The organism is Streptomyces sp. LARHCF249 (genome assembly GCF_052871255.1).
This window is the reverse complement of record NZ_JBIXJQ010000012.1, coordinates 111,632-168,006: the sequence shown is the minus strand read 5'-3', so window position 1 is coordinate 168,006 and position 56,375 is coordinate 111,632. Positions and strand designations below refer to the sequence as shown.

The 56,375-nt window shown below is 72.7% G+C and carries 52 protein-coding genes and 1 riboswitch (2 of these 53 running past the window's edge); of the genes, 33 read left to right on the top strand and 19 right to left on the bottom strand.

Features of this window, described 5'->3' with window-relative positions; all coding sequences use genetic code 11:
* Positions 1-774, top strand: partial view of a GMC oxidoreductase gene (locus tag ACIPUC_RS30120; RefSeq protein WP_446587576.1) — the end only. Its footprint begins 837 nt before the window's first position; 774 of the gene's 1,611 nt are visible here — the last part of the coding sequence; its start codon lies beyond the left edge, outside the window; the stop codon is at positions 772-774.
* A gap of 15 nt (positions 775-789) precedes the next feature.
* On the opposite strand, the gene ACIPUC_RS30115 is transcribed toward ACIPUC_RS30120, so the two are convergent.
* Positions 790-2,586, bottom strand: coding sequence for an AMP-dependent synthetase/ligase (locus ACIPUC_RS30115; protein WP_446587578.1), 1,797 nt, complete (start codon positions 2,584-2,586; stop codon positions 790-792).
* A 242-nt stretch (positions 2,587-2,828) separates the two neighbouring features.
* Here ACIPUC_RS30115 and ACIPUC_RS30110 point away from each other — a divergent pair, with 242 nt between their 5' ends.
* From ACIPUC_RS30110 to ACIPUC_RS30085, 6 genes are all read left to right on the top strand, one after another.
* Positions 2,829-3,656: a metallophosphoesterase family protein gene (locus ACIPUC_RS30110; RefSeq protein WP_446587686.1), complete on the top strand. Its 828-nt coding sequence runs from the start codon at positions 2,829-2,831 to the stop codon at positions 3,654-3,656.
* 108 nt (positions 3,657-3,764) lie between these two features.
* A complete protein-coding gene (locus tag ACIPUC_RS30105) occupies positions 3,765-4,208 on the top strand; it encodes an SRPBCC family protein (RefSeq protein WP_446587580.1) in 444 nt (147 codons plus the stop codon).
* A gap of 19 nt (positions 4,209-4,227) precedes the next feature.
* A complete protein-coding gene (locus ACIPUC_RS30100; protein WP_446587582.1) occupies positions 4,228-5,427 on the top strand; it encodes an ArsA-related P-loop ATPase in 1,200 nt (399 codons plus the stop codon).
* 72 nt (positions 5,428-5,499) lie between these two features.
* The gene (locus tag ACIPUC_RS30095; RefSeq protein WP_446587584.1) at positions 5,500-5,964 is read left to right on the top strand and encodes a DUF5304 domain-containing protein; all 465 of its coding nucleotides are present in this window, start codon (positions 5,500-5,502) and stop codon (positions 5,962-5,964) included.
* Positions 5,965-6,025: 61 nt separating this feature from the next.
* Complete coding sequence (locus tag ACIPUC_RS30090; RefSeq protein WP_446587586.1) at positions 6,026-6,967, top strand: ROK family glucokinase; 942 nt, start codon at positions 6,026-6,028, stop codon at positions 6,965-6,967.
* A gap of 72 nt (positions 6,968-7,039) precedes the next feature.
* On the top strand, positions 7,040-7,801 hold the full coding sequence (locus ACIPUC_RS30085) for an endonuclease/exonuclease/phosphatase family protein (RefSeq protein WP_446587588.1): 762 nt from the start codon (positions 7,040-7,042) through the stop codon (positions 7,799-7,801).
* 140 nt (positions 7,802-7,941) lie between these two features.
* Here ACIPUC_RS30085 and ACIPUC_RS30080 read toward each other — a convergent pair whose 3' ends face one another.
* Together ACIPUC_RS30080 and ACIPUC_RS30075 are read right to left on the bottom strand one after the other, a co-directional pair.
* On the bottom strand, positions 7,942-8,544 hold the full coding sequence (locus ACIPUC_RS30080) for a hypothetical protein (protein WP_446587589.1): 603 nt from the start codon (positions 8,542-8,544) through the stop codon (positions 7,942-7,944).
* Positions 8,537-9,316 carry an alpha/beta hydrolase gene (locus ACIPUC_RS30075; RefSeq protein ID WP_446587688.1) on the bottom strand — a complete coding sequence of 260 codons (780 nt, stop codon included), beginning with the start codon at positions 9,314-9,316 and terminating at the stop codon, positions 8,537-8,539. The genes ACIPUC_RS30080 and ACIPUC_RS30075 overlap by 8 nt, the downstream gene beginning before the upstream one ends.
* Before the next feature lie 170 nt (positions 9,317-9,486).
* Here ACIPUC_RS30075 and ACIPUC_RS30070 point away from each other — a divergent pair, with 170 nt between their 5' ends.
* The 5 genes from ACIPUC_RS30070 to ACIPUC_RS30050 all read left to right on the top strand — a co-directional run bounded on the left by ACIPUC_RS30070 (position 9,487) and on the right by ACIPUC_RS30050 (position 14,367).
* Positions 9,487-10,221, top strand: coding sequence for a lysophospholipid acyltransferase family protein (locus ACIPUC_RS30070; protein ID WP_446587690.1), 735 nt, complete (start codon positions 9,487-9,489; stop codon positions 10,219-10,221).
* A gap of 32 nt (positions 10,222-10,253) precedes the next feature.
* Positions 10,254-11,465, top strand: coding sequence for a MacS family sensor histidine kinase (gene macS, locus ACIPUC_RS30065; RefSeq protein WP_446587591.1), 1,212 nt, complete (start codon positions 10,254-10,256; stop codon positions 11,463-11,465).
* A gap of 23 nt (positions 11,466-11,488) precedes the next feature.
* Positions 11,489-12,133 carry a response regulator gene (locus tag ACIPUC_RS30060; protein ID WP_443303132.1) on the top strand — a complete coding sequence of 215 codons (645 nt, stop codon included), beginning with the start codon at positions 11,489-11,491 and terminating at the stop codon, positions 12,131-12,133.
* Between the two features lie 145 nt (positions 12,134-12,278).
* Positions 12,279-13,307, top strand: coding sequence for a 6-phosphofructokinase (locus ACIPUC_RS30055; protein ID WP_446587692.1), 1,029 nt, complete (start codon positions 12,279-12,281; stop codon positions 13,305-13,307).
* Positions 13,308-13,374: 67 nt separating this feature from the next.
* A complete protein-coding gene (locus ACIPUC_RS30050; protein ID WP_446587593.1) occupies positions 13,375-14,367 on the top strand; it encodes a 2-hydroxyacid dehydrogenase in 993 nt (330 codons plus the stop codon).
* Between the two features lie 14 nt (positions 14,368-14,381).
* On the opposite strand, the gene ACIPUC_RS30045 is transcribed toward ACIPUC_RS30050, so the two are convergent.
* Entirely contained in the window at positions 14,382-16,250 is a 1,869-nt protein-coding gene (locus ACIPUC_RS30045; RefSeq protein WP_446587595.1) for an anthranilate synthase family protein, read from the bottom strand.
* Between the two features lie 324 nt (positions 16,251-16,574).
* Here ACIPUC_RS30045 and ACIPUC_RS30040 point away from each other — a divergent pair, with 324 nt between their 5' ends.
* Positions 16,575-17,939, top strand: coding sequence for a class II 3-deoxy-7-phosphoheptulonate synthase (locus tag ACIPUC_RS30040; RefSeq protein WP_446587597.1), 1,365 nt, complete (start codon positions 16,575-16,577; stop codon positions 17,937-17,939).
* Between the two features lie 147 nt (positions 17,940-18,086).
* Positions 18,087-18,356, top strand: a complete 270-nt coding sequence (locus tag ACIPUC_RS30035; RefSeq protein ID WP_446587599.1) for a (2Fe-2S)-binding protein — start codon at positions 18,087-18,089, stop codon at positions 18,354-18,356.
* Positions 18,357-18,373: 17 nt separating this feature from the next.
* Here the strand turns inward: ACIPUC_RS30035 and bfr are convergent, their stop codons facing one another.
* Positions 18,374-18,850, bottom strand: a complete 477-nt coding sequence (bfr, locus tag ACIPUC_RS30030; protein ID WP_272257196.1) for a bacterioferritin — start codon at positions 18,848-18,850, stop codon at positions 18,374-18,376.
* Between the two features lie 200 nt (positions 18,851-19,050).
* Between bfr and ACIPUC_RS30025 the strand changes: the two genes are divergently transcribed.
* A complete protein-coding gene (locus ACIPUC_RS30025) occupies positions 19,051-19,683 on the top strand; it encodes a sulfite oxidase-like oxidoreductase (protein ID WP_446593611.1) in 633 nt (210 codons plus the stop codon).
* Positions 19,684-19,753: 70 nt separating this feature from the next.
* Here ACIPUC_RS30025 and ACIPUC_RS30020 read toward each other — a convergent pair whose 3' ends face one another.
* The 5 genes from ACIPUC_RS30020 to thiO form a co-directional block, all read right to left on the bottom strand.
* Positions 19,754-20,611 carry a deoxyribonuclease IV gene (locus ACIPUC_RS30020; protein WP_446593620.1) on the bottom strand — a complete coding sequence of 286 codons (858 nt, stop codon included), beginning with the start codon at positions 20,609-20,611 and terminating at the stop codon, positions 19,754-19,756.
* A 9-nt stretch (positions 20,612-20,620) separates the two neighbouring features.
* The gene (gene pknB / locus ACIPUC_RS30015; protein WP_446593610.1) at positions 20,621-22,528 is read right to left on the bottom strand and encodes a Stk1 family PASTA domain-containing Ser/Thr kinase; all 1,908 of its coding nucleotides are present in this window, start codon (positions 22,526-22,528) and stop codon (positions 20,621-20,623) included.
* Between the two features lie 233 nt (positions 22,529-22,761).
* Positions 22,762-23,556: a thiazole synthase gene (locus ACIPUC_RS30010; protein WP_446593609.1), complete on the bottom strand. Its 795-nt coding sequence runs from the start codon at positions 23,554-23,556 to the stop codon at positions 22,762-22,764.
* A gap of 5 nt (positions 23,557-23,561) precedes the next feature.
* A complete protein-coding gene (gene thiS, locus ACIPUC_RS30005; protein ID WP_215146425.1) occupies positions 23,562-23,762 on the bottom strand; it encodes a sulfur carrier protein ThiS in 201 nt (66 codons plus the stop codon).
* Positions 23,759-24,928, bottom strand: coding sequence for a glycine oxidase ThiO (gene thiO / locus ACIPUC_RS30000; protein ID WP_446593608.1), 1,170 nt, complete (start codon positions 24,926-24,928; stop codon positions 23,759-23,761). The genes thiS and thiO overlap by 4 nt, the downstream gene beginning before the upstream one ends.
* Positions 24,926-25,038: riboswitch (TPP riboswitch) on the bottom strand. Its footprint overlaps the gene before it by 3 nt.
* 134 nt (positions 25,039-25,172) lie before the next feature.
* On the opposite strand from thiO, the gene ACIPUC_RS29995 reads away from it, so the two are divergent.
* The 5 genes from ACIPUC_RS29995 to ACIPUC_RS29975 all read left to right on the top strand — a co-directional run bounded on the left by ACIPUC_RS29995 (position 25,173) and on the right by ACIPUC_RS29975 (position 29,525).
* The gene (locus ACIPUC_RS29995; protein WP_446593619.1) at positions 25,173-26,339 is read left to right on the top strand and encodes an NAD(P)/FAD-dependent oxidoreductase; all 1,167 of its coding nucleotides are present in this window, start codon (positions 25,173-25,175) and stop codon (positions 26,337-26,339) included.
* Positions 26,340-26,454: 115 nt separating this feature from the next.
* Positions 26,455-26,820 (top strand): Rv2175c family DNA-binding protein, encoded by a 366-nt coding sequence (locus ACIPUC_RS29990; RefSeq protein WP_446593607.1) that lies wholly within the window; start codon positions 26,455-26,457, stop codon positions 26,818-26,820.
* A gap of 77 nt (positions 26,821-26,897) precedes the next feature.
* Positions 26,898-27,539 (top strand): thiamine phosphate synthase, encoded by a 642-nt coding sequence (thiE, locus tag ACIPUC_RS29985; protein WP_446593606.1) that lies wholly within the window; start codon positions 26,898-26,900, stop codon positions 27,537-27,539.
* A gap of 90 nt (positions 27,540-27,629) precedes the next feature.
* Positions 27,630-28,544 carry a methylenetetrahydrofolate reductase [NAD(P)H] gene (gene metF / locus ACIPUC_RS29980; protein WP_446593605.1) on the top strand — a complete coding sequence of 305 codons (915 nt, stop codon included), beginning with the start codon at positions 27,630-27,632 and terminating at the stop codon, positions 28,542-28,544.
* 51 nt (positions 28,545-28,595) lie between these two features.
* Entirely contained in the window at positions 28,596-29,525 is a 930-nt protein-coding gene (locus ACIPUC_RS29975) for a hypothetical protein (RefSeq protein WP_446593604.1), read from the top strand.
* A gap of 51 nt (positions 29,526-29,576) precedes the next feature.
* On the opposite strand, the gene ACIPUC_RS29970 is transcribed toward ACIPUC_RS29975, so the two are convergent.
* The 5 genes from ACIPUC_RS29970 to ACIPUC_RS29950 all read right to left on the bottom strand — a co-directional run bounded on the left by ACIPUC_RS29970 (position 29,577) and on the right by ACIPUC_RS29950 (position 33,749).
* Entirely contained in the window at positions 29,577-31,001 is a 1,425-nt protein-coding gene (locus ACIPUC_RS29970) for a phytoene desaturase family protein (protein ID WP_446593603.1), read from the bottom strand.
* Between the two features lie 23 nt (positions 31,002-31,024).
* A complete protein-coding gene (locus ACIPUC_RS29965) occupies positions 31,025-31,654 on the bottom strand; it encodes a DUF4126 domain-containing protein (RefSeq protein WP_446593602.1) in 630 nt (209 codons plus the stop codon).
* Positions 31,655-31,729: 75 nt separating this feature from the next.
* Positions 31,730-32,131, bottom strand: coding sequence for a DUF3040 domain-containing protein (locus tag ACIPUC_RS29960; RefSeq protein WP_069919935.1), 402 nt, complete (start codon positions 32,129-32,131; stop codon positions 31,730-31,732).
* Positions 32,132-32,420: 289 nt separating this feature from the next.
* Entirely contained in the window at positions 32,421-33,179 is a 759-nt protein-coding gene (locus ACIPUC_RS29955) for a class I SAM-dependent methyltransferase (RefSeq protein ID WP_446593601.1), read from the bottom strand.
* Positions 33,180-33,266: 87 nt separating this feature from the next.
* Complete coding sequence (locus ACIPUC_RS29950) at positions 33,267-33,749, bottom strand: SAV_6107 family HEPN domain-containing protein (RefSeq protein WP_446593600.1); 483 nt, start codon at positions 33,747-33,749, stop codon at positions 33,267-33,269.
* A gap of 172 nt (positions 33,750-33,921) precedes the next feature.
* On the opposite strand from ACIPUC_RS29950, the gene ACIPUC_RS29945 reads away from it, so the two are divergent.
* Genes ACIPUC_RS29945 through ACIPUC_RS29935 form a run of 3 tightly spaced genes read left to right on the top strand, consistent with a single transcriptional unit; the run spans position 33,922 to position 37,523 of the window.
* Positions 33,922-34,809 carry an ATP-binding cassette domain-containing protein gene (locus ACIPUC_RS29945; protein ID WP_446593599.1) on the top strand — a complete coding sequence of 296 codons (888 nt, stop codon included), beginning with the start codon at positions 33,922-33,924 and terminating at the stop codon, positions 34,807-34,809.
* Positions 34,781-36,868 (top strand): YhgE/Pip family protein, encoded by a 2,088-nt coding sequence (locus tag ACIPUC_RS29940; RefSeq protein ID WP_446593598.1) that lies wholly within the window; start codon positions 34,781-34,783, stop codon positions 36,866-36,868. Before ACIPUC_RS29945 ends, ACIPUC_RS29940 begins: the two co-directional genes overlap by 29 nt.
* 28 nt (positions 36,869-36,896) lie before the next feature.
* A complete protein-coding gene (locus tag ACIPUC_RS29935; RefSeq protein WP_443298393.1) occupies positions 36,897-37,523 on the top strand; it encodes a TetR/AcrR family transcriptional regulator in 627 nt (208 codons plus the stop codon).
* Between the two features lie 527 nt (positions 37,524-38,050).
* On the opposite strand, the gene ACIPUC_RS29930 is transcribed toward ACIPUC_RS29935, so the two are convergent.
* The 4 genes from ACIPUC_RS29930 to ACIPUC_RS29915 form a co-directional block, all read right to left on the bottom strand.
* On the bottom strand, positions 38,051-40,465 hold the full coding sequence (locus ACIPUC_RS29930) for a transglutaminase family protein (protein WP_446593597.1): 2,415 nt from the start codon (positions 40,463-40,465) through the stop codon (positions 38,051-38,053).
* Positions 40,462-41,853, bottom strand: coding sequence for a DUF58 domain-containing protein (locus ACIPUC_RS29925; protein ID WP_446593595.1), 1,392 nt, complete (start codon positions 41,851-41,853; stop codon positions 40,462-40,464). Before ACIPUC_RS29925 ends, ACIPUC_RS29930 begins: the two co-directional genes overlap by 4 nt.
* On the bottom strand, positions 41,853-42,863 hold the full coding sequence (locus ACIPUC_RS29920) for an AAA family ATPase (RefSeq protein ID WP_446593593.1): 1,011 nt from the start codon (positions 42,861-42,863) through the stop codon (positions 41,853-41,855). Before ACIPUC_RS29920 ends, ACIPUC_RS29925 begins: the two co-directional genes overlap by 1 nt.
* A gap of 135 nt (positions 42,864-42,998) precedes the next feature.
* Positions 42,999-43,550: a beta-class carbonic anhydrase gene (locus ACIPUC_RS29915; protein WP_446593591.1), complete on the bottom strand. Its 552-nt coding sequence runs from the start codon at positions 43,548-43,550 to the stop codon at positions 42,999-43,001.
* Between the two features lie 341 nt (positions 43,551-43,891).
* On the opposite strand from ACIPUC_RS29915, the gene rsmH reads away from it, so the two are divergent.
* The 10 genes from rsmH to ACIPUC_RS29865 form a co-directional block, all read left to right on the top strand.
* Complete coding sequence (gene rsmH / locus ACIPUC_RS29910) at positions 43,892-44,821, top strand: 16S rRNA (cytosine(1402)-N(4))-methyltransferase RsmH (RefSeq protein WP_446593589.1); 930 nt, start codon at positions 43,892-43,894, stop codon at positions 44,819-44,821.
* The gene (locus ACIPUC_RS29905; protein WP_446593587.1) at positions 44,818-45,351 is read left to right on the top strand and encodes a hypothetical protein; all 534 of its coding nucleotides are present in this window, start codon (positions 44,818-44,820) and stop codon (positions 45,349-45,351) included. Before rsmH ends, ACIPUC_RS29905 begins: the two co-directional genes overlap by 4 nt.
* 294 nt (positions 45,352-45,645) lie before the next feature.
* Positions 45,646-47,679, top strand: a complete 2,034-nt coding sequence (locus tag ACIPUC_RS29900) for a peptidoglycan D,D-transpeptidase FtsI family protein (protein ID WP_446593585.1) — start codon at positions 45,646-45,648, stop codon at positions 47,677-47,679.
* A gap of 47 nt (positions 47,680-47,726) precedes the next feature.
* Positions 47,727-49,421, top strand: coding sequence for a UDP-N-acetylmuramoyl-L-alanyl-D-glutamate--2,6-diaminopimelate ligase (locus ACIPUC_RS29895; RefSeq protein ID WP_446593583.1), 1,695 nt, complete (start codon positions 47,727-47,729; stop codon positions 49,419-49,421).
* Positions 49,418-50,842 (top strand): UDP-N-acetylmuramoyl-tripeptide--D-alanyl-D-alanine ligase, encoded by a 1,425-nt coding sequence (locus ACIPUC_RS29890; RefSeq protein ID WP_446593581.1) that lies wholly within the window; start codon positions 49,418-49,420, stop codon positions 50,840-50,842. The genes ACIPUC_RS29895 and ACIPUC_RS29890 overlap by 4 nt, the downstream gene beginning before the upstream one ends.
* Complete coding sequence (mraY, locus tag ACIPUC_RS29885) at positions 50,839-51,909, top strand: phospho-N-acetylmuramoyl-pentapeptide-transferase (RefSeq protein ID WP_446593580.1); 1,071 nt, start codon at positions 50,839-50,841, stop codon at positions 51,907-51,909. Before ACIPUC_RS29890 ends, mraY begins: the two co-directional genes overlap by 4 nt.
* On the top strand, positions 51,891-53,336 hold the full coding sequence (gene murD / locus ACIPUC_RS29880) for a UDP-N-acetylmuramoyl-L-alanine--D-glutamate ligase (RefSeq protein WP_446593578.1): 1,446 nt from the start codon (positions 51,891-51,893) through the stop codon (positions 53,334-53,336). The genes mraY and murD overlap by 19 nt, the downstream gene beginning before the upstream one ends.
* A 71-nt stretch (positions 53,337-53,407) precedes the next feature.
* Entirely contained in the window at positions 53,408-54,769 is a 1,362-nt protein-coding gene (ftsW, locus tag ACIPUC_RS29875) for a putative lipid II flippase FtsW (RefSeq protein ID WP_446593576.1), read from the top strand.
* Between the two features lie 6 nt (positions 54,770-54,775).
* On the top strand, positions 54,776-55,870 hold the full coding sequence (murG, locus tag ACIPUC_RS29870; RefSeq protein ID WP_446593574.1) for an undecaprenyldiphospho-muramoylpentapeptide beta-N-acetylglucosaminyltransferase: 1,095 nt from the start codon (positions 54,776-54,778) through the stop codon (positions 55,868-55,870).
* A gap of 31 nt (positions 55,871-55,901) precedes the next feature.
* On the top strand, positions 55,902-56,375 hold the 5' portion of the coding sequence (locus tag ACIPUC_RS29865) for a cell division protein FtsQ/DivIB (RefSeq protein ID WP_446593572.1). The gene runs 363 nt beyond the window's last position; the window shows 474 of its 837 coding nt (coding positions 1-474); its start codon is at positions 55,902-55,904; its stop codon lies off the right edge, out of view.

Here is a 56,375-nt window from a genome sequence, read left to right as displayed (position 1 = left end):
CAGCGCGTGGTCGGCGTACGGCAGGACCCGGACGGCGGCTACGTCCTCACCGTGCGGACCAGCGACCTCGCCGGCCGGGTCACCCAGGTCCGCGAACTCGGCTGCCGGCGGCTCTTCCTGGGCGCCGGGAGCCTCGGCACCACCGAGATCCTGCTGCGCGCCCGCGAGACCGGGACGCTGCCCGCGCTCAGCGACCGGGTCGGGCTCGGCTGGGGCCACAACGGCAACGTCATGACGGCCCGCGCCAACCACCTGTGGGACACCGTCGGCTGCAACCAGGCCACCATGCCCGCCCTGGGCATCGACGACTGGGACAACGCCGCGAACCCGGTCTTCGCCGAGATCGCCCCGCTCCCGATGGGGATCGAGCACTGGATCTCGATGTACCTGGCCATCACCAAGAACCCCGAGCGCGGGCACTTCACGTACGACGCCGCCACCGACTCGGCCCGCCTGAACTGGCGGCGGGACCAGAACACGCCCTCGGTGAACGCGGCGAAGAACCTCTTCGACCGCATCAACCGGCGGAACGTCACGATGTACCGGTACGACCTCTTCGGCGACAACAAGGCCTTCGCCGACAACTTCACGTACCACCCGCTCGGCGGCTGCGTCCTCGGCGAGGCGACCGACCTGTACGGCCGGGCCAAGGGCTACCAGGGGCTGTACGTGGTCGACAGCTCCCTGATCCCCGGCTCGCTCGGCGTGAACCCGTTCGTGACCGTCACCGCCCTCGCCGAGCGGAACATGGCCCGGATCCTGGCCGAGGACTAGCCCCGGCCAGGCCTGCTAACCGCGGTACAGGGCTTCGATCTCGTCCGCGAAGTCCTTCGCGACCACATTCCGCTTGAGCTTCAGCGACGGCGTGATGTGGCCCGACTCCTCCGTGAACTGGGAGGGCAGAATGCGGAATTTCCGCACCGATTCCGCCTTGGAAACCGCCGCGTTGCCGTCGTCGACGGCCTTCTGGACGGCGGCGTTCAGCTCCGCGTCGTCGCGCAGCTGCGCCGCCGTCACACCCGCCGGCTTGCCGTTCTCCGCGGCCCACCGGCCGAGGAACTCCTCGTCGATGGTGACCAGCGCGGCCACGAACGGCCGCCCGTCGCCGACGACCATGCACTCCGCGACCAGCGCGTGCGCCCGGATCCGGTCCTCGATCACGGCGGGTGCGACGTTCTTGCCGCCCGCGGTGACGATCAGCTCCTTCTTGCGCCCGGTGATCGTCAGGTAGCCGTCCTCGTCGAGGGTGCCGACGTCACCGGTGTGGAACCAGCCGTCGGTCAGGGCCTCGGCGGTCGCGGTCTCGTTCTTCCAGTAGCCGGTGAAGATCTGCTCGCCGTGCAGCAGCACCTCGCCGTCGTCCGCGATGCGCACCACGGAGCCCGGCATGGGCTGGCCGACCGTACCGATCTTCTGCTTGTCCCACGGGTTGAAGGTCGTCGCCGCGCAGGACTCCGTCAGGCCGTAGCCCTCCAGCACCGTGAAGCCGATGCCGCGGAAGAAGTGCCCGAGCCGCTCGCCCAGCGGCGCTCCGCCGGAGATCGCGTACTCGCCGCGCCCGCCGAGGACCGCGTGCAGCTTGCTGTAGACGAGCTTGGTGAAGATCTTGTGCTTGAGCTTCAGGCCGAAGGACGGCCCGCGCGGGGTGTCCAGTGCCCGGCTGTACGCGATCGCCGTCTCGGCTGCGGCGTCGAAGATCTTGCCCTTGCCGTCGGCCTGCGCCTTGGCGCGCGCCGAGTTGTAGACCTTCTCGAAGACGCGCGGCACACCGAGGATCAGGGTGGGCCGGAAGGACTGCAGCTCGTCGGTGAGGTTCTTGATGTCCGGTACGCAGCCCAGCCGGATCGGCGCCAGCACGGCCGCCACCTCCACCAGGCGGCCGAAGACGTGCGCCGCCGGGAGGAACAGCAGGACCGAGCACTCGCCGGTCTTGAACAGCGGCTTCAGCCGCTCCACGGCGTTGCCGCACTCGGCGAAGAAGTTGCGGTGGCTCAGCACACAGCCCTTGGGGCGGCCGGTGGTGCCCGAGGTGTAGACGATGGTGGCCGGGTCGTCGGCGCACGCCAGGCTGCTGCGCTCGTCGACCTCGGCGTCGGTGATCGCGGCGCCCGCGCTCTTCAGCGCTTCGAGGGCGCCCTGCTCGAGCTCCCAGACCTCGCGCAGTTCCGGCAGCCGGTCGCGCAGCGAGGCCACGGCCGCGCTGTGCCCGGGGCTCTCGACGACCGCTGCGACGGCGCCGGAGTCGCCGAGGATCCACTGGATCTGCTCGGGCGAGCTGGTCTCGTACACCGGGACGGTGACGCCGCCCGCCGTCCAGATCGCGAAGTCGATCAGCACCCACTCGTAGCGGGTGCGGGAGATCAGGGCGACCCGGTCGCCGGGGCGGATGCCCGCCGCGATCAGGCCCTTGGCCGCGGCCCGGACCTCGGCCAGGAATTCGGTCGCGGTCACGTCCTGCCACCGGCCGTCCACCTTGCGGCTCATGACGGCGGTGTCGGGATGCTGCGAGGCATTGCGGCGGATGAGATCCGTCAGGTTCCCGTCCGACGGGACCTCGTACAGGGCCGGAAGGCTGAACTCGCGCAAGACTGCTGCTCCTCTGGGCGCCATCGCCACCATGTGGACCGACCGGACGTTACCCACCGGTAGTGGGTTCCGGATAGAGGGAACCGGCCAGATGTTCCCTGCGTCACACAACACGGCCTTTTCGAGCCGACAGTAGTCGACCCCGTCGGCGACTTGGAAGTAACCGCAGGTCCGGCTGCATCTGGCACCCCCTCTACCCCGTCTTCACCGCGCCGCCCTAGGGTGGCCGCATGGGTGGCAGCATGCGGGACCGGACGTCGGGCACGAGCGGATCGAGCCGCACCGGGCTCCGCGACGCGGCCCGCACCCGGGTCCACGTCGTGAGCGACGTGCACGGCAACTCCGAGGCCCTCGCCAGGGCGGGGGACGGCGCCGACGCGCTGATCTGCCTCGGCGACCTCGTCCTCTTCCTCGACTACGCCGACCACTCGCGCGGGATCTTCCCAGACCTGTTCGGCGTCGAGAACGCCGACCGGATCGTCGAACTGCGCACCGCGCGCCGCTTCGCGGAGGCCCACGCCTTCGGGCGGCAGCTGTGGGCGGGGCTGGACCGGGAGCGGCTCATCGAGGGCGCCGTCCGCCGCCAGTACGCACAGATGTTCGCGGCCTTCCCCACCCCGACGTACGCGACCTACGGCAACGTCGACATCCCGGCCCTGTGGCCGGAGTACGCCGACCGACCCGGCCTCACCGTGCTCGACGGGCAGCGCGTGGAGATCGGCGGCCGGGTCTTCGGCTTCGTCGGCGGCGGCCTGCCCTCCCCGATGAGGACCCCGTACGAGGTGGACGTCGAGGAGTACGCCGCCAAGGTGGAGGCGCTGGGCGAGGTGGACGTCCTGTGCTCGCACATCCCGCCGGAGGTGCCGGAGCTCTGCTACGACACGGTCGCGCGCCGTTTCGAACGCGGCAGCGAGGCCCTGCTGGCCGCCATCCGGCGCACCCGCCCCCGCTACGCCCTCTTCGGGCACGTCCACCAGCCGCTGGCCCGGCGGATGAGGATCGGCGCCACCGAGTGCGTGAACGTCGGGCATTTCGCGGCCACCGGCAGGCCCTGGGCCCTGGAGTGGTGAGCTCCGCACGCACGGTAGCCTTCGGGCGGCGGCCGAAGGCCGCACACTTCCTCGAATCCATCCCCCAGCTGCCGCTGGGAGGTACCCCACCCCGGAGGAGCGACCGCGATGGCGGAACACACCAGCTCAAGCATCACGATCGACGCCTCGCCGGCCGACGTGATGGCCGTGATCGCCGACTTCGCGCGTTACCCGGAGTGGACGGGCGAGGTGAAGGAGGCCGAGGTGATGGCCGCCGACGCCGACGGCCGGGCCGAAAAGGTCCGGCTGCTGCTCGACGCGGGCGCGATCAAGGACGACCACACCCTGTCCTACACCTGGAAGGGCGAGGACGAGGTCAGCTGGACGCTGGACAAGTCGCAGATGCTGCGCCAGCTGGACGGCTCGTACCGGCTGGCACCGCTGGAAGGCGGCAAGCGCACCGAGGTCACCTACCAGCTGACCGTGGACGTCAAGATCCCCATGCTCGGCATGATCAAGCGCAAGGCCGAGAAGGTCATCATCGACCGCGCTCTGGCCGGCCTGAAGAAGCGCGTCGAATCGACCGGCTGAGACCGAGGCCCTGAACACCGTGCACACCGTGCTGATCACCGGCCCCGGCGGGGCCGGACGGACCACCGTGGCCGCGGCCACCGCCCGCGCCGCGGCCCGGCAGGGGCGGCGGGTGCTGCTGCTGTCCGGCGACGTCGGAGACCCGCTCTCCGCCCTGACCGGGGAACCGGTGGGGGAGCCCGCCGAGGCCGCCCCCGGACTGCCGGCCGTCCCGGTGGCGGGCGGGATCCGGGTGGCCCGGGTGGACTCCGGCGAGGAGTTCCGGGAGGAACTCGTCGCCCTCCAGGAGCGCGGATCCGCCCTCCTCGGGATGGTCGGGGCCCGGCCGCTGGGCGCCGAGGAACTCACCGAACTGCCCGGCGCCGAGCAGTTCGCGCTGCTGCGCGCCCTGCGGCGGGCCGCCGCCGCGCCGGACTGCGACCTCGTCGTCGTCGACCTGCCCCCGCTGCACCAGGCCCTGGCCGCCCTCGCCCTCCCCGCGCAGCTGCGCCGCTACCTCGCCCGGCTGCTCCCCGCCGAGCGGCAGGCCGCCCGCGCCCTGCGGCCCGTACTGGCCCAGCTGGCCGGCGTGCCCATGCCCGCGCAGTGGCTCTACGAGACCGCCGCCCGGTGGGACGAGGAGCTCGCCGCGGTCCAGGCCGTCATCGAGGCCGACACCACCGAAGTCCGGCTGGTCGCCGAACCGGGACCGGCCGCCGCCGACGCGATCCGCCCCGGCCGGCTCGGGCTCGCCCTCCAGCAGCTGCCCGTCTCCGCGGTCGTCGCCAACCGCCTCCTGCCCGAGGGCTCCGTCGACCCCTGGCTCGCCGGGCTCGCCGCCCAGCAGGAGAAGTACGCCTCCGCGTGGGCCGGGGAGGTTCCCGTGGTCCGGCTCGGCCACCTCGGACGGGACCCGCGCGGCCCGCAGGACCTGGACCTGCTCGCCGCCGACGGACTCGCCCCGCAGCGGCCCGCACCCCGCCGGGCCTGGACGGTCGAGGACCGGCTCGCCGAGGACGGAGTGCTCGTCTGGGTGGTCCCGCTGCCCGGTGCGCACAAGCGCGAACTCGACCTGATCCGCCGCGGCGACGAGCTGCTGATCACCGTGGGCCCGTACCGGAGGATCGTTCCCCTGCCCGCCGCGCTGCGCCGCTGCACCGTCTCCGGAGCCGCCCTGGCCGAGGACGCGCTGCGCATCCGCTTCACCCCGGATCCCGGTCTGTGGCCCCGCACGTCCTGATCCGTGTACCGCCGTTCGGGTACCGTCGAAGGTAGCCACTACCGCACACCGCAGCCGCCGCAGGAGTCCGCCATGAGCGAGGCCACCGACCGCCCCACCGACGACGACGCCTGGGCCAAGGCCTGCGCCGAGGACCTCGCCGCCGAGAAGGAGCGCCTGCGCGGGCAGGGCGGGGCGGGGGGCCAGGGCCCCGGGACCGCCGCCGAGGAGCTGTTCAAGCTCTTCGAGGCCGTCGCCGACAAGGTGTCCGGCCTGAACAACCCCCTCGTCGGCAGCGCGGCCCAGGGCGCCGTGCGCCAGTTCGTCAACCAGGCGAAGACCGCCGCCAAGCCCGTCATCGAGCGCAACCCCGAGGTCTTCGACCACCTCGCGGCCGCCGGATCCGAGCTGCTCGCCGCCTACCGCTCGGCGGTCGAGGGCCACGAACGCCGCTGGACGCGCGGCGAGCCCCCGGCCCCCCGGCAGGCGCCCGGCGAGCGCGATCCCCGCGACGAGGGCCCTGGTGACGGCCCCGCCGAGCGGATCGATCTCGACTGAAGGCCCTCCGCCCTCGGGTACGGTGGGCCGTGGCGGGGTTTGACCGGAAACCGAGGGACTAATGGGACTCACCATCGGCGTCGACATCGGCGGCACGAAGATCGCGGCCGGCGTGGTCGACGAAGAGGGCACCATCCGTGAGACGTACAAGGTGCCCACCCCGCCTACCGCGGACGGAGTGACGGAGGCCATCTGCGCCGCCGTCTCCGAAGTCAGCAGCAACCACAAGATCGACGCGGTGGGCATCGGCGCCGCCGGATACGTGGACGACAAGCGCGCGACCGTGCTCTTCGCGCCGAACATCAACTGGCGCCACGAGCCGCTCAAGGACAAGGTCGAGCAGCGCATCGGCCTGCCCGTCGTGGTGGAGAACGACGCGAACTGCGCGGCCTGGGGCGAGTACCGCTTCGGTGCCGGCCAGGGCCACGACGACGTCATCTGCATCACGCTCGGCACCGGCCTCGGCGGCGGCATCATCATCGGCAACAAGCTGCGCCGCGGACGCTTCGGCGTCGCCGCCGAATTCGGCCACATCCGGGTCGTACCGGACGGCCTGCTGTGCGGCTGCGGCAGCCAGGGCTGCTGGGAGCAGTACGCCTCCGGGCGCGCGCTCGTCCGCTACGCGAAGCAGCGCGCCAACGCCACCCCCGAGAACGCGACGATCCTGCTCGCCCTCGGCGACGGCACCCCCGAGGGCATCGAGGGCAAGCACATCAGCCAGGCCGCGCGGCAGGGCGACCTGGTGGCCATCGACTCCTTCCGCGAGCTGGCCCGCTGGGCCGGCGCCGGCCTGGCCGACCTGGCCTCGCTCTTCGACCCGTCGGCGTTCATCGTCGGCGGCGGGGTCTCGGACGAGGGCGACCTGGTCCTCGACCCGATCCGCAAGTCCTTCAAGCGCTGGCTCGTCGGCGGCTCCTGGCGTCCCCACGCGCAGGTACTGGCCGCCCAGCTGGGCGGAAAGGCCGGGCTCGTGGGCGCGGCGGACCTGGCGCGCCAGGGCTGACGCCTCCTCCTCGTACGTGGCCGCCCGCCGCGCCCCTTGGGGGAGCGGCGGGCGGCCGCATATCTTGCGGGGATGGACCAGTTGCTGCCCTCGCTGCCGAAGTCCCGTACGGAGCCCGACGGTTCTGCCGTGATCCGGGTACTCACCTACAACATCCGCTCGCTGCGCGACGACGAGGAGGCGCTGGCCCGGGTGATCCGGGCCTGCGCACCGGACCTCGTGTTCGTACAGGAGGCGCCGCGGTTCTTCCGCTGGCGCAAACACGCGGCGAGGCTGGCCGCGAAGTGTGACCTGGTGGTGCTGGGCGGCGGCGCGACGGCGGCCGGGCCGCTGCTGCTGTCCTCGCTGCGGGTCTTCGTGGAGCGGACCGAGGACGTGCTGCTGCCGCGCACCCCCGGCCTGCACCGGCGGGGCTTCGCGACGGCGGTGGTCCGGATCGGCGGCGCCCGGGCGGGCCTGGTCTGCGCGCACCTGTCCCTGGACCGGACGGAACGCCGGGCCCAGGCGGATCTCCTCCTGGACCGGGTCGGGGCGCTGGACACCCCGTACGGGATCGTCGCCGGCGACGTGAACGAGGGCCCGGACGGGCCGGCCTTCGGTCAGCTCGCGGGAACACTGCAGGACTGCTGGTCGGTGGCCCCGTGGGGCGGGGAAACGACCTTCCCGGCGGCGGCGCCGGGCCTGCGCATCGACGGGATCTTCGCGACGAAAGGGGTGGAGGTGCTGGGCTGCGGTGTCCCTGCGGGGCTGCCCGGCGTGGCGGCCGCGGACCTTCTGGCGGCCACGGACCACCTCCCGGTCCTGGCGGCCCTCCGCCTCGACGCTGCGCGGTAGCCCTGCGGTCAAAGCTGCGGCGCCGCTGCCGGGGGCTCTGCCCCCGGACCCTCCCCCGGCTACCGCCGGGGGTGCCCCCAGCGCCTCAAACGCCGGCGGGGCTGGATCGTGCCGGCGATTGAGGCGCGGTGGGGCGAGCCCTAGACCACGGCTCCGCGGCCCGGGTCGTCGTCATCGTCGTCGCCCTGTGCCATGCGCGCGACCAGCGTCGCGAAGCCGCCCAGGAAGCCGCCGATGCCGAGGGTCGTCAGCCACCAGGTCATCTCCCACTGCAACAGCACCGCCAGGAGCAGCAGCACCGGGCCGCCGACGACCGCCAGCCAGGCGAACTTCGACGTGGTGTCCGCCTCCGGGAGCTCCGGCTCCGGGGGGACGAAGTGGCCCTCGTCCGCCGGCTCCGCGAGCGAGTGGTCACGCGGGCCCGGGGCCGGCGTGCCGACGCCCGGGGCGAAGACCACCGAGCTGCCCAGCGCGGCCGGGGGCTCCGGATCCGGCTTTGGCTCGGGCTTCGGCTCAGGCCCGGGCTCAGGTCTGGGCTCGGGCTCGGACCCCGCCGCGGCCTCCGGCTCCGGCGGCAGCGGCTTCACGTCCTCCTCGGGCAGCAGGAGGTTCTCGATCGGCTTGAACGGCCGGGCCCCCGGCGGGTCCGGCGGCTCCTGCCCGTACCCGGCGACGATCGCCGCCCACGCCGCTTCCTCGTCCAGCGGCGGAACCCCGCCCGACTGCTCCTCGTGCTCAGCCACCCGCCTGCGCCCCCTCCCTGCCCACGCTCTCCGCCAGTCGGCCGACGAACGCATAGCTGTCCGCGAAGATCCGCTCCGCGTCATGGTCCAACGTCGCGACGTGGTAGCTCTGTTCCAGCAGGGTCTCGGTGACATCGGTGGACGAGATCCGCGCCAGGATCCGCGCCGAGTCGGCCGGCGGTACGACATGGTCCTGCGGGCTGTGCAGCAGCAGCACGGGCTGCGTGACCTGCGGCAGATCGACGTCCACCAGCTGGAAGAACTTCCGCAGCGAGTGCGCGGCCCGCGTCGGAACCCGGTCGTAGCCGACCTCGTCCGACCCCGGCTTCGCGATGTCGCTCGCGATGCCCGCCGTCGACCGGATGAAGTGCTGGGCCACCGGCAGGGCGAAGGCCAGCGGGTCGTGCACCTTGTTGGCCGGATTGACCAGGACGATGCCGCTGATGGCGTCCCCGAACTTGGCCGCCAGCCGCAGGGTCAGCGCGCCGCCCATGGACAGGCCGAAGACGAACACCTGCTCGCACCGGTCCAGCAGCTCCCGCAGCGCCCGGTCCACCTCGGCGTACCAGTCCTGCCAGCCCGTGAGCTGCATGTCCTGCCAGCGCGTCCCGTGCCCGGGCAGCAGCGGCAGCGACACCGTGAGCCCCTTCCCGGCGAGATACTCGGCCCAGGGACGCAGCGACTGCGGGGAACCGGTGAAGCCGTGGCAGAGAAGGACTCCGACCTCTCCGCCCTCGTGGCGGAACGGCTCGGCTCCAGGGAGGACGGGCACCAGGGTCTCCTTGATCATGATGTACATCAGGTGGGTGCGTTGCTCTGTGTGACTTCACCGTACGCGACCGGGGTGACACCGACCAGGGCCGTCGGGCCGCTGCCGGGAGAGCCAGGGGATATGGTCTGATCGACAGACACAGGAAGGCTTTCGAGTTGATCTACGGCGCAATGAAGTTCTCCATCGGCGGTTCCCTGAAGCTCGCCTTCAGGCCGTGGGTGGAGGGCCTCGAGAACATTCCCGCGGAGGGGCCGGCGATCCTCGCGAGCAACCACCTTTCCTTCTCCGACTCCTTCTTCCTCCCGGCCGTACTGGACCGGAAGGTCACCTTCATCGCGAAGGCGGAGTACTTCACCTCCCCGGGCGTCAAGGGCAAGCTGACGGCCGCCTTCTTCAAGGGTGTCGGCCAGCTGCCGGTGGACCGCTCCGGTGCGCGCGGGGCCGGTGAGGCCGCCATCAAGAGCGGCATCGACGTCATCGAGCGGGGGGAGCTGTTCGGTATTTACCCCGAGGGGACGCGTTCACCCGACGGCCGGCTCTACCGCGGCAAGCCCGGCGGCCTGGCCCGCGTGGCCCTCGCCACCGGCGCCCCCGTGATCCCGGTGGCGATGATCGACACCGAGAAGATCCAGCCGCCCGGCAAGGTGGTCCCCAAGCTGATGCGCCCGGGCATCCGGATCGGCAAGCCGCTGGACTTCAGCCGCTACCACGGCATGGACGGCGACCGCTTCATCCTCCGCTCGGTGACCGACGAGGTCATGTACGAGATCATGAAGCTTTCCGGCCAGGAGTACGTGGACATCTACGCCACCGCGGCCAAGCGCCAGATCGCCGACGCCGAGAAGGCCGCCGCCAGGGCGGAGAAGGCCGGGAAGGCCGAGAAGGCAGACGGCGCGACGGAGTAGGGACGGGCGAACCGCCCGCGGGGGTGGGGGAGATGGCGAAACGCGAACGCGTCGTACGCATGTCGGTCGAGCAGCCGCTCTGGCGTGCCCTGACCGTGTACCGGCTGCTGACCATGGTCTACGCCGTGGGGCTGTTCGGTTCCGCCTACAAGCGGTTCGACCGCCCCGGGATCGCGGTCGGCTACCTCGCCGTCCTCGCGGTCTGGACCCTGGCCACCCACGGCAAGGTGGCGAACGCCGCCAGCTGCACCAAGCGGTTCCTCGGCGTCGACCTCACCGTCGCCCTCGTCGGGATCCTGCTCACCCCGCTCGCCGACACCCACGAGCGGATCGCGGCCGGCGGCCCCACCCTGCCCACCATCTGGACGGCCGGCTCGGTCCTCGCCTTCGCCATCAAGGGCGGCTGGCGCTGGGCGTGCGTCGCCTCCACCTTCGTGGCCGTGGCCAACATCGCCGTCCACGGCGGCGACCCCACCCGGGACGCCCTGCACAACGTCCTGCTCGTCTGGGTCGCCTCCGTGGCCATCGGCTACGTCGTCGAGGTGGCCCGGGCCAGTGAGGCCACCCTCGCCCGCGCCCTGGAGATCGAGGCGGCCACGCGCGAGCGCGAGCGCCTCGCCCGCGACATCCACGACGGGGTCCTCCAGGTCCTCGCCATGGTCCAGCGGCGCGGTGCCGAAATGGGCGGCGAGGCCGCCGAGCTGGGCCGGATGGCCGGTGAGCAGGAGGTGGCGCTGCGCTCGCTGGTCTCCAGCGGGCTGGTGCAGCCCTCCCGGGTCTCCCGCGACCAGTCGCGGGGCGCGCTGGTGGACGCGTACGAAGTGGACGAAACCGGCGCGGCCGGGGGCGAGCTGGACCTGCGCGCGCTGCTCGCACCGCACGCCGGGTGCCGGGTGAGCTTCGCCGAGCCGGGCAGCCCGGTGCAGCTGCCGGCGCCCGCGGCGAAGGAGCTGGCCGCGGCTGTCGGCGCCGCCCTCGACAATGTGCGCAAGCACGCCGGGGAAGGGGCCCGTGCCTGGATCCTGCTCGAGGACTGGGGCGACGAGGTGATCGTGACCGTCCGGGACGACGGCCCGGGCATTGCGGCGGGCAGGCTCGACCAGGCGGAGGGCGAGGGCCGGATGGGAGTGGCCCTGTCCATCCGCGGCCGGCTGCGCGATCTCGGCGGCAGCGCCGAGCTGGTGTCCGTCCCCGGACAGGGCACCGAGGTGGAACTGAAAGTACCGAGGGGGAGGACCCAGTGAGCGAACCGCACGAGATCAAGGTGATGGTCGTCGACGACCATCCGATGTGGCGGGACGCGGTCGCCCGCGACCTGGCCGCCGCGGGCTTCGACCTGGTGGCCACCGCCGGCGACGGACCCGAGGCCGTGCGCCGGGCCCGCGCCGTCACCCCCCACGTCCTGGTCCTCGACCTCAACCTCCCCGGCATGCCCGGGGTCCAGGTCTGCAAGGAGCTGGTGGGGGCCAACCCCGCCCTGCGGGTGCTGGTCCTGTCGGCGAGCGGCGAGCACGCGGACGTCCTGGAGGCGGTGAAGTCCGGTGCGACCGGCTACCTGCTGAAGTCCGCCGGTGCCCAGGAGCTGATCGACGCGGTCCGCCGCACGGCGGCCGGCGACCCGGTGTTCACCCCGGGCCTCGCCGGGCTGGTGCTCGGCGAGTACCGGCGGCTGGCCACCGACCCGGCCCCGGCCGCCTCCGACGAGGCGAAGGCGCCGCAGCTGACCGACCGGGAGACCGAGGTGCTGCGGCTGGTGGCCAAGGGGCTCTCGTACAAGCAGATCGCGGAGCGGCTGGTCATCTCCCACCGCACGGTGCAGAACCACGTCCAGAACACCCTGGGCAAACTCCAGCTGCACAACCGCGTGGAGCTCGTCCGGTACGCGATCGAACGGGGCCTTGACGACGTCTAGCCGGTGGCGTCGGTCGTACTTATGTCCTCGTACGAGTGAACGGGCGTACGCAACGCCTCGGAATTCCGCCCGAATTGACTCTTCCAGACCTCTCGCTGTGACCTGGGTCACCACTAGCGTGACCGTCATGGCGAAGGGAGATTCCATGAAGGTCGGAGTGCTGACCGGCGGCGGTGACTGCCCCGGGCTCAACGCGGTGATCAGGGCCGTCGTCCGCAAGGGCGAGCAGGAGTACGGCTACGGGTTCATCGGATTCAAGGACGGCTGGCGGGGTGCGGTCGAAGGGGCCACGGTCCCCCTGGACATCCCCGCCGTCCGCGGGATCCTGCCCCGGGGCGGCACCGTCCTCGGCTCCTCGCGCACCAACCCGTTCAAGGTGGAGCACGGGGTCCGGCGGATCAAGGACAACCTCGCCAAGTACGAGGTGGACGCGCTCATCGCGATCGGCGGCGAGGACACCCTCGGGGTCGCGGCCAAGCTGTACGAGGAGTACGGCATCGCCTGCGTCGGCGTGCCCAAGACCATCGACAACGACCTGTCCGCGACGGACTACACCTTCGGCTTCGACACCGCCGTCGGCATCGCGACCGAGGCCATCGACCGGCTGCACACCACGGCCGAGTCGCACATGCGCGTCCTGGTCGTCGAGGTGATGGGCCGGCACGCCGGCTGGATCGCCCTGCACTCGGGGCTCGCGGGCGGCGCCAACGTCATCCTCATCCCGGAACAGCGCTTCGACATCGACCAGGTGTGCGCCTGGGTCACCTCCCGGTTCAAGGCGAGCTACGCGCCGATCGTGGTGGTCGCGGAGGGCGCGATGCCCACGGACGGGGAGCTGGTCCTGAAGGACGCCACCAAGGACTCCTTCGGGCACGTCCGGCTGTCGGGCGTCGGCGAGTGGCTGGCCAAGGAGATCGAGGCGCGGACCGGCAAGGAGGCCCGCACGACGGTGCTCGGGCACGTCCAGCGGGGCGGTACGCCGAGCGCCTTCGACCGGTGGCTGGCGACCCGCTTCGGGCTGCACGCGATCGACGCGGTGCGCGACGGGGACTTCGGCAAGATGGTCGCGCTCAAGGGGACGGACATCGTGCGGGTGCCCATCGCCGAGGCCACGGCGAAGCTGAAGACGGTGGACCCGGCGCTGTACCGGGAGGTCGGGGTGTTCTTCGGCTGAGCGGCGACACGGACCCATGGGTCGTAGGGTGACAAACGACCCATGGGGTGCGAGTACGGGAGCTGGTGTGGAGATCCTGGCATTCGGTGTGACCGCCGACGAGAGGCCGCTCATGGAGCGCGCCTTCGACGGGCAGCACGAGGTGCGCTGCGTCGACGTGTTCCTGAGCGAGGACACCGCTCCCATCGCGGCCGGGTACGAGATCGTCTCCTCCAGCGTGAACGCGGACCTGGGCGGCCGGGTGCTGCGGACCCTCGCGGCGGGCGGGACGAAGCTGATCGCCCAGCGCTCCACGGGCTTCAACAACATCGACCTGGACACGGCCCGGCAGCTGGGCATGACGGTCAGCCGCGTCTCCTCCTATTCGCCCTACTCGGTGGCCGAGTTCGCGTGGGCCCTGGCGCTGGCCGTGAACCGGCGCATCGTCCGGGCCTCGAACCGGACCCGGGACTTCGACTTCCGGCTGAACGGGCTGATGGGCCGGGACATGCGCGGCCGCACGGTGGGCGTGCTCGGCACCGGCAAGATCGGTGAGGCGTTCACCCGGATCGCGCACGGCTTCGGGATGAACCTGCTCGGCTGGGACATCGCGCAGAACCCGGCCTGCGTGGAGCTCGGCATGAAGTACGTGGACAAGGACGAGCTGCTCGCGTCCTCGGACCTGATCAGCCTGCACGTACCGCTGCTGGAGTCCACCCACCACATCATCGACTCGGCGGCGCTGCGGCTGATGCGGGACGACGCGATCCTGGTGAACTCCAGCCGCGGCGGGCTGGTCGACGCGGACGCGCTGGTCGCGGAGCTGCGGGCCGGACGGTTCGCGGGCGTCGGGCTCGACGTGTACGAGGCCGAGGCCGGGGTGTTCTTCCTGGACAAGTCCCTGGAGGCCGTCGAGGACGACACCCTGGCCCGGCTCGTCACGTTCCCGCACGTGGTGGTGACCTCGCACCAGGCGTATTACACGGCGGACGCGGTGGGCCAGATCATCGACACCACGGTCGCCAACGTCGCCGACTACCTGGCCGGCCGGCGCTCGGAGAACACCCTCGTGCCCTCCTGACGCCGGGGCCGGGGCTAGGCCGGGGCGCCCGCCCGGACCCCCTCCACCAGCTCGCGCAGCAGGCCGGCGCCGCGGAGGGTGAGGACCGACTCCGGGTGGAACTGGACCCCCGCGAAGCCCCCCGCGGCGGAGCGAAGGGCGTGGACCTCGCCCGTGTCCGGGTCACGGGCGACCTCCACCCCCGCGGGCTCGGCTCCGGCATCGCACCGCGCGGTGTAGGTGTTGTAGAAGCCGACCACCTCCTGCGCCCCGAACAGGTCGATCCGCGTCTGCGCCCCCTGCGCCGGCTCCGCCTTGCGCACCAGCGGCAGCCCCAGCTCCGCCGCCAGCAGCTCGTGGCCCAGGCAGACCCCCAGCAGGCCGTGCCGGTGCCCCGCCAGGAGATCCGCGGCCAGCCGGCGCAGCATCCGCATCTTCGGGTCGGCCGCGTCGGCGGGGTTCCCCGGGCCAGGGCCCAGCAGGATCGGGCCCTCCCACGCCAGGGCCGCCGCCCGCAGCCCGGGATCGTCGTAGCGGCGTACGGTCACCTCCAGCCCGGCCGCCCGCAACACGTGGGCCAGCATCGCGGTGAAGGTGTCCTCGCCGTCCACCACCAGCGCGTGCCCGGTCGGCGCGGCCGGCTGCTCCTGCATCCGCAGCCAGAAGGGGGCCAGGTCCGCCCGCCGGGCCGCCAGGGCCGCCTGCACCCGCGGATCGTCCGCCAGCCGCGCCCCCTCGAAGGCCGGCCGGGGCGCCGCCGCCCGGACCCCGAGCGCCGCCAGCACCCCGGCGGCCTTGGCGTGCGTCTCCGCCACCTCGCCGGCCGGATCGGAGTGGCGCACCAGCGTGGCGCCGACCGGCACCCGCAGCACCCCGTCCCCGTCGATGTCGGCGGTGCGGATCAGGATGGGGGAGTCGAGGGTCTGCCCGCCCGTGGAGTCGACGCCCAGCAGGGCCAGGGCCCCGGCGTAGTAGCCGCGGCCCCCGGCCTCGTACCGCTCGATCACCCGGCAGGCGTTCTGCACCGGCGAGCCGGTCACCGTCGCCGCGAACATGGTCTCCCGCAGCACCTCCCGCACGTCCAGCGAGGACCGGCCGCGCAGCTCGTACTCGGTGTGCGCGAGGTGGGACATCTCCTTCAGCCGCGGTCCGACGACCACCCCGCCCATGTCGCCGACCGTGCACATCATCTTGAGTTCCTCGTCGACCACCATCGACAGCTCCTCGGTCTCCTTGCGGTCGCCGAGGAAGGAGAGCAGGGAGTCCACGGTGGGACCGCCCGCGGGATAGCGGTACGTCCCGCTGATCGGGTTCATCACGACGGTCCCGCCGGCCATCCGCACGTGGACCTCGGGGCTGGCCCCCACCAGGGTGCGGTCGCCGGTGTGGACGACGTACGTCCAGTACGCGCCCCGCTCGCCCTCCAGCAGCCGCCGGAACAGGGCCAGGGCGTCCGCCCGCCCGAAGCCGTCGATCCGGCCCCCATAGGTGCGCCGGATGACGAAGTTGGCGCCCTCCCCGCGGCCGATCTCGTCCTCGATGACCCGCTCGACCGTGGCCGCGTACTCCTCGTCGGGCACGTCGAAGCCGCCCCCGTCGACGCGTACGGCGTGCGCGGGCAGCCCGGCCAGCGCCTCCGGGAGCGGGATCTCGTACGCCTCCTCGGCGACCAGCACGCTCAGCGGCGTGCCGTCGTCGCGCACGTCGAATCCGCGCTCCCGGATCTGCCGGAAGGGGACCAGGGCGAGGGTGGGCAGTTCCCGGACGGGCAGGTCGGCGAGGCGCTCGGCCTCGTGGACCGGGCCCAGGAGCACCTCCACGGTGTCGTGGTCGCGGCCGGGGGTCCGCCGGCGCAGCAGGGCGAACGGCGGGCAGGAGTCGTCGAGCAGTCGGCTGAGGTTCATTCGGAGCGGCGTCCTTCCGGTGGGAGGAGCGGCCCCTGGTCTCCGCGCGAAACACGGAAGGCCGCCCCTCGGGGCGGCCTTCGCGTCGGTCGTGTCGTTTTACGTACGCGCGAGGAGTGGGCCGCCGGAAGCGGGCCACCACCAGTCCTGGTTCGTGTGCGCGTGCATGGTGCGCACCTTAGCCCAGACCGTGCCCCGGGCGCTGGACGCGTCTCGTGGTGCGAAATGAACCATGGATTCCGAATTTCTGGGCCCCGTCGGCCTTCGAGCCCGGCCGTCTCACCAGATGGTCGCAAGGCTGGACAGGACGAATGACACCGTAATGTGTACGAGGTGACCGTGAACGCTGAAACCCAAGCCCCCGCCGCCAAGGCGACCTGGCGAGACCTTCCCGCGGCGCAGCAGCCTTCGTACCCCGATGCCGAGGCTCTGCGCGCTGTCGTCGCGGACCTCGAGTCGTATCCTCCGCTCGTCTTCGCGGGCGAGTGCGACCAGCTGCGCGCCCGTCTGGGAGCCGTCGCCAAGGGCGAGGCGTTCCTGCTGCAGGGCGGCGACTGCGCCGAGGCCTTCGACGCCGTGTCCGCCGACCACATCCGCGCCAAGCTCAAGACGCTGCTCCAGATGAGCGCCGTCCTGACGTACGCGGCCTCCGTGCCCGTCGTCAAGGTCGGCCGCATCGCGGGCCAGTACTCCAAGCCGCGCTCCAAGGACACCGAGACCCGCGACGGCATCACCCTGCCGACCTACCGCGGCGACTCGGTCAACGGCTTCGCCTTCACCGAAGAGGCCCGGATCCCGGACCCCGAGCGGCTCAAGCGCATGTACCACGCGTCGGCCTCGACGCTGAACCTGGTGCGCGCCTTCACCACCGGCGGTTACGCCGACCTGCGCCAGGTGCACGCCTGGAACCAGGACTTCGTGAAGTCCTCCCCGTCCGGGCAGCGCTACGAGCAGCTCGCGCGGGAGATCGACAACGCGCTGAACTTCATGAAGGCCTGTGGCACCGACCCGGCCGAGTTCAAGGCCGTCGAGTTCTACGCCTCGCACGAGGCGCTGCTGCTCGACTACGAGGGCGCGCTGACCCGCACCGACTCGCGGACCGGCAAGCTGTACGACACCTCGGGCCACATGGTCTGGATCGGTGAGCGCACCCGCCAGCTGGACCACGCGCACATCGAGTTCTGCTCGCAGATCGCCAACCCGATCGGCATCAAGCTCGGCCCCACCACCACGGTGGACGAGGCGCTGACGTACATCGACCGGCTGGACCCCGAGCGCGAGCCGGGCCGGCTGACCTTCGTCGTGCGCATGGGCGCCGACAAGGTCCGCGACAAGCTCCCCGAGCTGGTCGAGAAGGTCACCGCCTCCGGTGCGACCGTCGCCTGGGTCACCGACCCGATGCACGGCAACACCTTCGAGGCGGCCTCCGGCCACAAGACGCGCCGTTTCGACGACGTGCTCGACGAGGTCAAGGGCTTCTTCGAGGTCCACAAGGGTCTCGGCACCCACCCGGGCGGCATCCACGTCGAGCTCACCGGTGACGACGTCACCGAGTGCGTGGGCGGCGGCGACGAGATCTTCGTCGACGACCTGCACCAGCGCTACGAGACGGCCTGCGACCCGCGGCTCAACCGAAGCCAGTCCCTTGACCTGGCGTTCCTGGTCGCCGAGATGTACCGCGATCAGTAAGTAGCTTCGTACGACGATGGGGCGCGGATCGATGTGATCCGCGCCCCATCGTCGTATCCAGGTCTTTTAGGTGACCCTAACTTTGGGTACGGTTAGGTAAGCCTCACCGAATAGGGGATGGCTCGCCGAACCGTTCCGCTCAGGGAGGTGAACCGCGTGTACGTCTGCTCTTGCTTCGGGATCACCGACAAGCAGGTCAAGGACCACGCGGCTGCCGGTGCCTGCACCCCGCGCCAGATCGCCTCGGCCACCAAGGCCGGCACCGACTGCGGCTCCTGCGTGCGCACCATCCAGGGCATACTCGGACGCGGTGCGTGCCCCCGCCGGGAACTGCTGGAGAAGGGCGACGCGGCCGTGCTCGCCGCCGACGTGCCGTCGGCCCCGGTGCCGGCGCCCTCGCTCGTGGAAGCCGCGTAGACCGGCTGCCCGACCGGCTAGCTCGGCTGCTCGATCAGCTGCGCGATGTACAGCGGCTCGCCCAGTGACTCGATGAGCTCCAGCTGGGTGTCGAGGTAGTCGATGTGGTGCTCCTCGTCCTCCAGGATCTCCTCGAAGAGGCGCGCGGAGGTGACGTCGCCCTTGCCGCGCATGACCTCGATGCCCCGCTTGAGCCGGTCGATGGCCTCGACCTCGACCTGGCGGTCCGCCTGGAACATCTCGGTGATCGTCTGGCCGACCCGTACGTGGAAGAGGCGCTGGTAGTTCGGCAGGCCGTCGAGCATCAGGATGCGCTCGGTGATCTTGTCCGCGTGCTTCATCTCATCGATGGACTCTTCACGCGTGTACTTGGCGAGCTTGGTCCAGCCCTTGTTGTCCTGGATGCGGTAATGCAGCCAGTACTGGTTGATGGCGGTCAGCTCGCCGGTCAGCTGCTCGTTCAGAAACTCAAGGACCTCGGGGTCGCCCTGCATCGCAGAGGCTCCTTCCAGGCAATGTCATTTATGACGGGGCTGGGGGTACCTCCCAGCCGTGGCCGGGGGGATGTGGCGCATCCTTGCACCGCCGGTGAGGGCCGTCCAGTAAGTGCCTCCTTAGTGGGAGTTGCAGCGACTTGCCCGAATCGGTTCAGACCTGGTCATGACCACCCGCCCGCGTCTGTCACCATGGAGTCATGGGTCAGCCGGAAAGCCGGGAATCTCCGGGAGCAGAGCAGGCGGAGCTTCCACCGGGGCAGCGGCTTCAGCGGGGCTGGCCGGTCACCCATTACGGTCCGGTACCCAAGTTCAAGCCCGACCGCTGGGAGTTCCGCGTCTTCGGCGCGACGGCCGACGGTGACAAGCACTGCTGGAACCACGAGGAGTTCGCGGCGCTGCCGTTCGAGTCCGTCGTGGCGGACCTGCACTGCGTGACGAAATTCAGCATGCCGGGCGCCGAATGGGGCGGTGTGCTCGCCCGTACGATCCTCGCCCTGGCGCCGCCCGCGCCGCAGGTCACGCACGTGATGGTGTGGGCCGAGTACGGCTTCAGCTCCAACATGCGGCTGGCCGACTTCGCCTCCGAGCGGACCGTCTTCGCCACCCACCAGGGCGGTGAACTGCTCACCGCCGAGCACGGGTTCCCCCTGCGCCTCGTCGTGCCGCACCTGTACGCGTGGAAGGGCCCCAAGTGGGTCCGCGGCGTCGAGTACATGACCGCCGACCGCCGCGGCTTCTGGGAGGAGCGCGGCTACCACAACATCGGCGACCCCTGGCGCGAGCAGCGCTACTCGTACCAGGAGGAGCCGGGGGACGGCCCCGAGCTCTGAGCGGTACGGCGCAAGGTCCGCGGCGAGCGCCACCCGGACGGCCGTACGGACGGGCCGGCGGACCGGCCGATCACTCCTGGCCGCGCAGCTCCTTCAGCAGGGCCACGTCCGCCGCGTGCCCCTCCTTGCCGCCGGGGGTCTCGATGATCAGCGGTACGCCTTCCATCGCCGGGTGCGTGAACAGCTCGGCGAAGGCCTCGCGGCCGATGTGGCCCTGGCCCACGTTGGCGTGCCGGTCCCGGTGCGCGCCGACGCCTTCCTTGGAATCGTTCGCGTGGACCAGCTTCAGCCGGCCCTCGCCGACCGTGTCCACCAGCAGGTCCAGCGTCAGCTTCGTCCCGCCCGGCTCCGCCAGATCGTGGCCGGCGGCGAAGATGTGGCAGGTGTCCAGGCAGATCCCCAGCTTCGGGTGGTGGTCGAGCGCGTCGAAGTACGGCCCGAACTCCTCGGCCCGCGAGCACAGCGAGGAGCCCTGCCCGGCCGTGGACTCCAGCAGCAGGAACGGGTCGTCCTCGTGCGTCAGCTCATCCAGCAGCGGCAGCATGTGCTCCCTGACCTGCGCGTACGCCGCCTCGCGCGGGCGGCCTCCGGTGGCCGAGCCGGTGTGCACGACCACCCCGAGCGCACCGATCTGCCGGGCCCGGCGCAGCGAGTGGCGCAGGGACTCCACCGACTTCTCGACGGTCGCCTCGGTGTGCGAGCCGAAGTTGATCAGGTACGGGGCGTGCACGTAGGCCGGTACCGACTCCTGCGCGCACCGGGTCCGGAACAGTTCGTCCTGCGCCGGATTGCCGACCGGGGTGGCCCAGCCGCGCGGATTGGCGACGAAGACCTGCACCGCCTCGGCGCCCATCTCCCGGGCGTACGTCAGCCCGACCGAGGCGAGCCCGCCCGCGACGGGGACGTGCCCGCCCACCGGATTGCGTATCACCGCTGCTCACAGCCCCTTGGTCTTGATGACGACCGTGGTGCCCTCGGGGGCGCTCTGGCCGCCGGCCACCGACTGCGATTCCACGGTCTTGCTGAACGAGAGGAACGGCCGTTCCACCTTGACCTTGAAGCCCGCGCCCTCCAGGGTCTTGCGGGCCGCGTCCACGTCCTGGCCGGTCACGTCCGGGACGGGGAGCTGGCGGGGGCCCTTGGAGAGGGTCAGCGTCACGGTGTCCCCGGCCGCGGCCTGGGTTCCGGCGCCGACCGACTGGTTGGCGACCGTACCGGCCGGGGAGGGGGCGTTGACCTGTTCGGGTGCCGTGGCCACCTTCAGGCCGAGGCCCTCGAGCGTCGACCGGGCCTGATCGAAGGGGATGCCGGCCACGCTGGGCACCGGGACCGGGCGGCCCTTGCTGACGATCACGGAGACCGCCGTGTCGGGGGCCCGCTTCTCGCCGCCCACCGGGTCGGTGCTGATCACCGAGCCCTGTGCGACGTCCTGGCTGAAGGCCTGCGTGACGACGCCGGGGGCCAGCCCGGACTTCGTCAGCTCGGCCTTGGCCTCCTCCAGCGGGCGGCCCTTGAGGTTGGGCACGGCCACGACCTCGGGGCCGCGGGAGATGGTGAGCGTCACCGCCCCGTTGCCGCGGATCCGCTTGCCGCCCGGCGGGTCGGTGTTCATCACCGTGCCGCGGTCGAAGGCGCTGCTGAACTTGCGCTCGATCCGCTTCACGCCGAGGCCGGCCGCCGACAGCTGGGACTTGGCCTGCTCCTCGGTCTTGCCGAGCAGGTTGGGCACCTTGGTGAACTGGCCGGAGTTGATGTACCAGACACCCGTGCCGAGGCCGAGGGCCAGCAGGACGCCCGCGATGACCAGGAGCACGCCGCGGCGGGGCCCGCGCGCAGCCGCCGGAGCGGGGGCCGGCGGAGGCGGAGGCGGAACCTGCAGCCGGGAGGTCTGGTGCACGGGCTGGTGCACGGCCACCGGGCGGGGGATCACGCTGGTGCGGTCCTCGGTGGCCGTCCGCTCCTCGGCGCGCGCCTGCGGCGGTACGGCGTCCAGCTCGGTGTCGCTGAGCCGGGCGCGGGCCTCGCGGGTGAGGCCGAGCAGGGCGGCGGCGTCGTGGGGGCGCAGCTCCGGGTTGCGCGCGGTGGCCTGCGCAACGAGCTCGTCGAGGCCGACGGGCAGACCGGGGACGGCGGCGGACGGGGGCGGCACGTCCTCCTGGAGGTGCTGGTAGAGCACCTGGGCGGGGGAGCCGCCGGTGTGCGGCTTGGAGCCGGTGAGCATCTCGTAGAGCACGACGCCGCAGGCGTAGACGTCCACGCGGGTGTCGGTGACGCCGTTCTCGATCTGCTCGGGCGCCAGGTAGGAGACGGTGCCGAGGACGGAGCCGGTGGTGTTGGTCACCGAGTCCACGGACCGGACCAGCCCGAAGTCGGCGACCTTGACCCGGCCGTCGTCGCCGATCAGGACGTTCTCCGGCTTCATGTCGCGGTGCACGAAGCCGGCCCGGTGGGCGGCGCCGAGGGCGGCGAGCACGGGTTCAAGGATGTCGAGCGCGGCCCGCGGCTGGAGCGCGCCGCGCTCGCGGAGCACGTCGCGCAGGGTGCAGCCGGAGACGTACTCCATGGCGAGGTAGACGTACGGCCCGTCCGTGCCCTGGTCGAACACGGCGACCACGTTGGGGTGGGCGAGCCGGGCCACGGACTTGGCCTCCCGGATGAACCGGTCGACGAAGGCCGCGTCCGCGGCGAGGGCCGGGTGCATGACCTTCAGGGCGAGTACCCGGTCCAGGCGGGTGTCGACGGTCCGGTAGACCGTGGCCATGCCGCCGGCCGCGATGCGGGCGTCGACGCGGTAGCGGCCGTCGAGCACGCGCCCGACGAGGGGGTCATCCAGGGTCGTATCCACCCGGCGATTCTATTGGCGCCCCGGAGTGCCCCGGTGGGCGCCGGTCGACGTTGCAGCCCACCTGTGACGTCCGCCGGGTGCGGGCCCGGGGGGGGGGGGGGGGGGCCGCGGGGGGGGGGGGGGGGGCGGCGGCGCGGGGGGGGGGGGGGGGGGGTGGCGGGCCCCCCCGCGGGGGGGGGCGGGGGGGGGGGGCCCCCGGGGGGGGGGGCCCCCGGCCCCCCGGGCCCCGCAGGTCAGAACGCCGGGCGTTCGGGGTCCAGGGCGGCGCGGCCCTGCGCAGGAGAGGAGGCTTCGGCGAAGCGGCGCTGCGGGATGCGCCCCGCGCGATGGGCGAGGCGGCCCGCCGACACGGCGTCCCGCATCGCGCCGGCCATCAGCACCGGCTCCTGGGCCCGGGTCACCGCCGAGGCGAGCATCACGGCCGCGCAGCCCAGTTCCATGGCCAGGGCCACGTCGGACGCCGTGCCGGCCCCCGCGTCCAGGATCACCGGGACCCCGGCCCGTTCCGTGATCAGCTCGAAGTTGTGCGGGTTCCGGATCCCCATCCCCGACCCGATCGGCGACCCCAGCGGCATGACCGCCGCACAGCCCGCGTCCTCCAGCTTGCGCGCGAGCACCGGGTCGTCGTTCGTGTAGGGGAGGACGGTGAAGCCCTCGTCCACCAGGGTCTCGGCCGCGTCGAGGAGCTCCACGCCGTCCGGCAGGAGGGTCCGCTCGTCCGCGACCACCTCGAGCTTGATCCAGTCCGTGCCCAGGGCCTCCCGCGCGAGGCGCGCCGTCACCACGGCCTCGCCCGCCGTGAAGCAGCCCGCCGTGTTGGGCAGGACCGCGATGCCGAGCTTCGAGAGCACGGAGAGGACCGAGCCCTGGACCGTCGGGTCCAGCCGCCGCATCGCCACCGTCGTGAGTTCGGTGCCGGAGGCCACCAGGGCCCGTTCCAGTACGTCCAGGCTCGGGGCCCCGCCCGTACCCATGATCAGGCGGGAGGAGAAGGTCCGGCCGCCGAGCGTGAAGAGGTCGTCCGCCATCTCGCTCAGCCTCCCTGGACCGCGGTGAGGATCTCGACCCGGTCGCCCTCGCCCACCGGCGTGGCCGGCCACTGCCCGCGCGGGACCACGGTCTCGTTGAGCGCGGCGGCGACCCCGGAGGGGGCCGCGGTCAGGGTGGCGACCACCGCGTCGAGCGTGGTGCCGGCCGCGACCTCGCGCGGCTCGCCGTTGACGGAGATGGTCATGCGTACGACTCCTGACGTGCGGCGGAGAACCGGCGGGGGGTGAAGGGGCGGGCGATCGGCGGCAGTTCGCCGGTGGTCAGCAGCTCGGCCATCACCTCGCCGGTGAGCGGGGTCAGCAGCACCCCGTTGCGGTAGTGCCCGGTGGCCAGGTGCAGGCCCGGCAGGTCGGTCGGGCCGAGCAGCGGGGCGTTGTCGGGGGAACCGGGGCGCAGTCCCGCCCGGGTTTCCACCAGCGGGAGTTCGGTGATGCCGGGCACCAGTTCATGGGCGTCGCGCAGGAGTTCGTACACCCCGCCCGCGGTGACCGTGGTGTCCCAGCCGAGTTCCTCGCTGGTGGCGCCGATGACGAGTTCGCCGTTCTCCCGCGGCACCAGGTAGACGTGGCTGCCGCGCACGACGGCCCGTACCGTCCGCGACAGGAACGGCGCGTACGCCTGCGGTACCGACAGCCGCAGCACCTGCCCCTTCACCGGCCGCACGGGGGCCGCCACCTCCGGCGGTACGCCGGCCAGCCGGCCGCTGAGCGAGCCCGCCGCCAGCACCACCTGGTCCGCGCGCAGCTCCGTGCCGTCGTCGAGCACGGCGCCGGCCGCCCGGTCCGCGGTGACCAGCAGCCGCTCCGCGCTGGTCCGGTGGACGCCCACCCCGGCCCGCTCACAGGCGGCCAGCAGGGCGGCCGCGAGCCGGCGGGGGTCGACCTGGTGGTCGCCGTCGACGCGCAGCCCGCCGCGCACGCCGGGGGCCAGCATCGGCTCCAGGCGGCGGCACTCGCGGCCGGTGAGCCACTCCGAGTCCAGTCCGCAGCGGCGCTGGAGGGCGTGCAGCTCCCGCAGGTGGAGCCGGTCGTCGGCGTCCAGGGCGACGGCGAGGGTGCCGCAGGCGCGGTAGCCGATGTCCAGACCGCCGCTCGCCCCGGCGAGCTCGGCGGCGAACTCCGGATAGCGCGCGGCGGAGGCGAGGCCCAGGCCCAGCAGGGCCTCCTCGCCGTAGTGCAGCTCCGTGACGGGGGCGAGCATCCCGGCCGCGACCTGGGCGGCCCCGCCGCCGGGGGCCGGGTCGGCCAGTACGGTGCGCAGGCCCCGCCGGGCGGCCCGCCAGGCGGTGACGAGCCCGATGATCCCGCCCCCGATGACGAGGACGTCGGATCCCTTTCGAGATGAGTGCATGGGCGTCCAGCCCCTCCCTTCGCCGGCATGACCCGGATCAGGTTCGTACGGTCGGAGGCCGTCCAGCCTCCCTCTCAGCCCGGTGCGCCCGGACTCCCGCGATAGGTACGGTGGCCAGACTAACCCCGCCGCGGACGGCGGGTAAGGGGCGCCTATTCCTGACGGACCGTCAGATGAATAGGGTGGCCGGGTGAACGAGCAGACGGAACAGACTGAGAACGGCGTCGTCATCGTGGGCGCCGGAATGGCCGGTGTGCAGACCGCGGTCGCCCTGCGCGAGCGGGGCTTCACCGGCCCCGTGACCCTGCTGGGCGCCGAGCCCCACCAGCCCTACGACCGGCCCCCGCTGTCCAAGGCGGTCCTGCTCGGCAAGGCCGAGGACTCCGCCTTCGACGTGGACTTCGAAGGGCTGGGGATCGGGCTCCGGCTCGGCGTGGAGGTCACCGGGCTGCGGGCCGCCGAGCGCGAGCTGGACACCGAGGCGGGGCCCGTCCCGTACGGGGTCCTCGTCCTCGCCACCGGCGCGCAGCCGCTGACCCTGCCCGGAACCGACGGGGTCCGGGGCGTGCACCTGCTGCGCACCCTGGACGACGCGGCGCGGCTGCGCCCCGTACTGGCCGCCGCGCCGTCGGTCGTGGTCGTCGGAGCGGGCTGGATCGGAGCCGAGTTCGCCACGGCCGCCCGCGAGTCGGGCTGCGAGGTGACCGTGGTCGAGGCGGCGGACCGGGTCCTGGCGGGCGCCCTGCCCGCGGAGGTGGCCGCGCCGATGGCCCGCTGGTACGCGGAGGCGGGCGCCGAGCTGATCACCGGCGCGAAGGTCTCCGGGGTCGAGGAGGGCCGGGTGCTGCTCGCGGACGGGCGCGCCCTGCCGGCCGGTGCGGTGGTCGTCGGCATCGGCGCCCGCCCCGCCACCGGCTGGCTGGCCGGGACCGGCGTGGCGCTCGGCCCCGACGGCTCGGTCACCGCCGACGCGCACCTGCGGACCTCGCTGCCCGGGGTGTACGCGGTCGGCGACTGCGCCTCCTTCCCCTCGGCCCGCTACGGGGCCCGGCTGCTCGTGCACCACTGGGACAACGCCCTCCAGGGGCCGCGGGCGGTCGCCGCGAACATCCTCGCCGGGGAGCCGGTCGAGGCCTACGACCCGGTGCCGTACTTCTGGTCCGAGCAGTTCGGGCGCTTCGTCCAGTACGCGGGCCACCACGGCGGCGCCGACAGCCTGCTGTGGCGCGGCGACCCGGCCGAGCCCGCCTGGTCGGTGTGCTGGCTGAAGGACGGCGCGCTGGTCGCGGTGCTGGCGGTGGGCCGCCCGCGGGACCTGGCGCAGGGCCGCCGCCTGATCGAGACGGGGGTCCCCGTCGACCCCGCCAAGGCCTCCGACCCCGGGACCCCGCTGAAGTCGGCATCGCTCTGACGGGCTGCCCGGGCTCCGCCCAGACCCGCGGGTGCGGGTGCGCGGCGGAGCCCCGGGGACCCGGACGGGGCCGCTCGAGTACCGGCGGCGCAGCCGAGGTGGCAGGCTTGTCCCCGTGACCGAGATTGACGCAAAGATCGATGCCCTTGTCCCCTCGTGGCTTTACCTCCCCGACATCGCGGAGATGCTCGACATCGAGGTGACCCGGGTCCGCCAGATGGTCAAGGAGGGGCAGCTCATCGCCGTGCGCCGGGGAGAGAACCGCTCCCTGCAGGTGCCGGCCCCCTTCATCGACGGCGACAAGGTCGTGAAGGGCCTCGTCGGTCTGCTGACCGTGCTGCGCGACGACGGCTTCTCCGACGACGAGATCCTGGAGTGGCTCTTCACGGCCGACCCGACCCTGCCCGGCACCCCCGCGCAGGCGCTGAGCGAGAATCGCGGCACGGAGGTCAAGCGCCGCGCCCAGGCGCTCGCCCTCTGACCTGATCCGCATCCGCTCCACCGCGGTGTACGGGCCCCGGCGGCCCGTACACCGCCTCCACCACGGGGGGTACACCCATGCAGCTGTCCGACGCCCGGCTCTACCTGTGCACGGACGCCCGCAAGCGGCAGGGTGACCTCCCCGAGTTCCTGGACGCCGTACTGGCCGGCGGCGTCGACATCGTCCAGCTCCGCGACAAGGGCATGGAGGCGGGCGAGGAGCTCGACCACCTCCAGGTGTTCGCCGAGGCCGCACGGCGCCACGGCAAGCTCCTCGCCGTGAACGACCGGGCCGACGTCGCCCACGCCATCGGCTCCGACGTGCTCCACCTCGGCCAGGGCGACATCCCCGTGCCCGCCGCCCGCGCCATCCTCGGCGGCCCCGGCTCCGTGCTCATCGGCCGCTCCTGCCATGCCGAGGCCGAGGTCGACGCGGCCGTGGCCGAGCCCGGCGTGGACTACTTCTGCACCGGCCCCTGCTGGCCCACCCCCACCAAGCCCGGCCGCTACGCCCCCGGCCTCGGACTCGTCCGGTACGCGGCCTCCCTCGAGCAGGACCGGCCCTGGTTCGCCATCGGCGGCATCGACAGCGGCAATCTGGACGAAGTGCTGGACGCCGGAGCCACCCGCGTCGTCGTCGTCCGCGCGCTCACCGAGGCCGCCGACCCCGGTGCGGCCGCCGCGGAACTCGCCAAGCGGGTGCGCGACCGCCTCGGCTAGGACGGGCCCGAAAGGCGGCACGTGTCCAAAAACGTGTCCAAAAGATGGACACCGCTTCGGCCTCCGGCAGGCCGCGTCTAACCTGCCCGTATGGCCTCTGGTACCGCTTCCACCTGGTCGGATCGTGCACACACGGTCCGCGACCTCCTCGCGTCCGGGCGCTCGTACTCCTTCGAGTTCTGGGCCCCCAAGACCGAGAAGGGCGAACGCAACCTCTGGAACGCGCTGCGCCGGGTCGAGGCGGTATCCCCGAGCTTCGTCTCCGTGACCTACGGAGCCGGCGGCTCGACCCGCGGCGGCACCGTGAGGGCCACCGAGCAGATCGCCTCGGACACCACCTTGACCCCGGTCGCCCACCTCACCGCCGTGGACCACTCCATCGCCGAGCTGCGCCACGTCATCGGCCAGTTCGCCGACGCCGGCATCCGCAACATGCTCGCCCTGCGCGGTGACCCGCCGGGCGATCCGATGGCCGAGTGGGTGGCGCACCCGGAGGGCGTGCACTACGCCGCCGACCTGGTCCGGCTGCTCAAGGAGTCCGGCGACTTCTGCGTCGGCGTCGCGGCCTTCCCCGAGATGCACCCGCGTTCGATGGACTGGGATACGGACATCCGGCATTTCGTGGACAAGTGCCGTGCGGGCGCCGACTACGCGATCACCCAGATGTTCTTCGATCCGGAGAATTATCTGCGGCTGCGCGACAGCGCCGAAAAGGCGGGCTGCGAGACCCCGATCATCCCCGAGGTCATGCCTGTTGTGGGCATCAAGCAGCTCGACCGGCTGCCCCAACTCAGCAACGCAGTCTTCCCCGCGGACGTGAAAGAGCGCATGCTCGCCGTCAAGGACGACCCGGCCGCTGTACGCTCCATTGGCATCGAGTTCGCCACGGAGTTCTGCGCGCGGCTGCTGTCCGAGGGTGTCCCAGGGCTGCACTTCATCACGCTGAACAATTCCACGGCGTCTCTCGAGATCTACGAGAACCTGGGCCTGCACCAGCGGGCCTGACCGGCGGGCCCCCGTTCCCTGGGCGGCCGGCCGCACCGAGAGGGGCCATGCATGGGTATGACGGTCCTCTACATCGCGTTCGGCTTCGTCGCGCTGTGGTTGCTTGCCGAGGTCCTGATGCAGTACAAGGCCCGGCTCCGCTGGCGCCTGCTCGCCTTCACCGGCTTCCTCGGCGTGGTCGCCGGGGTGGTCCTGCCGTCGGTGCCGGTCATCGGCGCCGGCGCGGCCGCGTTCGCCCTGGGCCAGACCCTGGTGACGCTGTCCTTCCGCAAGGGCTTCGAGGCCGGCTGGGCGCTGCGGCGCGGCGGGGAACCCGTACGGCAGTCCGGGCGCCGCCGCTCCGGCGGCCCGCGTCCCGAACCGGCGCTCCAGGTCACCGGGCTGGAGTACGAGGGCGCGGACGGGGCCGTGGACGGTGCCCCGGACGAGCGCGAAGTGCGCGGCTCCGAGCGTCAGTTCCAGGCCGCCGACGAGGTCTACAACCCGCAGCCGATGCCCGAGGACACCGGTTCCTACGGGATACAGAGCTTCGCGCCCGCTCACGACGCGGGCCAGACGGCCGCGTTCGCCCCGCCGTTCACCACGGCCGAGCAGGACGCCCACCAGTACGCCGCGTACTACGACCCCGCGGGCCAGGGCGGGGGCGGGGGCGCCGGGTACGACTACTCCGGCGGCTACCAGACGGGCGAGCAGCAGCAGGTCTACGCCGCCTACTCGGACCCGTACATCGGCACCGGCGGAGGCCTCGGCCAGCCGGGGGCCTACGACTACCCGAACGACCCGAACTACGCCGGGTACTCCGCCTACCCCGCGTACCCCGACTACGGGCAGCAGCAGTACTCCATGGACACCCCGCCCGGCGGGGTGTGGGTCCCGCAGCAGCGCGATGTGGCCCAGCCCTACCCGGCTGACGAGCAGGCCGAGCCGCCGCAGCAGTATCCGTACCCCCAGCAGGGCGAGTACGAGCAGTACCGCTACTGAGATCCGGTCGGCCGCGGGCCGGTCGCCGGGAGCCCGGTCACCGGGAGCCGGTCACTGGGAGCCGCGGAACTCCGCGCCCTCCACGATCAGCCCGGCCACCAGGGCCCCGGTCATCCCGGCGTGCGCCAGCCCGCCGCCGGGATGCGCCCAGCCGCCCGCGAGGTACAGCCCCGCCGCGGCCGTGGTGTTGGCCGGGTAGAGCAGCCGCCCCCCGGCCCCCGCGAGGGCGGGGGCGGGCACCGGGCCGCCCGGGGCGCCGGTCGCCGCCTCGATGTCGGCGGGGGTGTGCGCCTCGTGCCACAGCAGCCGCTGCCGCAGGCCCGGCACGGCCTTCCCGGCCAGTTCCAGCAGCCGCTCGGGCGCTGCGGCCTCCGTGGGCCCCTGACCGCACACGGCGGTCACGGTGACCGCCTCGTGGTCCGCGTCGGGCCGGGTGGCGGGGTCGTCGGGGCGCAGGACGGTGACGTCCAGGCCGGGGGAGTGCACGAGGGTGCGGTGGACGGCGCCCGGGGGGCGGGCGCCGCGCAGTGCGAGGAAGAGGGTGAGCCGGCTGGGCAGGTCCGGTCCTCGAGCCGGGACCGCCTCGCGCGGCCAGGGCAGGGAGGCGGCCGGCAGCAGCCGCGGGTCGATCCCGCAGACGACGGAGTCTGCGGCCACCTCGCTGCCGTCGGCCAGCAGCAGACCGGCCGCACGGCCCCCGGCGGTCAGGACCTCCCGGACCTCCGCGCCGAAGACGAACTCCACCCCCCGCTCCCGGCAGCGCTCGTGGACGGCGGTGGCCAGGGCCCGCATCCCGCCGCGTACGTACCAGCTGCCGAAGGTCTGCTCCATGTACGGCAGCACGGCGGCGGAGCCGGGTGCCGTGCCCGGGTCGATCCCGTACGCGCCCACCAGGCCGGTCAGCAGCTCCCCGAGGCCGGCGCCCAGCTCCCGCTCGGCCACCTCGGCGAGGGTCGGGGGCCGGCGGCGCAGGAGGCCGCTGCGGCGCAGGGCCGGGTACGGGTCCTGGGTCAGGGCCCGGCGGTCCGCGGGCAGCGGCTCCTCCAGCAGGGGGCGGCGGGTGGCGTCCCAGGCGTCCCGGGCGCGGCCCAGCACGCCGTTCCAGCGCTCGCCCGCGCCCTGGCCGAAGGCCTCGTCGAGGGCGGCGGCCACGCCGCCGCGGGAGGCGCCGGGGAGGGTGACGTCGACGGCGTGGTGCGGGAGGACGTGCCGGACGGCCGGGTCCACCTGGGCCATGTCCACGCAGGTCTCCAGCGACCGCTTGCCGGTCTTGACGAACAGGTCGCGGTAGACGGCGGGCAGGTGCAGCAGGCCCGGCCCGGTGTCGAAGGCGAAACCCCCGCGCCCGTACCGGCCGACCGCGCCCCCGTACGTCTCCCCGCGCTCGTACACCGTCACCCGGTGCCCTGCCACGGCCAGCCGGGCCGCCGTCGCCATCGCGCCCATCCCGGCGCCGATCACCGCAATTCGTGCCATGCGGCCGAGCCTATCGAGGGGGGTCAGAGGGGTGGGGCCCCGGTGGTGCGGGCGCGGGCCTCGGTGGCGAGGCGCTTCTCCTCGCGGCGCTGGGCGCGGCGGCGCAGGAAGCGGCGGATCCGGCTCCAGAGGAAGATCAGCAGGGCCAGCCCGGCGGCCAGCAGGACGGCCGCGATGATCGCGGCGGCCTCGGGGTTGAACATCGCGAAGGTGACGAGGCCGGCCACGCCGAGGTCCTCGGCGATGCTCACCACGATGTTGCTGAGCGGCTCCGGCGAGGTGTTGATCGCCATCCGGGTGCCGGCCTTGACGAAGTGGCTGACCAGGGCGGTGGAGCCGCCCACGGCGCCGGCGGCGATGTCGGAGAGCGAACCGCTCTGGCCGGCCAGCAGCGCGCCCACCACGGCACCGGAGACCGGGCGGACCACCGTGTGGACCGAGTCCCAGACCGAGTCCACGTACGGGATCTTGTCGGCGACCACCTCGCAGAGGAACAGCACGCCCGCGACGATCAGCACGTCGGTGCGTTGCAGCGATGCCGGAACCTCGTCGGTCAGGCCGGTCGCGCCGAAGATGCCGAGCAGGAGGACCACGGCGTATGCGTTGATCCCACTGGCCCAGCCACTGGTGAAGACCAGGGGGAGCACACTCATTGGATCATCATGCCGCAGAGCAGTGAGGGGACGGAAGCCATCAGGCGACCGTCCCCTCGCTCACGTTGTCCGGGGCTACTGCCCCTGTTCGTCCCGGCGGCGCTGCCACCGTTCCTCGATGCGGGTCATCATCGACCGACGCTGCCGGTTCTGGCCACGGGCCGAACCGCCTGCACTTCCGGAGACGGGCTGCTCGCCAGGCTTGGGTGCCTTGCGCCAACCGGTGACCACGAGGACCGTGCAGCCCAGCATGACGAGAAACCCCACCACACTGACCCAGAGCACGTCCTGCCAGATCACACCGGCCATGAGGAGCGCGATACCCACCACAATGCCTGCGACTGCCTGGTAGACCCGTCGCCGGGTGTACGTGCGCAGTCCGCTTCCCTCAAGCGCTGTCGCGAACTTGGGATCTTCGGCGTACAGCGCTCGCTCCATCTGCTCGAGCATTCGCTGCTCGTGCTCCGAGAGCGGCACGGGAGTCCTCCTCATCCGTCGGTCGCGGGGGGTAGCGACCAGGGGTCCCCTTCAGGATAGGCGGGGAATCGCCCCCGTGATACCCGCCCTCTACGCCACGTTCTCAAATAGATCAGACGTGGATCAGTCGTGGATCAGCTCGAAAACGATCAGTGCCGCCGCGGGAGCGGTCACTGAGGCGCTTATTCCCCAATGGCACGTCCACCATGCCGGTCACTGCCCCGATCATACGGGGCCGATGGCCGGTTCGGAGGGTGTGCGGCCGACTCCGTCCGAGGAAGATCGCAGATCAGGCCTGCTTCTCGCCCAGGACGTGCAGCTGCGTGGCGACCGCGTGGAAGGCCGGCAGCTCGGCGGCGGCCTCTTCCAGGCGCAGCAGCGCCTCCACGGCGCCCGGCTCGGTGTCCACCAGGACCCCCGGGACGAGGTCGGCGAAGATCCGCACGCCGTGCACCGCGCCGACCGCCAGGCCGGCCCCGCCGACCAGCTCGGCGAGCGTCTCGGCGGTGAAGCGGCGGGGCACCGGGTCGCCGGAGCCCCAGCGGCCGGCCGGGTCGGTGAGGGCGGTACGGGCCTCCGTGAAGTGCCCGGCCAGGGCGCGGGCGAGCACGGCGCCGCCGAGCCCGGCGGCCAGCAGGCTGAGCGTGCCGCCGGGGCGCAGGGCCGCGACCGCGTTGGCCACGCCCTCGGCCGGGTCGTCCACGTACTCCAGCACGCCGTGGCACAGCACCACGTCGTAGGCGTCCCGCTCGACGACGTCCAACAGGCCCTGGGCATCGCCCTGGACCCCGCGGACGAGATCGGCGACGCCGGCCTCGGCCACCCGGCGCTCCAGCCCGAACAGGGCGTTCGGGCTCGGGTCGACCACGGTGACCCGGTGGCCCAGGCGGGCCACCGGCACGGCGAACTTCCCGGTGCCGCCGCCGGTGTCGAGCACATCCAGGACATCCCGGCCGGTCGCCTTCACCCGGCGGTCGAGCGCCTCCTTGAGGACCTCCCACACCACGGCGGTGCGGAGGGAGGCACGGGGGCGGGAAGTGTCCGACACGGCTGATGGCTCCTCGGCGCGGTAGGCAGGTGCGGGCGGTCAGTGCCCCGCCCGGCCCCACCCTATTGCCTTCCGCACCCAGTCAGCTCATCCCGCCTCGGGACGTTCCGGACGGGGCTGCGGCAGGGTCTGCCGCGGTGGCTGGATCGCGAGCATCCGCTCCACCAGGCGCAGGAACATCGAGACCGCACGCACCAGATCGTCCGCGTCCCGGCTGCTGGCCGCATCCGGTATCCCCGCCTCCGCCCGCGCCCGGCGGGCCGCGCCGGAGGCGAAGAGCGCGCTCCACTCGGCCAGCTCCGGCGCTATCTCCGGCAGCACCTCCCACGCGCTGCGGATCCTCGGCCGCCGCCGGGGGTGCACCGGTTCGGGCCGCCCGCGGGCGGCGAGCACCGCCGCGGCGGTGCGCAGCGCGGCCAGGTGGGCGGTGGCGTACCGCTCGTTGGGCCGGGAGAGCAGGGCGGCCTCGGTCAGGCCGTTGCGGGCCTTGGCGAGCAGGTCGAGGGCTGCCGGCGGAGCCGCCGACCTCCGCAGGACGGGATGGACAGGGGACGGGGACGGTGTGGCCATGACGAACCTCCTGTCGTTGCGTTGCCTCCATCGTGACCGGCCCCACTGACAATCGCCCTGACCTGCGATTTTGGGGGTTCTGTGGAGGTAACTGCCCCCCGCTGCCCTCCTGATGCCGAGGGAGCTGGTACTTTTTGAACTGACCGGTCAGTTCAAAAAGAAGGGGGACGGCGTGGACAGCCCGCACGGCGCGGCCGTCAAAGCCGAGAACTTCGGACTCAAGGGCCCGCGCGGCTGGGCCTTCCGGGGCATCGGCATCGACGCGGAGCCCGGCTCGCTCATCGCGGTCGAAGGCCCCTCCGGCAGCGGCCGCACCTGCCTGCTCCTGGCCCTCACCGGACGGATGAAGCCCACCGAGGGACACGCCGAGGTCGGCCGGCACCGGCTGCCGAAGAGGATGGCCGCGGTCCGCCGGATCGCCGCCCTCGGACCGGTCTCCGGGGTCAACGAGCTCGACCAGGCCCTCACCGTCGCCGAGCAGCTGCGCGAGGGCGCCCTGCTCCAGCGCCGCTACGAGGGTCCCGTCCGCGCCCTGCTGCGCCCCCGCTCCGAGCGCCGCGCGAGCGCCGCCGCCCGGATCGACGCCGCGCTGGACGCAGCGGGCCTGGACCTCGCCACGCTGCCCAAGGGGCTGCGCACCTCCGTACGGGACCTGGAACGCCTGGAGTCCGTACGGCTGTCCGTGGCCATCGCCCTGCTCGGCTCGCCGCGGCTGCTGGCCCTGGACGACCTCGACATCAAGCTCTCGGACGCCGAGCGCGCCGAGGCCTGGGCCCTGCTCCGCCGGGTCGCCGCGGCGGGGACCACGGTCCTCGCGGTGTGCAGCGAGGCCCCCGACGACGCACTCGTCCTGCGGGCCGGCCCGCAGGAGTCGGCCGCCGGGGCCGAGGCCGGCCCCGGCACCCAGAACGACGGCACCCAGAACGACGGCACCCAGAACGACGGCACCGAGAACGACGGCACCGGCACCGACACCGAGAACCACGGCACCGGCACCGACACCGAGAACGACGACACGAAGGGGACGGACGATGCGCTCGCCGAAGCTGGCCGCGCTTGAGCTGAAGCGGTTCGGACGGGGGAAGCTGCCCCGGGCCGCCCTCGTCGCACTGCTCCTGCTGCCGCTGCTCTACGGAGCCCTCTACCTCTGGTCCTTCTGGGACCCGTACAGCCGCCTCGACAAGGTGCCGGTCGCCCTCGTCAACTCCGACCGGGGCGCCACCGTCGACGGCAAGCGCGTCGAGGCCGGTGACGAGATCACCAAGAAGCTCCACGACAGCAAGACCTTCGACTGGCGCGAGGTCAGCGCGCAGGAGGCCGCCAAGGGCCTGGAGAACGGGACGTACTACCTGTCCCTCACCATGCCCGCCGACTTCAGCGAGAAGATCGCCTCCAGCTCGGGGGAGGACCCCGCCACCGGCGCCCTCCAGGTCCGCACCAACGACGCCAACAACTACATCGTCGGCTCGATCTCGCGCACCGTGTTCTCCGAGGTCCGCTCGGCGGCGTCCACCAACGCCTCCCGCGGCTTCCTCGACAAGATCTTCGTCAACTTCTCCGACCTGCACGACAAGACCGCCGAGGCCGCCGACGGCGCCGACAAGCTCAAGGACGGCGCGGGCAAGGCCCAGGAGGGCGCGAAGGAGCTGGCCGACGGCCTCGACACGGCCAAGGAGAAGACCGGCGAGCTCGCCGGCGGCCTGCAGAAGCTCAACTCGGGCGCCGCCAAGCTGGAAACCGGCTCCAAGGACGTCGCGGCCGGCACCCAGAAGCTCGCCGACAAGGTCAACGGCGCCGCCGACAAGGCCCGCCCCTTCGTCCAGGACCCCAAGAACCTGGCGGACACCGCCGAGCTGGTCGCCGACACCGCCAAGGTGGTCAACAACCACCTCGACTCCTTCGCCGGCAAGGCCCCGGCCGCCGCCTCCGCCGCCAAGAAGGCCTCCTCGGGCGCCGACGCCTACTACACCGAGCACTGCGTCACCCCCGGCAAGGAACCGCACCTGGCCTCCTGCCCCGACCTGAAGAGGATCAAGGACGACGCGGCCGAGGCCGCCGAACTCACCGGCGACCTCAGCACCCTCGTCAAGAACGCGAACGGCGACGTCGCCAAGCTCCGCACCCAGCTGACCGACCTGGAGAAGAAGGCCCGCCTCCTCGTCGACAAGGCCCCCGGCCTCGCCTCCGACCTCAACGCGGCCGTCGCCCAGGTCAACGCCCTCAACGACGGCGCCCACCAGGTCGCCACCGGCATGGCCCAGCTGCACACCGGCATCGGCACCGCCACCACCGGCTCCGGCGCCCTCAAGGACGGCGTGGGCAAGCTCGGAGACGGCGCGCACAGCCTGAGCGGCGGCATGTACAAGCTCGTCGACGGCAGCGGCGAACTCGCCGGCGGCCTCCACACGGGCGCCGACAAGATCCCCGACTACGACCAGCAGCAGCGCGACGCCCGCACCGAGGTCATGGCCGACCCGGTACGGCTCGCCAACCAGTCCCTGCACAAGGCGCCCAACTACGGCACCGGCTTCGCCCCGTACTTCATCCCGCTCTCCCTCTGGGTCGGCGCGATGGTCGCCTACATGCTCGTCACCCCGCTGAACCGGCGGGCCCTGGCGGCCGGCGCCTCGCCCTGGCGGATCGCGCTCGCCGGCTGGCTGCCCGTGGCCGGCCTCGGCGCCGCGCAGGTGGGCCTGCTCATGTCCGTACTCCACTGGGGACTCGGCCTGGAGATGGCCCGCCCGGCCCTCACCGTCGGCTTCCTGATGCTGGTCACCGGCTGCTTCGCGGCCATCGTCCAGTGGCTCAACGCCAAGTTCGGCGCCGCCGGGCGGATCCTGGTGCTCGCCGTCCTGATGCTCCAGCTGACCTCCGCGGGCGGCACCTACCCCGTGCAGACCAGCCCCGGCTTCTTCAACGCCATCCACCCGTACCTGCCGATGTCGTACGTCGTCGAGAGCCTGCGCCGCCTCATCACGGGCGGCGACCTCGCCCCCGTGTGGCAGGGCGGCGCGGTCCTGGTGGCCTTCACGGTGGGAGCCCTCGCCCTCACCGCGCTCGCCGCCCGCGGCAAGCAGGTGTGGACCATGGACCGGCTGCACCCGGAACTGAGCCTCTAGGAGCCGGTGACCTGTGAGAATCAGCGCCATGGAAAGCAGCAGCACCTCCGCCGCCGTCGGCAGCCGTCGGCAGGCGACCCGCCAGAAGCTCTACGAAGCGGCCGTGACCCTGATCGCCGAGCAGGGCTTCTCCGCGACCACGGTCGAGGAGATCGCCGAGCGCGCGGGCGTGGCGAAGGGCACCGTCTACTACAACTTCGCCAGCAAGAACGACCTCTTCGAGGAGCTGCTGCGGCACGGGGTGGGGCTGCTGACGGTCTCGCTGCGGACGGCCGCGGAGGAGACGGAGGCGCGCGGCGGCAGCCGCGTCGAGGCGCTCGACGCGATGATCCGGGCCGGCCTCGTCTTCATCGACCGGTACCCGGCCTTCACGCAGCTGTACGTCGCCGAGCTGTGGCGGACCAACCGGGCGTGGCAGTCCACGCTGATGGTGGTCCGGCAGGAGGCGGTGGCCGTGGTGGAGACGGTGCTGCGGGAGGGCGTCGAGCGCGGGGAGCTGAGCGCCGAGATCGACGTGCCGCTGACGGCGGCGGCGCTGGTCGGGATGGTGCTCGTGGCCGCGCTGGACTGGCAGTCGTTCCAGAGCGAGCGGTCCCTCGACGACGTGCACTCGGCGCTGTCGCTGCTGCTGCGGGGCCGGGTCAGCGGACACTGACCCCCCAGTCGGCGGTGCCGCCGGGGCGGCGGAGCCCGTACAACTGGTGGGGCCTGCCGGGGCGGCTGAGTATCCGTACCTAGGCACGGAGATGAGTACCCGCGCGGATGGCCCCCGCCTGCGCGGACGTCAGACTGGGGGCCAACGGACAGGAGGCCCGGTCCGCACCGCCGACACGGGGCTGCGGAGCGGACCGGGTACCTCCTCCGTGACGCGGTACGCGAACGCGGCGGGGCTCGGGGGGATCGAGCCTCGCCGCGTTCGCGCATCCGCGGGGACCCCGGCCCAGGTCGTGCCCTGGCGGGCCTCAAAGATCGGGGCTCCGCCCCGGACCCCGCGCCTCAAACGCCGGCGGGGCTGGATTTGGCCGGCGCCGGCTCAGAAGTGCGCGCAGCGCAACCCTGAGCCCGGCGGGGCTGGATTGCCGCGGAGCGGCAATTTCAGCCCCGCCGGCGTTTGAGGCGCGGGGCCCGGGCGGAGCCCGGTTTCGGGAAGGGGCGGGGTGGGGGAGAGCCCCGCAGGGAAGCTCAGCCGCGGCCCCGGGCCGGGAGGCGGAGGCGGATCGCGGCCAGCCGGGTGGATACGGCCGAGGCCAGGGCCGACCAGCGGCGGGACACCGACCAGGCGAGCCGGGCCGCCGAGCGCGGCAGCAGCAGGGCGCGGAGCCGGGCCAGGCGGCCGACCCCGGCCAGCAGCCCCGCACGGGCCAGCAGGACGTCGTCCGCCAGCCCCGCGTACGCACCGGCCGCGCCCGGCGGCGCGTACAGGGCCCGCTCGAGCGCCCCCGCGACCCGGTGCACGGCGCCCGCGGCCTCGGCGTCCAGCCGCCCCAGCTCAGCCACCCGCACGGCCGCCCGACGCGGCGACAGCGCCTCGTCCGGCCGCACGCCCACGTCCCACGCGGCGTCGCCCAGCTCCCGCCACGCCGCCGGCACCTCGCCGGAGCCCAGCCGCCGGGCCCGCACCCGGCCGCGCCACAGCATCGGCAGGAGCGGCAGACCCAGCACCGCCGCCACCACCCCGGCCCAGCCGAGCAGCGCCGGCACCGACGGCCCGCCGCCACCGGACGCGCTCTGCTTCGGCGCGGCCGCACCGCACTCGCCGAGCTTCTTCAGCTCCGGAGGGCAGTCGTCCGTCTTCGACGGCGCGGCAGACGGCTGCGCCGCGCCCTGCGACGGCAGCGCGGCCGGCGCGGACGGCTGGGCCGCCGGGGCCTGCACCCTCGAGTAGTCCGGCACGTTGATGCCCGCCCGGGGCGTCGGCTCGAACCGCGTCCACCCCACGCCCTCGAAGTACAGCTCCGGCCAGGCGTGCGCGTCCCGCATCGACACGTTGACGCTGCCGTCGGGCTGCTTCTCGCCCGGGGTGAAGCCCACCGCCACCCGCGCCGGGATGCCCAGCGAACGGGACATCGCCGCCATCGAGAACGCGAAGTGGATGCAGAAGCCCTCCTTGTCGGCGAGGAACCGGGCGACCGCCCCCGGCCCCGTGCCCGAGGCCGTCTTCGTGTTGTAGCGGAACCCGCCGTTCACCGCGAAGAAGTCCTGCAGCTTCACGGCCCGCGTGTAGTCGTCCTTCGCCCCCTGCGTCACCTGGCGCGCCGTGTCCGCGACCACCTGCGGCAGGTTGTCCGGCAGCTTCGTGTACTCGGCGCGGACCGCCGGATCCGGCTCGGGCGCGGTCCGCAGCTGCTGCGCCGTCGGCTTCAGCAGCAGGCTCCGTACGGAGTACTGCGCGCCCTGCACGTTCTGGAACCTGTCCTTGCCCAGCTGGTCCCCGACCAGGGTCCGCCCGGCCGGCTCGAACCGCCACCTCCCCTTGATGTCCACCGAGGTCGCCGGGTACGGCATGGGCAGGTAGCGCTGGGTGTAGTTGTCGGCCGCCGACACGTTGGTCTGCACCTCGGCCGCGGCCTGGCGGATGTTCCCGCCGAGCCCCGGCGGATTCGGCAGCTGCGGCGGGACGTCGGTCAGGGCCCGCCCGGAGGCCTCCCACTTGACCCCGTTGAACTCGTCCAGCGCCAGGATCCGCAGGTACTGCTCACCCTGCTGGGGATTGTCCGTCCGGTACTTGAGCACCACCCGGTTGTCCTGCGCGTTCAGGTTGCTCTGCAGGGAGACCAGCGGGTTCACCGCCGAGATCGTCCCGCCCACACCGCCTTCGGCCTCGCCGTCGCCCGGCCCGCCCAGCAGCCCGCCGCCGAGCGCGGGCAGCGCCGCCGGTACCGCCAGCGCCAGGCCCAGGGCCATCGCGCCGATCCGCCGGCCGGTCCGCACCGGGGCCGTGAGCCGGCCCTCCTTGCCGCCGCCCAGGCCCGAGGCGGCCGACACCCGCTCGCGCGGGGCCGCGCCGAAGACCCGGCCCCACTGCGCCAGCCGGTCCCGGCTCTCGGCCAGCAGCAGCATCAGGTAGCCGCAGCCCGCCAGCAGGAAGGAGAACCAGGAGGCCTCCCCGCCGCCCGACAGGCCGGCCGCCACCGAGTACAGCGCCAGCAGCGGCAGCCCCGCCGCGGCGGCCGTCCGCAGGGTCACCGCCAGGGCGTCCACCAGCAGCCCGATCAGCAGCACCCCGGACACCAGCAGCAGCCGGATGCCGTCCGTCAGCGGGGCCGGGATCGCGAACTCGCCCACGTCCTGCACGCCCCGCTGGAACAGCGCCCCGAAGTCCGTCACCAGGTAGGCCAGCGGCCCGTTCCCGGTCGACTCGCCCTTCCCCGCGAAGAGGACCGTGAGGATCAGCAGCGACGCCAGCAGCTGCACGGCCACGGTCAGCGACCGCGCCAGCGGCACCCGCCGGGCGCCGGCCCCCACCGCGCTCTGCACGGCCAGCAGCAGCGCCGCCTGGAGCAGCCAGCCCGCCGATTCGACCAGCGGCACCATCGACCACGCGGTGAGCAGCGTCGCCAGCGCCGCGAACAGCGTCACCCTCGCGCGCCCGCTCATACCCGGCCTCCAGAGGTTCCCGTACCGAACGCGGTGGTCCCGGCATGCCGCCACAGCTCGCCGAAGGCGACCCCGGGCGGGGCGGCGAGCGCCGTCCAGCCCGCGTCGCGCAGCCTGCGCAGCCGCTGCTCCACCGGGGGCAGGCCATGGTCCCGCGCGGGCTGCCCGGCCCAGGTCGCGGAGTCCAGTACGAAGGCCACCGCGCCCCCGGTGCGCTGGCGCATCGTGGCCGCCAGCTCGGTCTGTACGTCGTCCAGGTCGCCGAAGAAGGCGATGAGGAGCCCGTCGCCGCCGGCTTCGCCGACCCCGCCGAAACCGCCACTGCCGCGCACGGCGTCGTAGGCCCGGGAGAGCCCGGCGCCGTCCGAGTGCCCGACGACCGCGAGGGTCTCCATCATCAGCCCGGCGGCCTCCGCGGACTCGTGCCCGCCCGAGGAGAACCCGCCACCGCCCAGACCGGGCACGCAGTCCCCGGTGTCGGTGAGCAGCCGGACCGCGTAGCCCTGCTCCAGCAGGTGGACCAGGCTCGAGGCGGCCGCGGAGACGGCCCACTCGAAGGCGGAGTCGGGACCGGCGCCCTCGAAGGCCAGCTGCCGGGTGTCGAGCAGGACGGTGGCCCGGCTGCGCTGCGGCTGCTCCTCGCGGCGGACCATCAGCTCGCCGTAGCGGGCGGTGGAGCGCCAGTGCACCCGGCGCAGGTCGTCGCCGCGCCGGTAGCCGCGCGGGATCACGTCGTCGTCGCCGGCCAGCGCCAGCGAGCGGCGCGATCCGTCGCCGTAGCCGGAGGACTCGCCGGACAGGCGCACCGGCGGCAGGGGCTCGGTGCGCGGGATGACGGTGAGGGTGTCGAAGGTGCTGAACGAGCGGGTCAGCTCGACCAGCCCGAAGGGATCGGCCAGCCGCAGCTGGAGCGGGCCCAGCGGGTAGCGGCCGCGCAGGTCGGAGCGGACCCGGTAGGACACCTCGCGGCGGCCGCCGGGCTCGACCCGGTCCAGGACGAAGCGCGGGCGCGGGCCCAGGACGTACGGCACCCGGTCCTGGAGCATCAGCAGGCCGGTGGGCAGCCGGGAGGGGTTGTCCATGCGCAGCTGCACCCGGGCCTCGGCGCCCGCGGAGACCCGCCCGGGGGTCAGCCGGCGGCTGCCGGAGACCCGGTAGCGGGTGCGGTGCAGGGCGTAGACGCACAGCAGCGGCAGCAGGGCGAGGAGCAGTCCGACCCGGAGCAGTGCGCCCTGGCCCAGCACGTACGCGCACACGGCCGCGGCGATCCCGGCGGCCAGGAAGGAGCGGCCGCGGGTGGTCAGGCCGGAGAGCGACGCGCGCAGTCCGTTGCCGCCCTGGCCGCGATCGCCCCGGCCGCCGGCGCCGCGCGGGGCACCGGCGCTCATCAGAAGCCCCGGATGCCCGCGCCGGGCGGCATTTCGCCCCGGGCGTGTGCGGCCGGGACCGGGGTGCGCTGGAGGATCTCGCCGACGACCTGCTCGGCGGTGCGCCGGTTCAGCTGGGCCTGGGCGGTGGGCAGCAGCCGGTGCGCGAGGACGGGGCCGGCCAGTGCCTGGACGTCGTCGGGCAGGACGTAGTCCCGGCCGGCCAGCGCGGCCGAGGCCTTCACGGCGCGCAGCAGGTGCAGGGTGGCCCGGGGCGAGGCGCCCAGGCGCAGGTCGGGGTGGGTGCGGGTGGCGGCGACCAGGTCGACGACGTAGCGCCGGACGGGCTCGGCCACGTAGACCTCGCGGACCGCCTCGATGAGCTTGACGATCTCGTGGGCGTGCGCGACGGCCGTCAGGTCGTCGAGCGGGGAGAGCCCGCCGTGCACGTCGAGCATCTGGAGCTCGGCCTCGGGGCTCGGGTAGCCGACGGAGACCCGCGCCATGAAGCGGTCGCGCTGGGCCTCGGGCAGCGGGTAGGTGCCCTCCATCTCCACCGGGTTCTGGGTGGCGACGACCATGAACGGGCTCGGCAGCGTGTACGTCGTCCCGTCGATGGTGACCTGGCGCTCCTCCATCGACTCCAGCAGCGCCGACTGGGTCTTCGGCGAGGCGCGGTTGATCTCGTCGCCGATGACGATCTGCGCGAAGATCGCGCCGGGCTTGAACTCGAACTCGCGGCGCTGCTGGTCGTAGATGCTGACGCCGGTGATGTCGGAGGGCAGCAGGTCCGGCGTGAACTGGATGCGCTGCACCGAGCAGTCGATGGACTTCGCGAGCGTCTTGGCGAGCATGGTCTTGCCGACGCCGGGGACGTCCTCGATCAGCAGGTGCCCCTCGGCGAGCAGCACGGTCAGCGCGAGGCGTACGACCTCGGGCTTGCCCTCGATCACGCTCTCGACGGAGTGGCGCACCCGCTCCGCCGTGCTCGTCAGATCCGCGAGGCTCGCTCGGTCGTCATACGTCGTCACCTGGTACTCCTCGGCCCATTTCCAGGGCCGACGCCTTGGCGCATGACCGGCCCACCCCAAACACGGACACCGGACCCGGGGGGTTCCCGGGGGGCGTCTCCCCGCATTGTTGACGGCGTTACGGCCTTGTGTCACTCAAGAGCTCGGATCGATCTCCCGCAGGAGGCCCGTGTGCACATCGAAGACGAAGCCTCGCACATCGTCCTTGTGGGGCAGGAACGGGTTGGTGCGCACCCGCTGCATGGACTGGCGGACGTCCTGGTCCACGTCCCGGAAGGCCTCCACGGCCCAGGCGGGGCGCTGGCCGACCTCGTCCTCCAGCTCGTGCCGGAAGTCCTCGGTCAGGCTTTCGAGACCGCAGCCGGTGTGGTGGATGAGTATGACCGCGCGGGTGCCGAGGGCCCGCTGGCTGATGGTGAGCGAGCGGATGGTGTCGTCGGTGACCACGCCGCCCGCGTTGCGGATGGTGTGGCAGTCGCCGAGCTCCAGGCCGAGGGCGGCGTGCAGGTCGAGCCGGGCGTCCATACAGGCCACGACGGCCACCTGGAGGACGGGCCGGGCATCCATGCCGGGATCGGCGAATTTCGCGGCGTACCGCCGGTTCGCCTCGACCAGCCGATCGGTGACGGAGCCGGCGCCGGCCGCCAGGGGCGCGGAGTCGGCGGGCAGGGGTACGGAAGTCGTCATGGATACGACGGTAGTGGTCACAGCCGGTACGGGCATCGAGTGAGGGTGGACAAAGAAGGTCAACAAGCCTTGTTGTGAGCTAACCCACAGGAGTGGGGAGGAGGCCGCCGTCCGAGTGATTCGCGGCATTTGCGGGTTCGCCGGCAGCCGTCCGCACGCCGCGCGGGGCGGTTCGTTGACCGCGGCGACCGTTGCACTAAAGTGACGCGAACCGGCCGGAGCCCGGCCCTGACCGGCCGCCCGGCCCCTTGGTAACACTCCGCGTGCGCGGCGCGGCGTATGCCGGCCGCGCCGTTATCTGAGAGGGCGCTTTGACTAGCGAGTCCCGACATGTCCCGGTGATGCTCCAGCGGTGCCTGGACCTGTTGGCCCCGGCGCTGGAGAGGCCCGGGGCCGTCGTCGTCGACTGCACCCTCGGCCTCGGCGGCCACAGCGAGGCCCTGCTGACCCGGTTCCCCGAGGTCCACCTGATCGGCCTCGACCGCGACAAGGAGGCCCTGCGGCTCTCCGGCGAGCGGCTCGCCCCCTTCGGCGACCGGGCCACCCTCGTCCACGCGATCTACGCCGACCTCGCCGAGGTACTCGACAACCTGGGCATCCCGACCGTCCAGGGCATCCTGTTCGACCTCGGCGTCTCCTCCATGCAGCTGGACGAGGCCGACCGCGGGTTCGCGTACGCGCAGGACGCTCCGCTGGACATGCGGATGGACCAGACGACGGGCATCAGCGCCGCCGAGGTGCTCAACACCTACGCGCCGGGCGAGCTCGTACGGATCCTGCGCCAGTACGGGGAGGAGAAGCAGGCCAAGCGGATCGTGTCCGCGATCGTCCGGGAGCGGGAGAAGGAGCCCTTTACCAACAGCGCCCGGCTCGTCGAACTGATCCGCGACTCCCTGCCGCAGGCCGCCAAGCGGACCGGCGGCAACCCGGCCAAGCGGACCTTCCAGGCGCTGCGCATCGAGGTCAACGGGGAGCTGTCGGGGCTGGAGAAGGCCATTCCGGCGGCGGTGGACCGGATCGCGGTCGGCGGTCGGATCGCCGTGCTCTCGTACCACTCGCTGGAGGACCGGCTCGTGAAGCAGGTCTTCGCGGCGGGCGCGACCTCGACGGCCCCGCCGGGGCTGCCGGTCGTCCCGGAGAAGTACCAGCCGAAGCTGAAGCTGCTCACGCGCGGCGCCGAGCTGCCGACCGAGGAGGAGATCGCCGAGAACCGGCGGGCCGCCCCGGCGAGGTTCCGCGGGGTCGAACGCATCCGGGAGGCGCGGCTGTGACCAAGGCCGGGAAGGCCGTCACGCGCCTCGGCCGGGCGATCGGCGGGCGGCCCGTCCGCCCCCGGCCGGGGCCGAGGCCCGGCGGGCAGGCGGCGCGGATGCCGTTCGTCCTGCTGGTGGTGGCGCTGCTGGCCGGCGGGCTGATCAGCCTGCTGCTGCTGAACTCGGCGCTGAACGAGGGCTCCTTCCAGCTGAGCAGGCTGAAGAAGGAGACCACCGTGCTCACGGACGAGGAGCAGGCGCTGCAGCGCGACGTGGACGGCTACTCGGCACCGGACGCGCTGCAGCGGCGGGCGCAGGAGCTGGGTCTCGTGCCGGGCGGCAGCCCGGTCTTCATCGGCCCGGACGGCAAGGTCGCCGGCACCCCGGCCGCCGCCGAACCGCCGCCCGCGCCGTCGCCTCCGCCGTCCGCGTCCCCGGCCTCCCCGGCCTCCCCGGTCCCTCCGGCCTCCCCGGCCGCCACGCCGGCCCAGGGGGGCGCCCCCCAGTCCCAGCTCCCGCAGCAGCCCACCCCCAACCCAGGCAGGTGACGTCGTGACGCCGATGGCAGGCGGTTCCGCGGTGCCGTTGCGCAGCCCTGCGGGGCCTTTCCCCACCCCGCCCTTCCCCCGTTCCCCGGGCTCCGCCCGGCCCCGCGCCTCAATCGCCGGCGGGGCTGGATTGTGGCTGAGCTCCGCTCGCAGGTGCGGGCCGGCGGCCTGGATTGCCCGCAGGGCAATCACAGCCCCGCCGGCGTTTGAGGCGCGGGGTCTGGGGCGGAGCCCCAGGAGGCCCGGGCGGAGCCGAACCGGTGGGCGTGCCGCCCAGGCGACGGCGGTGGCCTCGTGAGCCCCGCAGGGGAGCCGCGGCGGCGGGTGCCCGGACCGGGAAGGCCCCGCGGCGGAGCCACGGCGCGCCCGGCGGCCTCGCGGCCGGCGACCCGCCGGCCCGCCCCGCAGCGCAGGACGCACACCATCCGGCTCGGCAGCCCCCGCCCCCGCCTGCGCCTCGTCAGCGTCGGCCTCACCCTCGTCATGCTGGCCTTCGTCGTCCGCCTGCTCCAGGTGCAGGCCGTCGACGCCCGGGCCTTCTCCGCCGAGGCCTCCAAGAACCGCTACACCAGCGTCAAGCTGGCCGCCGAACGCGGGGAGATCACCGACCGCAAGGGCGTGGCCCTCGCCACCAGCGTCGACGCGTACGACATCACCGCCGACCCGAAGATGTTCACCCCGCAGGACAGCAAGGCCCCCGACGCCCCCGAGCAGGCCGCGGCCCTCCTCGCGCCCATCCTCGGCAAGGACGTCAAGGAGATCACCGAGCGGCTGAAGACCAAGAACACCCGGTACGTCGTCCTGGCCCAGCGCCAGACCCCCCAGGTCTGGAACCAGATCAAGGACCTCAAGCGGGTCTTCGCGGAGAAGGCGGCGGCCGACAAGAAGAACAACGGCCCCGGCGCCAACGTCCTGGCCGGGGTGTTCAACGAGAACAGCAGCAAGCGCGTGTACCCGGGCGGCGACCTCGCCGCCGGGATACTGGGCTACGTCAACGCCGAGGGCAAGGGCGCCGGCGGCCTGGAGTCCTCCCTGGACAAGAAGCTGTCCGGCAAGGACGGCGAGGTCACCTACGCCCAGTCCGGCGGCCGCAAGGTCCCCACCGCAGGCTCCAGCGAGAAGCCCGCCGTGCCCGGCGAGGACATCGAGCTGACCATCGACCGCGACATCCAGTGGGCGGCGCAGAGCGCCATCGCCGAGCAGGTCCAGAAGTCCGAGGCCGACCGCGGCTACGTCATCGTCCAGGACACCCTCACCGGCGAGGTCCTCGCCATGGCCAACGCCCCCGGCTTCGACCCCAACGACCTGACCCGGGCCCGCTCCGCCGCCATGGGCAACGCCGCCCTCCAGGACGTGTACGAGCCCGGCTCCACCGCCAAGGTGATGTCGATGGCCGCCGTACTGGAGGAGAAGAAGGCCACCCCCGAGACCCACGTCGAGGTCCCCAACCGGCTGCACCGCGGCGACCGGCTGTTCAAGGACGACATCGACCACCCGACCTGGTACCTGACCCTGAACGGGGTCCTGGCCAAGTCCTCCAACATCGGCACCATCCTGGCCACCGGCCAGCTCGGTGCCACGCAGCCCGAGGCCAACAAGGTCCTGCACTCCTACCTGACCAAGTTCGGCATGGGGCGGCCCACCGGGCTGAACTACCCCGGCGAGTCCCGCGGCATCCTCGCCGAGCCCGAGGACTGGTCCACCTCCCAGCAGTACACGATTCCCTTCGGCCAGGGCCTGTCCCTCAACGCCATGCAGGCCGCTTCCGTGTACTCGACCATCGCCAACGGCGGGGTCCGCGTCACACCGACCCTGGTCCGCGGCACCAAGGGCCCCGACGGCCGCTTCACCCCGGCCCCGGCGCCCGAACGCAGCCGCGTGGTCAGCCCGGAGACCGCGAAGACCCTCGCCGAGATGCTCGAATCGGTGGTCGACGACCAGGAGGGCACCGGCACCAAGGCCCGCATCCCCGGCTACCGGGTCGGCGGCAAGACCGGCACCTCCAACCGGGTGGATCCGGCCACCGGCCGCTACAAGGGCTACACCGCCTCCTTCGCCGGTTTCGCCCCCGCCGACAACCCGCGCATCACCGTGTACTGCGCCATCCAGAACCCCACGAAGGGCAGCTACTTCGGCGGCCAGATCTGCGGCCCGATCTACAAGAAGGTCATGGAGTTCGCCCTGAAGACCCTCCAGGTCGCGCCCACCGGCACGGCCCCCGCAGGGCTCCCGGTCACCTTCGAGCCGGCCCCGCAGCCCGCCCCGCAGCCCAGTGCGCAACCCGGTGCGCAGCCGAGTACGCAGCCCCGTCCGCAGCCCGGCCAGTGACCCTCCAGCACCCGGCCGGCCCGCCAGAAACGCGTGAGGCACCATCCGTGACAACGATCACCCCGAAACCCGGGAACCAGTCGGCCGGCGGCGCCGAGGCCGGGCCCTCGCTTCGCGGGCGCCCCGCCGCGCCCGGTACGCTCACCGCCGTGCCCCACGCTGATCAGCCCAGAACCACCCAGAAAGACGCCCCGGCAGCGCCGCCGGGAGCGCCCCGGCCCGTGTCCGCCCGCCCGACCCCCCTGGGCGAGCTGGCCACCCTGCTGGGCATCCGAGCGCCAGGCGCGGCGCAGATCACCGGGATCACGCACGACTCCCGTGCGGTGCGCCCCGGAGACCTGTACGCGGCCCTGGCGGGAGCCAGGACGCACGGCGCCGACTTCGCCGCCCAGGCGGCCGGCCTCGGTGCGGCCGCCGTGCTGACCGACCCCGCGGGCGCCGAGCGCGCCGCCGCGACCGGCCTGCCGGTCCTGACCGTGGACGACCCGCGCGGCCGGATGGGCGAACTCGCCGCCGCGATCTACGGGCGCCCCGGCGAGGACCTGCTCCAGATCGGCATCACCGGCACCTCCGGCAAGACCACCACGGCGTACCTCGTCGAAGGCGGCCTGCGCGCGGCGGGCCGCAGCACCGGGCTCGTCGGCACCGTCGAGATGCGCATCGGCGACGAGCGCATCAAGTCCGAGCGGACCACCCCCGAGGCCACCGACCTCCAGGCCCTCTTCGCGGTCATGCGCGAACGCGGGGTCGAGGCCGTGGCCATGGAGGTCTCCAGCCACGCCCTGGTGCTCGGCCGCGTCGACGGCTGCGTCTTCGACGTCGCCGTCTTCAACAACCTGAGCCCGGAACACATGGAGTTCCACTCCGACATGGACGACTACTTCCAGGCGAAGGCGGGGCTCTTCACGCCGCGCCGCGCCCGCCTGGGCGTGGTCAACCTCGACGACGAGTACGGCCGCCGCCTGGCCAAGGAGGCGACGGTCCCGGTCGTCACCTTCTCCGCGGCGGGCGACCCGGCCGCCGACTGGCGCGCCGAGGACGTCGTCTTCGGACCGGCGAGCTCCACCCTGACCCTGCTGGGACCCGAAGGCCAGCGCGTACGGGCCGCCGCGCCGCTGCCCGGCCCGTTCAACGTGGCCAACACGGTCGCCGCGATCGTCACCCTCGCCGCCGCCGGCCTCGACCCGCAGACCGCCGCCGACGGCGTCGCCGCGGTCCCCGGGGTCCCCGGCCGGCTGGAGCGGGTCGACGCGGGGCAGCCGTACCTGGCCGTCGTCGACTACGCGCACAAGACGGACGCCGTCGAATCGGTCCTGCGCGCGCTGCGCCAGGTCACCGAGGGCACGCTGCACATCGTGCTCGGCTGCGGCGGCGACCGCGACACCACCAAGCGCGGCCCGATGGGGGCCGCCGCCGCCCGGTACGCCGACGTGGCCGTCCTGACCTCCGACAACCCGCGCTCCGAGGACCCCCTCGCGATCCTCGCCGCGATGTTCGAAGGCGCCGTGTCCGTGCCGCCCGCCGAGCGGGGCACCGTCCTCGTCGACGCCGACCGGGCCGCGGCCATCGCCGCCGCCGTCGCGCGCGCCCGGCCCGGCGACACCGTGCTGGTGGCCGGCAAGGGCCACGAGCAGGGCCAGGACACCGGGGGCGTCGTACGCCCCTTCGACGACCGCGAGGTGCTCCGCGCGGCCATCGAGACCCAGCAGAGCAATGCCCGACAGGCCGAGGAGAACCAGTGATCGCCCTCTCCCTCGCCGAGATCGCCGACATCACCGGCGGGCGGCCCCACGACATACCGGATCCGTCCGTGCGGATCAGCGGTCCCGTCGTCATCGACTCCCGCCAGGTGGAGGCCGGCAGCCTGTTCGCCGCCTTCGAGGGCGAGCACGTCGACGGCCACGACTACGCGGAACGCGCCGTCGCCGCCGGAGCCGCGGCCGTCCTCGCGGCCCGGCCGGTCGGTGTGCCGGCCGTCGTCGTCCCCGACGTGGAGAAGGCGCTCGGCGCCCTCGCCCGGGCCGTCGTGGAGCGCCTGGGCACCGATGTGGTGGCCCTGACCGGCTCCGCCGGCAAGACCTCCACCAAGGACCTCATCGCGCAGGTGCTCCAGGCCCACGCACCCACCGTGTGGACCCCGGGCTCCCTCAACAACGAGATCGGCCTGCCGCTCACCGCGCTGAGGGCCACGGAGGAAACCCGGCACCTGGTACTGGAGATGGGGGCCCGCGGGATCGGCCACATCGCGTACCTCACCGGCCTGACCCCGCCGCGCATCGGCCTCGTCCTCAACGTCGGCACCGCCCACATCGGGGAGTTCGGCGGCCGCGAGCAGATCGCCCAGGCCAAGGGGGAACTGGTCGAGGCCCTGCCGGCCGAGGCGGAGGGCGGGATCGCCGTCCTCAACGCCGACGACCCGCTGGTGCGCGCCATGTCCGCCCGCACGAAGGCCCGTACGGTCCTGTTCGGCGAGGCCGAAGACGCCGAGATCCGGGCCACCGAGGTACGGATGGCCCCGGGGGGACAGCCCGCCTTCACACTCCACACACCGACCGGGTGCAGTGATGTGACCTTGCGGCTGTACGGTGAGCACCACGTGTCGAACGCGCTCGCCGCGGCCGCCGTGGCCCATGTACTGGGCATGTCCGTCGAGGAGATCGCCACCGCGCTCTCCGGGGCGGGCACCTTGTCCCGGTGGCGGATGGAGGTCACCGAGCGGGCCGACGGCGTGACGATCGTCAACGACGCCTACAACGCGAACCCGGAGTCCATGCGGGCCGCCCTGCGCGCGCTTGCCGCGATGGGAGGCGCCGCCAGGGCGAACGGGGGACGCACGTGGGCGGTGCTCGGCCCCATGGCCGAACTCGGTGACGCATCACTGGCCGAGCACGACGCGGTGGGACGGCTTGCCGTCCGGCTCAACGTGAGCAAGCTCGTCGCAGTCGGGGGCAGGGAAGCGTCCTGGCTGCAACTGGGCGCATATAACGAGGGTTCGTGGGGTGAGGAGTCGGTGCACGTGTCCGACGCGCAAGCGGCGGTCGACCTGTTGCGCAGTGAACTGCGCCCGGGTGACGTCGTGCTGGTGAAGGCTTCGAGGTCGATCGGTCTGGAGCGGGTCGCGCTGGCGCTGCTGGAGCGCGGGGGCGAGGTCGCCGACCGATGAGGCAGATCCTGTTCGCGGGAGTCATCGGACTCTTCCTCACGCTCGTCGGCACCCCGCTGCTGATCAAGCTGCTGGCCCGCAAGGGCTACGGCCAGTTCATCCGCGACGACGGCCCGCGCGGCCATGCCGGGAAGAAGGGCACGCCCACCATGGGCGGCATCTCCTTCATCCTGGCGACGCTCATCGCGTACGCCCTGACGAAGGTCATCACCGGCAGCGAACCGACCTTCTCCGGTCTGCTCGTGCTGTTCCTGATGGCGGGCATGGGCCTGGTCGGCTACCTGGACGACTACATCAAGATCGTCAAGCGCCGGTCGCTGGGTCTGCGGGCCAAGGCCAAGATGTCCGGCCAGCTGATCGTCGGCATCGCCTTCGCGGTGCTCGCGCTCCAGTTCAAGGACTCGCGCGGGCTGACCCCGGCCTCCATGAGGCTGTCGTTCGTCACGGACTTCGGCTGGTCGATCGGCCCGGTGCTGTTCGTGGTCTGGGCGCTGTTCATGATCCTGGCGATGTCCAACGGCGTGAACCTGACCGACGGCCTGGACGGCCTGGCCACCGGCGCCGCGGTGATGGTCTTCGGTGCCTACACCTTCATCGGCGTGTGGCAGTACCAGGAGTCCTGCGTGAACGCGCAGACCCTGACCAACCCGGGTGCCTGCTTCGAGGTGCGAGACCCGCTGGACCTCGCGGTCGTCGCCTCCGCCCTGATGGGCGCCTGCTTCGGCTTCCTGTGGTGGAACACCTCGCCGGCCAAGATCTTCATGGGCGACACCGGTTCGCTGGCGCTCGGCGGCGCTCTCGCCGGCCTGGCGATCTGCTCCCGCACGGAGTTCCTGATCGCCCTGCTCGGCGGCCTCTTCGTCCTCATCACCATGTCGGTCGTCATCCAGGTCGGCTCCTTCAAGATGACCGGGAAGCGCGTCTTCCGGATGGCCCCGCTGCAGCACCACTTCGAACTCAAGGGGTGGTCCGAAGTCCTTGTCGTGGTCCGCTTCTGGATCATCCAGGGCATGTGCGTGATCGTGGGCCTCGGTCTCTTCTACGCGGGATGGGCAGCCGACAAGTGACCTCCTGGCAGGGCAAGCACATCACCGTCGCCGGCCTCGGCGTGAGCGGCATCAGCGCCGCCCGCGCCCTGGCCGGCCTCGGCGCGGTCGTGACCGTCGTCGACGGGGGCGACAGCGAGGGCCACCGGGCCCGCGCCGCCGAACTGGCCGAACTGGGCGTGTCCGTACGCCTCGGCGATGCGGAGACCCTCCCCGAGGGCACGGAGCTGATCGTCACCTCGCCCGGCTGGAAGCCCGACAGCCCGCTCTTCGCGGCCGCCGCGGAGGCCGGCGTCGAGGTCGTCGGGGACGTGGAGATCGCCTGGCAGCTGCGCGGCGAGAACGCCGCTCCCTGGCTGGCCATCACCGGCACCAACGGCAAGACCACCACCACCCAGATGCTGGCGTCGATCCTCAAGGCCGCCGGCCTGCGGACCGCGGCCGTCGGCAACATCGGCACCCCCATCATCGACGTGGTGCTCGGCGAGCAGCAGTACGACGTGCTCGCCGTCGAACTCTCCAGCTACCAGCTGCACTGGGCGCCCTCGCTGCGCGCCCACTCGGCGGCCGTGCTCAACCTGGCTCCCGACCACCTCGACTGGCACGGCTCCATGGAGGCGTACGCCGCCGACAAGGGCCGTATCTACGAGGGCAACACGGTGGCCTGCGTCTACAACGTCGCCGACCCGGCCACCGAGAAGCTCGTCGAGGACGCGGACGTGGAAGAGGGCTGCCGGGCGATCGGCTTCACCCTCGGCGCCCCCGGCCCCTCCATGCTCGGCGTCGTCGACGGCATCCTCGTCGACCGGGCCTTCGTCGAGGACCGGCAGAAGAACGCCCAGGAGCTCGCGCACGTCGAGGACGTCACCCCGCCGGCCCCGCACAACATCGCCAACGCGCTCGCCGCGGCGGCCCTGGCCCGCGCCTTCGGCGTGGAGCCGCGTGCGGTCCGCGACGGGCTGCGCGACTTCCGCCCCGACGCCCACCGGGTGGCGCACGTGGCCGACGTCGGCGAGGTCGCCTACGTCGACGACTCCAAGGCCACCAACACGCATGCGGCCGAGGCCTCCCTGGCCGCCTTCGACACGGTCGTGTGGATCGCCGGCGGCCTCGCCAAGGGCGCGACCTTCGAGGAACTGGTCCAGAAGTCCGCGAAGCGGCTGCGCGGCGTGGTGCTGATCGGCGCCGACCGGGCGCTGATCGCCGAGGCGCTGGCGCGACACGCCCCCGAGGTCCCGGTCGTCGACCTCGAGCGGACCGACACTGGGGCGATGCTCGCAGCGGTCCGGGAAGCGGCCGAGCTGGCCGAGCCCGGCGACACGGTCCTGCTGGCGCCTGCCTGTGCCTCGATGGACATGTTCGCGAACTACAACAAGCGTGGGGACGCATTCGCCGACGCGGTGCGCGAACTGGCCGCCGACAGCGGTGCGGACACGGCCCAGGCCTAGGTTCCGGGACGGGTTCCCTCCCTCCGGCCGGCCGGCGGCTCGCCTCGTACGAGTGGAGGGGAAGATCACAGATGCCGGCCAAGCAGATGCTGCCGGGGCGGCGGCCGTCCGCCGTCAAGGCACAGGGCCGCAAACGCCCCGTGGTGAGCGTGAGGCGGCCCGCCGGGCGCGGGCCGCTGGCCCGCCTGAGGCGTACGCAGGAACAACTGCGCAAGGCCTGGGACCGTCCGCTCACGGCGTATTACCTGATCTTCGGCAGCTCGCTGCTCATCACCGTGCTGGGCCTGGTGATGGTCTACTCGGCCTCCATGATCAAGGCGCTCCAGCTCGGCCTGGGTGACGCGTACTTCTTCAAGAAGCAGTTCCTGGCCGCCCTGATCGGCACCGGACTGCTGCTGGCCGCCTCCCGGATGCCGGTCAAACTGCACCGGGCGCTGTCCTATCCGGTGCTCGCGGGCACCCTGTTCCTGATGGTCCTGGTCCAAGTCCCCGGGATAGGGGTCGCCATCAACGGCAACCAGAATTGGATCTCCCTTGGCGGTCCGTTCATGTTGCAGCCCAGTGAGTTCGGCAAGCTGGCACTGATCCTGTGGGGCGCCGACCTGTTGGCGCGCAAGGGCGACAAGGGGCTGCTCAGCCAGTGGAAGCACCTGCTGGTGCCGCTGGTCCCGGTGGCCTTCCTGCTGCTCGGGCTCATCATGCTGGGCGGGGACATGGGCACCGCGATGATCCTCGGTGCCATCCTGTTCGGCCTGCTCTGGCTGGCGGGTGCCCCGACGCGGTTGTTCGTCGGGGTGCTGGTCTTCGCGGGTGTGATCGTCGCACTGCTGATCAAGACCAGCCCGCACCGGATGGACCGGCTGGAGTGCCTCGGCGCGACAGACCCGGGCAAGAACGACCTGTGCTGGCAGGCCGTCCACGGGATCTATGCCCTGGCCTCGGGCGGATGGTTCGGTTCCGGTTTGGGTGCCAGTGTGGAAAAATGGGGGCAACTACCCGAAGCCCACACCGACTTCATCTTCGCCATCACCGGGGAGGAACTGGGACTGGCGGGGACGCTGTCGGTGCTCGCCCTGTTCGCGGCTCTAGGCTATGCGGGTATCCGCGTGGCCGGACGCACGGAGGACTCCTTCGTACGGTTTGCCGCGGGAGGCGTGACCACCTGGATCACGGCCCAGGCCGTGATCAACATCGGTGCGGTGCTCGGCCTGCTGCCGATCGCCGGAGTCCCGCTCCCGCTGTTCTCCTACGGAGGGTCGGCCCTGCTGCCGACGATGTTCGCGGTCGGACTGCTCATCGCGTTCGCGAGGGAGGAGCCGGCGGCGCGCGCGGCGCTCGCGATGCGACAGCCGAAGACCGGCTGGAGGCGGACCGGGATGAGATGGAAGTCGATGAGACGGCGCGTCAAGAAGCGTCCGTCCGGAGAGCGGTGAATTTCGGTGCATGTCGTACTCGCCGGTGGGGGGACCGCCGGCCACATCGAGCCGGCGCTCGCCCTCGCGGACGCCCTGCGCAGGCAGGACCCTTCAGTGGGCATCACCGCCCTCGGCACCGAGCGCGGACTTGAGACCCGCCTCGTGCCGGAACGCGGTTACGAGCTGGGCCTGATCCCCGCCGTGCCGCTGCCCCGCAAGCCCACTCCGGAGCTGATCACCGTCCCGGGGCGGCTGCGCGGCACGATCAAGGCCGCCGAGGAGATCCTGCTGCGCACCAAGGCCGACTGCGTCGTCGGCTTCGGCGGCTACGTGGCCCTGCCCGGCTACCTCGCGGCCAAGCGGCTCGGGGTGCCGATCATCGTCCACGAGGCCAACGCCCGGCCCGGACTGGCCAATAAGATCGGCTCCCGGTACGCGCACGCCGTCGCGGTCTCCACCCCCGACAGCAAACTGCGCGGCGCCCGCTACGTGGGCATCCCGCTGCGGCGCTCCATCTCCACCCTCGACCGGGCCGCCGTCCGCCCCGAGGCGCGCGCCGCCTTCGGCCTGGACCCCAACCTGCCCACGCTGCTGGTCTCCGGCGGCTCGCAGGGCGCCCGCCGCCTCAACGAGGTGATCCAGCAGGTCGCTCCGGTCCTCCAGCGCTCCGGGATCCAGATCCTGCACGCCGTCGGCCCGAAGAACGAACTGCCGCGTGTCGACAACATGCCCGGGATGCCGCCCTATGTGCCGGTACCGTACGTGGACCGGATGGATCTCGCGTACGCCGCCGCCGACATGATGCTGTGCCGCGCGGGTGCGATGACCGTCGCCGAACTGTCCGCCGTCGGGCTCCCCGCCGCCTACGTCCCGCTGCCGATCGGCAACGGCGAACAGCGGCTCAACGCCCAGCCGGTGGTCAAGGCCGGCGGCGGCCTGCTCGTGGACGACGCGGAACTGACGCCCGAGTGGGTGCTCAGCCAGGTCGTCCCGGTGCTGTCAGACCCGCACCGCCTGTACGAGATGTCCCGCGCCGCCGGTGAGTTCGGCCGCCGCGACGCCGACGAGCTGCTGGTCGGCATGGTGTACGAGGCGATCGCGGCCCACCGCAACCGCTGAGGCGGGACGCACAGACGCAGGAGGCGCAGGAGTGGCCGGAGCGACGACCGCACAGCGTGGGACCCCGGGCTCCGGCCCGTCCGCCCGGAAGGGCGGCGGCTCGCCCAAGCCGCCCAAAGCCCCGAAGCCGCCCCGGGAATCCGGCTCGCGGGGCCCCGGCGCACGCCTGCGCCGGGGCCCCGCGCTGGCCTCCCTGGCCGCCGCGGTGCTCCTCGTCGCGGGCGGTGCGTGGGTGTTCTACGGCTCCTCCTGGTTCCGCGTCGAGAAGGTCACCGCAACCGGAACCGAGGTGCTCACCCCCGAGCAGGTGCTGTCCGCGGCGGCCGTTCCGGTCGGAGCGCCGCTGGCGGGCGTGGACACCGACGAGATCGAGAGCCGTGTCCGCGGGCGGCTGTCCCGCATCGATTCGGTCGATGTGGTGCGGGCCTGGCCGCACGGGATCGGGCTGAAAGTGACGGAACGCAAACCCGTCCTGCTCATCAAAAAGGACGCCAACTTCGTGGAA

What these genes read in the sequence shown, in the direction of transcription:
- ACIPUC_RS30110 (WP_446587686.1), top strand. Translation starts at nt 2,829, where the DNA reads ATGCGGGACCGGACGTCGGGCACGAGCGGATCGAGCCGCACCGGGCTC.
- ACIPUC_RS30105 (WP_446587580.1), top strand. Translation starts at nt 3,765, where the DNA reads ATGGCGGAACACACCAGCTCAAGCATCACGATCGACGCCTCGCCGGCC.
- ACIPUC_RS30095 (WP_446587584.1), top strand. Translation starts at nt 5,500, where the DNA reads ATGAGCGAGGCCACCGACCGCCCCACCGACGACGACGCCTGGGCCAAG.
- ACIPUC_RS30090 (WP_446587586.1), top strand. Translation starts at nt 6,026, where the DNA reads ATGGGACTCACCATCGGCGTCGACATCGGCGGCACGAAGATCGCGGCC.
- ACIPUC_RS30085 (WP_446587588.1), top strand. Translation starts at nt 7,040, where the DNA reads ATGGACCAGTTGCTGCCCTCGCTGCCGAAGTCCCGTACGGAGCCCGAC.
- ACIPUC_RS30070 (WP_446587690.1), top strand. Translation starts at nt 9,487, where the DNA reads ATGAAGTTCTCCATCGGCGGTTCCCTGAAGCTCGCCTTCAGGCCGTGG.
- macS (WP_446587591.1), top strand. Translation starts at nt 10,254, where the DNA reads ATGGCGAAACGCGAACGCGTCGTACGCATGTCGGTCGAGCAGCCGCTC.
- ACIPUC_RS30060 (WP_443303132.1), top strand. Translation starts at nt 11,489, where the DNA reads ATGGTCGTCGACGACCATCCGATGTGGCGGGACGCGGTCGCCCGCGAC.
- ACIPUC_RS30055 (WP_446587692.1), top strand. Translation starts at nt 12,279, where the DNA reads ATGAAGGTCGGAGTGCTGACCGGCGGCGGTGACTGCCCCGGGCTCAAC.
- ACIPUC_RS30045 (WP_446587595.1), bottom strand. Translation starts at nt 16,250, where the DNA reads ATGAACCTCAGCCGACTGCTCGACGACTCCTGCCCGCCGTTCGCCCTG.
- bfr (WP_272257196.1), bottom strand. Translation starts at nt 18,850, where the DNA reads ATGCAGGGCGACCCCGAGGTCCTTGAGTTTCTGAACGAGCAGCTGACC.
- ACIPUC_RS30025 (WP_446593611.1), top strand. Translation starts at nt 19,051, where the DNA reads ATGGGTCAGCCGGAAAGCCGGGAATCTCCGGGAGCAGAGCAGGCGGAG.
- ACIPUC_RS30010 (WP_446593609.1), bottom strand. Translation starts at nt 23,556, where the DNA reads ATGGCGGACGACCTCTTCACGCTCGGCGGCCGGACCTTCTCCTCCCGC.
- thiS (WP_215146425.1), bottom strand. Translation starts at nt 23,762, where the DNA reads ATGACCATCTCCGTCAACGGCGAGCCGCGCGAGGTCGCGGCCGGCACC.
- thiO (WP_446593608.1), bottom strand. Translation starts at nt 24,928, where the DNA reads ATGCACTCATCTCGAAAGGGATCCGACGTCCTCGTCATCGGGGGCGGG.
- ACIPUC_RS29995 (WP_446593619.1), top strand. Translation starts at nt 25,173, where the DNA reads ATGGCCGGTGTGCAGACCGCGGTCGCCCTGCGCGAGCGGGGCTTCACC.
- thiE (WP_446593606.1), top strand. Translation starts at nt 26,898, where the DNA reads ATGCAGCTGTCCGACGCCCGGCTCTACCTGTGCACGGACGCCCGCAAG.
- metF (WP_446593605.1), top strand. Translation starts at nt 27,630, where the DNA reads ATGGCCTCTGGTACCGCTTCCACCTGGTCGGATCGTGCACACACGGTC.
- ACIPUC_RS29975 (WP_446593604.1), top strand. Translation starts at nt 28,596, where the DNA reads ATGGGTATGACGGTCCTCTACATCGCGTTCGGCTTCGTCGCGCTGTGG.
- ACIPUC_RS29970 (WP_446593603.1), bottom strand. Translation starts at nt 31,001, where the DNA reads ATGGCACGAATTGCGGTGATCGGCGCCGGGATGGGCGCGATGGCGACG.
- ACIPUC_RS29965 (WP_446593602.1), bottom strand. Translation starts at nt 31,654, where the DNA reads ATGAGTGTGCTCCCCCTGGTCTTCACCAGTGGCTGGGCCAGTGGGATC.
- ACIPUC_RS29950 (WP_446593600.1), bottom strand. Translation starts at nt 33,749, where the DNA reads ATGGCCACACCGTCCCCGTCCCCTGTCCATCCCGTCCTGCGGAGGTCG.
- ACIPUC_RS29940 (WP_446593598.1), top strand. Translation starts at nt 34,781, where the DNA reads ATGCGCTCGCCGAAGCTGGCCGCGCTTGAGCTGAAGCGGTTCGGACGG.
- ACIPUC_RS29935 (WP_443298393.1), top strand. Translation starts at nt 36,897, where the DNA reads ATGGAAAGCAGCAGCACCTCCGCCGCCGTCGGCAGCCGTCGGCAGGCG.
- ACIPUC_RS29930 (WP_446593597.1), bottom strand. Translation starts at nt 40,465, where the DNA reads ATGAGCGGGCGCGCGAGGGTGACGCTGTTCGCGGCGCTGGCGACGCTG.
- ACIPUC_RS29925 (WP_446593595.1), bottom strand. Translation starts at nt 41,853, where the DNA reads ATGAGCGCCGGTGCCCCGCGCGGCGCCGGCGGCCGGGGCGATCGCGGC.
- ACIPUC_RS29915 (WP_446593591.1), bottom strand. Translation starts at nt 43,550, where the DNA reads ATGACGACTTCCGTACCCCTGCCCGCCGACTCCGCGCCCCTGGCGGCC.
- rsmH (WP_446593589.1), top strand. Translation starts at nt 43,892, where the DNA reads ATGCTCCAGCGGTGCCTGGACCTGTTGGCCCCGGCGCTGGAGAGGCCC.
- mraY (WP_446593580.1), top strand. Translation starts at nt 50,839, where the DNA reads ATGAGGCAGATCCTGTTCGCGGGAGTCATCGGACTCTTCCTCACGCTC.
- murD (WP_446593578.1), top strand. Translation starts at nt 51,891, where the DNA reads ATGGGCAGCCGACAAGTGACCTCCTGGCAGGGCAAGCACATCACCGTC.
- ftsW (WP_446593576.1), top strand. Translation starts at nt 53,408, where the DNA reads ATGCCGGCCAAGCAGATGCTGCCGGGGCGGCGGCCGTCCGCCGTCAAG.